46 protein-coding genes (1 of these 46 running past the window's edge) are annotated in these 57,671 nt (G+C 69.5%); 19 read left to right on the top strand and 27 right to left on the bottom strand.

What is annotated here, in order from left to right:
- Positions 1–357: the final stretch of an alpha/beta fold hydrolase gene (locus ACFFJC_RS06830; protein ID WP_379486749.1), read on the top strand. It extends 480 nt beyond the left edge of the window; 357 of the gene's 837 nt are visible here — the last part of the coding sequence; the start codon falls outside the window, past its left edge; the stop codon is at positions 355–357.
- 92 nt (positions 358–449) lie between these two features.
- Here the strand turns inward: ACFFJC_RS06830 and ACFFJC_RS06825 are convergent, their stop codons facing one another.
- The 3 genes from ACFFJC_RS06825 to ACFFJC_RS06815 are packed head-to-tail and all read right to left on the bottom strand — an operon-like array spanning position 450 to position 3,584.
- Positions 450–1,277 carry an NTP transferase domain-containing protein gene (locus tag ACFFJC_RS06825; protein ID WP_379486748.1) on the bottom strand — a complete coding sequence of 276 codons (828 nt, stop codon included), beginning with the start codon at positions 1,275–1,277 and terminating at the stop codon, positions 450–452.
- Positions 1,277–2,386 (bottom strand): D-alanine--D-alanine ligase family protein, encoded by a 1,110-nt coding sequence (locus ACFFJC_RS06820; RefSeq protein WP_379486747.1) that lies wholly within the window; start codon positions 2,384–2,386, stop codon positions 1,277–1,279. The genes ACFFJC_RS06825 and ACFFJC_RS06820 overlap by 1 nt, the downstream gene beginning before the upstream one ends.
- Before the next feature lie 37 nt (positions 2,387–2,423).
- On the bottom strand, positions 2,424–3,584 hold the full coding sequence (locus ACFFJC_RS06815; protein ID WP_379486746.1) for a sugar-transfer associated ATP-grasp domain-containing protein: 1,161 nt from the start codon (positions 3,582–3,584) through the stop codon (positions 2,424–2,426).
- 61 nt (positions 3,585–3,645) lie between these two features.
- On the opposite strand from ACFFJC_RS06815, the gene ACFFJC_RS06810 reads away from it, so the two are divergent.
- Positions 3,646–4,818, top strand: coding sequence for a glycosyltransferase (locus ACFFJC_RS06810; RefSeq protein ID WP_379486745.1), 1,173 nt, complete (start codon positions 3,646–3,648; stop codon positions 4,816–4,818).
- Here the strand turns inward: ACFFJC_RS06810 and ACFFJC_RS06805 are convergent.
- A complete protein-coding gene (locus tag ACFFJC_RS06805; RefSeq protein ID WP_379486744.1) occupies positions 4,748–6,046 on the bottom strand; it encodes a lipopolysaccharide biosynthesis protein in 1,299 nt (432 codons plus the stop codon). The genes ACFFJC_RS06810 and ACFFJC_RS06805 overlap by 71 nt on opposite strands.
- Before the next feature lie 386 nt (positions 6,047–6,432).
- Between ACFFJC_RS06805 and ACFFJC_RS06800 the strand changes: the two genes are divergently transcribed.
- Genes ACFFJC_RS06800 through ACFFJC_RS06785 form a run of 4 tightly spaced genes read left to right on the top strand, consistent with a single transcriptional unit; the run spans position 6,433 to position 12,345 of the window.
- Positions 6,433–9,795, top strand: coding sequence for a response regulator (locus tag ACFFJC_RS06800; RefSeq protein ID WP_379486743.1), 3,363 nt, complete (start codon positions 6,433–6,435; stop codon positions 9,793–9,795).
- Positions 9,796–9,800: 5 nt separating this feature from the next.
- Positions 9,801–10,628 (top strand): CheR family methyltransferase, encoded by an 828-nt coding sequence (locus tag ACFFJC_RS06795; protein ID WP_379486742.1) that lies wholly within the window; start codon positions 9,801–9,803, stop codon positions 10,626–10,628.
- Positions 10,625–11,203 (top strand): chemotaxis protein CheB, encoded by a 579-nt coding sequence (locus ACFFJC_RS06790; RefSeq protein WP_379486741.1) that lies wholly within the window; start codon positions 10,625–10,627, stop codon positions 11,201–11,203. The genes ACFFJC_RS06795 and ACFFJC_RS06790 overlap by 4 nt, the downstream gene beginning before the upstream one ends.
- Positions 11,200–12,345, top strand: coding sequence for a hybrid sensor histidine kinase/response regulator (locus tag ACFFJC_RS06785; protein WP_379486740.1), 1,146 nt, complete (start codon positions 11,200–11,202; stop codon positions 12,343–12,345). The genes ACFFJC_RS06790 and ACFFJC_RS06785 overlap by 4 nt, the downstream gene beginning before the upstream one ends.
- A gap of 20 nt (positions 12,346–12,365) precedes the next feature.
- Here the strand turns inward: ACFFJC_RS06785 and ACFFJC_RS06780 are convergent, their stop codons facing one another.
- From ACFFJC_RS06780 to ACFFJC_RS06765, 4 genes are all read right to left on the bottom strand, one after another.
- On the bottom strand, positions 12,366–13,010 hold the full coding sequence (locus ACFFJC_RS06780) for a 2-dehydro-3-deoxy-6-phosphogalactonate aldolase (protein WP_379486739.1): 645 nt from the start codon (positions 13,008–13,010) through the stop codon (positions 12,366–12,368).
- Positions 13,007–13,876 carry a 2-dehydro-3-deoxygalactonokinase gene (locus ACFFJC_RS06775; RefSeq protein WP_379486738.1) on the bottom strand — a complete coding sequence of 290 codons (870 nt, stop codon included), beginning with the start codon at positions 13,874–13,876 and terminating at the stop codon, positions 13,007–13,009. Before ACFFJC_RS06775 ends, ACFFJC_RS06780 begins: the two co-directional genes overlap by 4 nt.
- A gap of 130 nt (positions 13,877–14,006) precedes the next feature.
- Positions 14,007–15,068, bottom strand: a complete 1,062-nt coding sequence (locus tag ACFFJC_RS06770; protein WP_379486737.1) for a YihY/virulence factor BrkB family protein — start codon at positions 15,066–15,068, stop codon at positions 14,007–14,009.
- Complete coding sequence (locus ACFFJC_RS06765) at positions 15,065–18,235, bottom strand: helicase-related protein (RefSeq protein WP_379486736.1); 3,171 nt, start codon at positions 18,233–18,235, stop codon at positions 15,065–15,067. Before ACFFJC_RS06765 ends, ACFFJC_RS06770 begins: the two co-directional genes overlap by 4 nt.
- A gap of 225 nt (positions 18,236–18,460) precedes the next feature.
- Here ACFFJC_RS06765 and ACFFJC_RS06760 point away from each other — a divergent pair, with 225 nt between their 5' ends.
- On the top strand, positions 18,461–18,703 hold the full coding sequence (locus ACFFJC_RS06760) for a hypothetical protein (RefSeq protein ID WP_379486735.1): 243 nt from the start codon (positions 18,461–18,463) through the stop codon (positions 18,701–18,703).
- Between the two features lie 128 nt (positions 18,704–18,831).
- Here ACFFJC_RS06760 and ACFFJC_RS06755 read toward each other — a convergent pair whose 3' ends face one another.
- The 15 genes from ACFFJC_RS06755 to ACFFJC_RS06685 form a co-directional block, all read right to left on the bottom strand.
- Positions 18,832–19,452, bottom strand: a complete 621-nt coding sequence (locus ACFFJC_RS06755; RefSeq protein ID WP_379486734.1) for a hypothetical protein — start codon at positions 19,450–19,452, stop codon at positions 18,832–18,834.
- A gap of 47 nt (positions 19,453–19,499) precedes the next feature.
- On the bottom strand, positions 19,500–20,480 hold the full coding sequence (locus tag ACFFJC_RS06750) for a sterol desaturase family protein (protein WP_379486733.1): 981 nt from the start codon (positions 20,478–20,480) through the stop codon (positions 19,500–19,502).
- Between the two features lie 391 nt (positions 20,481–20,871).
- Positions 20,872–21,204: a UrcA family protein gene (locus ACFFJC_RS06745; RefSeq protein ID WP_379486732.1), complete on the bottom strand. Its 333-nt coding sequence runs from the start codon at positions 21,202–21,204 to the stop codon at positions 20,872–20,874.
- Positions 21,205–21,314: 110 nt separating this feature from the next.
- Positions 21,315–21,659, bottom strand: coding sequence for a hypothetical protein (locus ACFFJC_RS06740; RefSeq protein ID WP_379486731.1), 345 nt, complete (start codon positions 21,657–21,659; stop codon positions 21,315–21,317).
- 294 nt (positions 21,660–21,953) lie between these two features.
- The gene (locus ACFFJC_RS06735) at positions 21,954–22,892 is read right to left on the bottom strand and encodes a LysR family transcriptional regulator (RefSeq protein ID WP_379486730.1); all 939 of its coding nucleotides are present in this window, start codon (positions 22,890–22,892) and stop codon (positions 21,954–21,956) included.
- A 122-nt stretch (positions 22,893–23,014) separates the two neighbouring features.
- Entirely contained in the window at positions 23,015–23,947 is a 933-nt protein-coding gene (locus ACFFJC_RS06730) for a Vgb family protein (RefSeq protein ID WP_379486729.1), read from the bottom strand.
- Positions 23,948–23,974: 27 nt separating this feature from the next.
- On the bottom strand, positions 23,975–25,750 hold the full coding sequence (gene atzF, locus ACFFJC_RS06725; protein WP_379486728.1) for an allophanate hydrolase: 1,776 nt from the start codon (positions 25,748–25,750) through the stop codon (positions 23,975–23,977).
- Positions 25,747–29,343, bottom strand: coding sequence for an urea carboxylase (gene uca, locus ACFFJC_RS06720; RefSeq protein ID WP_379486727.1), 3,597 nt, complete (start codon positions 29,341–29,343; stop codon positions 25,747–25,749). Before uca ends, atzF begins: the two co-directional genes overlap by 4 nt.
- Positions 29,340–29,975 (bottom strand): urea amidolyase associated protein UAAP2, encoded by a 636-nt coding sequence (locus tag ACFFJC_RS06715; RefSeq protein ID WP_379486726.1) that lies wholly within the window; start codon positions 29,973–29,975, stop codon positions 29,340–29,342. The genes uca and ACFFJC_RS06715 overlap by 4 nt, the downstream gene beginning before the upstream one ends.
- A 14-nt stretch (positions 29,976–29,989) precedes the next feature.
- Positions 29,990–30,814: an urea amidolyase associated protein UAAP1 gene (locus tag ACFFJC_RS06710; protein ID WP_379486725.1), complete on the bottom strand. Its 825-nt coding sequence runs from the start codon at positions 30,812–30,814 to the stop codon at positions 29,990–29,992.
- Positions 30,811–31,290 (bottom strand): CopG family ribbon-helix-helix protein, encoded by a 480-nt coding sequence (locus ACFFJC_RS06705; RefSeq protein WP_379486724.1) that lies wholly within the window; start codon positions 31,288–31,290, stop codon positions 30,811–30,813. Before ACFFJC_RS06705 ends, ACFFJC_RS06710 begins: the two co-directional genes overlap by 4 nt.
- Positions 31,291–31,303: 13 nt before the next feature.
- Positions 31,304–32,077 carry an ATP-binding cassette domain-containing protein gene (locus tag ACFFJC_RS06700; protein WP_379486723.1) on the bottom strand — a complete coding sequence of 258 codons (774 nt, stop codon included), beginning with the start codon at positions 32,075–32,077 and terminating at the stop codon, positions 31,304–31,306.
- Positions 32,074–32,889 (bottom strand): ABC transporter permease, encoded by an 816-nt coding sequence (locus tag ACFFJC_RS06695; protein WP_379486722.1) that lies wholly within the window; start codon positions 32,887–32,889, stop codon positions 32,074–32,076. The genes ACFFJC_RS06700 and ACFFJC_RS06695 overlap by 4 nt, the downstream gene beginning before the upstream one ends.
- Before the next feature lie 36 nt (positions 32,890–32,925).
- Entirely contained in the window at positions 32,926–34,005 is a 1,080-nt protein-coding gene (locus ACFFJC_RS06690) for a putative urea ABC transporter substrate-binding protein (RefSeq protein WP_379486721.1), read from the bottom strand.
- Positions 34,006–34,118: 113 nt separating this feature from the next.
- Entirely contained in the window at positions 34,119–34,628 is a 510-nt protein-coding gene (locus ACFFJC_RS06685) for a CopG family ribbon-helix-helix protein (RefSeq protein WP_379486720.1), read from the bottom strand.
- 224 nt (positions 34,629–34,852) lie between these two features.
- On the opposite strand from ACFFJC_RS06685, the gene ACFFJC_RS06680 reads away from it, so the two are divergent.
- From ACFFJC_RS06680 to ACFFJC_RS06665, 4 genes are all read left to right on the top strand, one after another.
- On the top strand, positions 34,853–35,941 hold the full coding sequence (locus ACFFJC_RS06680) for an MBL fold metallo-hydrolase (RefSeq protein WP_379486719.1): 1,089 nt from the start codon (positions 34,853–34,855) through the stop codon (positions 35,939–35,941).
- Between the two features lie 17 nt (positions 35,942–35,958).
- Positions 35,959–36,972, top strand: coding sequence for an MBL fold metallo-hydrolase (locus ACFFJC_RS06675; protein WP_379486718.1), 1,014 nt, complete (start codon positions 35,959–35,961; stop codon positions 36,970–36,972).
- Between the two features lie 284 nt (positions 36,973–37,256).
- Positions 37,257–38,216: a sterol desaturase family protein gene (locus ACFFJC_RS06670; protein ID WP_379486717.1), complete on the top strand. Its 960-nt coding sequence runs from the start codon at positions 37,257–37,259 to the stop codon at positions 38,214–38,216.
- A 194-nt stretch (positions 38,217–38,410) separates the two neighbouring features.
- Positions 38,411–40,822: a TonB-dependent receptor gene (locus ACFFJC_RS06665; protein WP_379486716.1), complete on the top strand. Its 2,412-nt coding sequence runs from the start codon at positions 38,411–38,413 to the stop codon at positions 40,820–40,822.
- 42 nt (positions 40,823–40,864) lie between these two features.
- Here the strand turns inward: ACFFJC_RS06665 and ACFFJC_RS06660 are convergent, their stop codons facing one another.
- Positions 40,865–42,472, bottom strand: coding sequence for a tetratricopeptide repeat-containing sulfotransferase family protein (locus ACFFJC_RS06660; RefSeq protein WP_379487204.1), 1,608 nt, complete (start codon positions 42,470–42,472; stop codon positions 40,865–40,867).
- 347 nt (positions 42,473–42,819) lie between these two features.
- Here ACFFJC_RS06660 and ACFFJC_RS06655 point away from each other — a divergent pair, with 347 nt between their 5' ends.
- Both ACFFJC_RS06655 and ACFFJC_RS06650 read left to right on the top strand, forming a co-directional pair.
- On the top strand, positions 42,820–45,117 hold the full coding sequence (locus ACFFJC_RS06655) for a TonB-dependent receptor (protein WP_379486715.1): 2,298 nt from the start codon (positions 42,820–42,822) through the stop codon (positions 45,115–45,117).
- 21 nt (positions 45,118–45,138) lie between these two features.
- Positions 45,139–47,739 (top strand): M14 family metallopeptidase, encoded by a 2,601-nt coding sequence (locus ACFFJC_RS06650; RefSeq protein WP_379486714.1) that lies wholly within the window; start codon positions 45,139–45,141, stop codon positions 47,737–47,739.
- Positions 47,740–47,912: 173 nt separating this feature from the next.
- On the opposite strand, the gene hutC is transcribed toward ACFFJC_RS06650, so the two are convergent.
- Both hutC and ACFFJC_RS06640 read right to left on the bottom strand, forming a co-directional pair.
- A complete protein-coding gene (hutC, locus tag ACFFJC_RS06645; protein WP_379487203.1) occupies positions 47,913–48,623 on the bottom strand; it encodes a histidine utilization transcriptional repressor HutC in 711 nt (236 codons plus the stop codon).
- 2 nt (positions 48,624–48,625) lie between these two features.
- Positions 48,626–49,972, bottom strand: coding sequence for a formimidoylglutamate deiminase (locus ACFFJC_RS06640; RefSeq protein ID WP_379486713.1), 1,347 nt, complete (start codon positions 49,970–49,972; stop codon positions 48,626–48,628).
- Between the two features lie 121 nt (positions 49,973–50,093).
- On the opposite strand from ACFFJC_RS06640, the gene hutI reads away from it, so the two are divergent.
- From hutI to ACFFJC_RS06610, 6 genes are read left to right on the top strand one after another with little or no spacing between them, the layout of a single operon-like run.
- Positions 50,094–51,290: an imidazolonepropionase gene (gene hutI, locus ACFFJC_RS06635; RefSeq protein WP_379486712.1), complete on the top strand. Its 1,197-nt coding sequence runs from the start codon at positions 50,094–50,096 to the stop codon at positions 51,288–51,290.
- Positions 51,287–52,816 (top strand): histidine ammonia-lyase, encoded by a 1,530-nt coding sequence (gene hutH / locus ACFFJC_RS06630; RefSeq protein ID WP_379486711.1) that lies wholly within the window; start codon positions 51,287–51,289, stop codon positions 52,814–52,816. Before hutI ends, hutH begins: the two co-directional genes overlap by 4 nt.
- Positions 52,813–53,625 carry an N-formylglutamate deformylase gene (gene hutG, locus ACFFJC_RS06625; RefSeq protein WP_379486710.1) on the top strand — a complete coding sequence of 271 codons (813 nt, stop codon included), beginning with the start codon at positions 52,813–52,815 and terminating at the stop codon, positions 53,623–53,625. The genes hutH and hutG overlap by 4 nt, the downstream gene beginning before the upstream one ends.
- Before the next feature lie 3 nt (positions 53,626–53,628).
- Positions 53,629–55,296, top strand: a complete 1,668-nt coding sequence (gene hutU, locus ACFFJC_RS06620; RefSeq protein ID WP_379486709.1) for a urocanate hydratase — start codon at positions 53,629–53,631, stop codon at positions 55,294–55,296.
- The gene (locus tag ACFFJC_RS06615; RefSeq protein ID WP_379486708.1) at positions 55,293–55,832 is read left to right on the top strand and encodes a HutD/Ves family protein; all 540 of its coding nucleotides are present in this window, start codon (positions 55,293–55,295) and stop codon (positions 55,830–55,832) included. Before hutU ends, ACFFJC_RS06615 begins: the two co-directional genes overlap by 4 nt.
- 55 nt (positions 55,833–55,887) lie before the next feature.
- A complete protein-coding gene (locus ACFFJC_RS06610) occupies positions 55,888–56,166 on the top strand; it encodes a hypothetical protein (RefSeq protein ID WP_379486707.1) in 279 nt (92 codons plus the stop codon).
- A gap of 159 nt (positions 56,167–56,325) precedes the next feature.
- On the opposite strand, the gene aqpZ is transcribed toward ACFFJC_RS06610, so the two are convergent.
- Positions 56,326–57,066: an aquaporin Z gene (gene aqpZ / locus ACFFJC_RS06605; protein ID WP_379486706.1), complete on the bottom strand. Its 741-nt coding sequence runs from the start codon at positions 57,064–57,066 to the stop codon at positions 56,326–56,328.
- Positions 57,067–57,671 lie beyond the last annotated feature (605 nt).

Here is a 57,671-nt window from a genome sequence, read left to right as displayed (position 1 = left end):
CGCGACGTCGCCGCCGGCCCGTTCTACGGCTTCAACCGCGAGGGCGCCGAGGTGAAGCCCGCCGTCATCGACAACTGGTGGCGCCAGGGCATGATGGGCAGCGCCAAGGCGCACTACGAGGGCATCAAGGCCTTCTCCGAGACCGACCAGACCGACGACCTGAAGGCCATCACCGTGCCCACCCTCGTTCTCCACGGCGACGACGACCAGGTGGTGCCGTACAAGAACGCCGGCCTGCTCCAGGCCGAGATCCTGCCCGACGCCACGCTGAAGATCTACGAGGGCTTCTCCCACGGCATGCTCACCGTCAACGCCGACGTCCTCAACGCCGACCTGCTCGCCTTCATCCAGGGCTGATCGGGGATAGCGGCGGGCAGAGCCGCGGCGCGTGGGGCCGGCGGCGCGGTCGTGGATGGTGGCGGCGCGCAGGGCGCCCAGGCCCCGCGGCCTCACCCGGCGGCGCGGTGCTCCACCGGGGCGGAGGCGGCGCGCGCGGCGAAGATCGCCTCGGTCACGGCGAGCGTGCGCGCGTTGTCGACGTCGATCGCCACCGCCCCGTCGCTGAGGATGACGGGGTGGATGGCCAGCCCGAAGCGGCGGGAGAAGCGGCGGAAGGCCGCGGCCAGCGTGCCGATGCCGTAGTGGAAGCGCACCAGGTTGACGAACCCGAAGGCCTGGACGATGCGCACCGGGTGCTTGGCGAACTGGCCGCCGCTGCGAAACACCTCCGCCACGCCGAGCGCCGCTGCGTCGCCGATCCAGTAGCTGTTGCAGTTGGAGTAGCTCTCGTCCGCGAAGCGGTAGAAGCGGCGCTGCCCCTCGGGATGCGCGGCCAGCACCGAGGCGCGGCGGGCGAAGGCCACCGCCACCTCCGCGCCGGCCGCCCGGGCCCCGGCCAGGAACTCGCCCACCGCGGCGGGCGAGAGCAGCGCGTTGTCGGCGGTGGTGACCAGCACCGGGAAGGTCGCCAGGCCGACCGCCTCGAACACGCTGTCGACGAGGTTGGTGCGCGCCCGGCACACCACCAGGCGCCCCTCTGCGCGCAGCTCGCGCACGTCCTCGATGTCGTCGAGCAGCTCGGGATCGTTCACCGAGACGACGATGCGCCCGATCTCCGGCGACGCGGCCAGCGCGGCCAGCACGTGCGCGATCATCGGCCGGCCCGCGACCGGCACCAGGCACTTGTCCGCCAGCCCGGCCGCGGCGGCGAGCGGGTCGACCTGCCCCTCCCGGCGGCCGGCCAGCACCACCGCGCAGGTGCGCAGGGGCGCGGACATCAGGCCGGCACCGGCAGCGGGCGCCGCGGCTCCACCGCCTCGAAGCGCCCGGTCGACCCCGCGGAAGCGCGGTCGATCAGGCCGTTGCGGCGCAGGCTCTCGCACAGGATCGTCTCGATCAGCTCCCGGTGCGTCCAGCCGCCGAGGCGCGCCGCCATGCTGATCGTCTTGCGCGACCACAGGTTGCAGTTGAGGTTGACTTCCAGGAACTGGAAGGCCCCGGTCTCCACGTCCAGCCGGCACTCGAACCGGCCGTAGTCGAACGGCGCGAACTCCTCCATCATCGACAGCGCCGCCGCCTCGATCGCGGGCAGGCGGGCCGCTTCCAGGAAGGGGCGGATGGTGTAGGTCCGCGCGCCGCAGGACAGGTCGCGCTTCTCGGAATAGCTGCGCAGGTCGGCGGGGTCCTCCTGCTCGACGATCATCGTCGGCAGGATCAGCGGCCGCCCGTCGCGGGTGATGATCGAGACCTCGATGTCGTGGCCGGTGATGAAGGGCTCGACGAGCGCGTCGTGGCCCTCCTCCTGGATCTCGGCCACCGCCTGGCGCACGCCCGCCCAGTCGGTCGCGGCGCGCACCCCCCAGCTGGCCGACGAGGCATTCGGCTTGATGACGTAGCGCTCCGCCCGCGGGCAGCGCGCCGGATCCACCGCGGTGCCGCGCCGGTACACCGCCCAGTCGGCAGTGGGGATCCCGCGTGAGCGGGCAATCAGCTTGGTGAGATGCTTGTCGTCCGACGTGCCGCGGATGATCGGCCCGCCGCCGAGGTAGGGCAGCCCGAGGCGGTTGCAGAGGAGCGGCAGCATCATCTCCGAATTGAGGAAGCCGCCGCGGTTGAGCAGCGGGAAGACGAAGTCCACCTCGGGCCGCTCGAACAGCACGCGGTAGTCGTCGGCAACGCGAAGATCGAACCCGATGTCGCGCAGAACATCGCGGATCTCCGCATGGTAGACCGCATGCGTGCCGTCCTCGGCATCGGCGCCGCCGGCGGAGCGCGCGTGCTTCGCCACGTAGAGCAGCCGCAGCCGCTCCTTGACGGCATCGGGCACCGCCAGCGGTTCCGCCGGGATTTCGAAGGATCTGCCGCTGGTCGCCGGGATATGTTGCATGCCGGCCGGTGTACCCGGCTTCGGCGAAGCAATTGTTTCAGCTTGGCGTCCGTTTTGTGGCAAGCTGCAACGCCAGCAGCTCGCCGTAGCGCTGCCCGCCCAGCCCGCGCCGGCCCGCGCGCTGGGGCATGAGCACGCCGGGCTTGCCGTTGCCCTCGATCAGGATCGGTCCGTCGGGCGCGAAGCCCACGTCCCACCCGATCAGCGCATAGTCGCCGAAGCCGCGCGCATGGGCCTGCGTCACCAGCGCGCGGGCGACGGCCCAGTCCGGCAGCACGCGTCCCGGGATCGCCGCGCCGGTGACGGGGTGGCGAACGTGCTCCCCGCCGCCGTAGCCGGTGCAGGCGATCTCCAGGCTGCCGTCGGCAAGGTCGATGGCGCTGAGCAGCCCGCCGGCCTTCATGTTGTCCACCGCCGCGGCCGGGTCGGAGGGGATGCGCAGGACCGCGTTCACCAGTTCGGGCCGCCCTGCCTCGTCGAGGATGGTGGTCATGCGCGCGGTCGGCAGCGCGTTCAGCGCCAGGTCGCGCAGAGCGGGATGGGGGACGATTCGGGCCTGCACCAGCCACGGCCCGCGCAAGCCCCGAAGCTGGTCGCGCAGCCATTCCTCGCCGCCCGCCGCAGGAGGATCGAGGAAGCGCACGCCTCGCCCGCCCTCGCCCCGCGCCGGCTTGAGCAGGAGCGGCGCGCCGGGCACCGGGCCGTACAGGTGCAGCGCCCCGTCGGCCCACGTCGCGGCGACCTGCGGATGGCGCAGTCCGTGCTGCGCGCAGCGCGCGTAGAAGCGGATCTTGTCGGCCAGCACGCAATCCGGCGTCCAGCCCAGGGGATTGACCAGCTTGTTGAGCCCGGCGTCCTCGAAGCGCCGGATGTAGCCGTCCAGCTCGGCTTCGGTCTCGATCCGGAACAGCGCCAGGTCGTTGGGATCGACGAAGCGGGCGTGGGCGATGCGCGAAGCCCGGCGCCGCCAGCCCGCGTCCAGCCCCAGCCGCCGCGCCACGGCGCGGGCGCGGAACGGAACCCAGGCGTGGAACGCCGCGCCCACCACCGCGTCCAGCGCCGCCCGGGCGCGTCCGCGCGTACGCTTGCGCCAGGCGTAGTGATCGGCCAGAAAGCTGCCCGAGACGGGCGCCACCACGCCGGGATAGATCGAATAGAGCTTCTTCGCGCGGTACCACAGCTCGGTCACGGACATCATCGCATCACCTCCCACACCCGGAGTTCCGCCGCGCGGGATCCGGCACTCCACGCAAGGCAGCATGAAGACAGCGATCTACGTCCAGGACATGCGCGCCAGCGGCGTGGTGCGCACGATGATCGCCATGGCGCGCGCCTTCGCGGCGGAAGACGAGGTCACGCTGCTGGCCGCACGGAGCGCGGGGATCTTCGGCGCGAGGGACGTGGCGCCGGCGCGCTTCGTGGCGGCCAGCGAGCGGTCCCCCGACGTGGTGGGCGGCGTGGTGGGCGCCGTGCGGGGGGGCGTGCCGGCGCGCCTGGCGGTGGTGCCGGCGCTGCGCCGCACGCTGCGCGCCCTCGATCCCGACGTGGTCCTGTCCGGCGGCAACTTCGGCCACTTCAGCCTCTGGCTGGCGACGCGCGGACTGCGCATCCCCGTGGTCTACGTGTTCAGCAACGCGATGGAGCGCCCCGGCCAGCCCTGGCGCAACCGCTGGCGCCGGTTCTGGAGCGGGCTGCTGGTGCGCGGCGCGGCGGGCGCGATCCTGGTCGGCAGCAACCTGGCGCACAGCGGGGTGTTCCGCCCCCACGTCGCCAGCGGCAAGGCGGTGCTGATCCCCAACGGCATCGACCTTGCCGCGGTGCCCGCCGCGGACGGCACCGTGCCCGCGCCCCTTGCCAGCCCGGTGCCGTCGATCCTCGCGATCGGCCGCCTCACGCCCCAGAAGAACTTCGAGGCGCTGATCGACGCCGTGGCCGCGGCGCGGCGCCACCGGCCCGTGCGGCTGGTGATCCTGGGCTCGGGAGAGGACCGCTACCGCGTCGCGCTGGAAGCCCGGACGGCGGCGCTGGGCATCGCCGAGGACGTCGTCTTCGCGGGGCTGACCGACGATGTCTATCCCTGGCTGCGCGCGGCCCGGGTCTTCGCGCTGGCCTCGCACTGGGAGGGGGCGTCGATCGCACTGCTCGAAGCGATGGCGGCGGGGACGCCGATCGTCGCCAGCCGCACCGCGGGCGACGCGGCCGAGGTCCTGAGCAACGGTCGCTTCGGGCTGCTGGTCGATCCCGGCGATGCCGAGGCGTTCGCCGCCGCGCTGCTGCGACAGATCGACAGCCCCGTCCTGCCGGGCCCGCGCGTCGCCATCTACGACGCTCCCCTGATGATGCGCGCCTATCACCGGGTGCTCACGAAGGCGAGGGACGCGGGCCGGGCGCGGGTTGCTCCGGCGCCCGGCGGAACACCCCCCATCCGGTGAGCAGCACCGCGGCAAGGCTGCCGCCGAAGGTCGCCCAGGCGCCGCCGATCACGCCGAACAGGGGCAGCAGGAGGAACAGCAGCGCCGCCTGCACCGCGCTCGCCAGCAGCCGCAGCCGGAAGGCGGCCCCCGCCAGTCCGCGCGCGGTGAGCGCCGGCTCGAAGGCGAAGCCGAACAGGTCCAGCCCCGCCGCGGCGACGAGGACGATGATCGGCAGGTAGGCTCCCGAGAACTCGCGGGTGGCGATCAGGTGCAGCAGCGGCTCTCCGAACAGAGCCGCCACGCCGACCATCGCCGCCGCGGCGAGGCCGGCGACCGCGGTGAGCTGGAGCAGCAGGGGCCTGTCGCTGCCCCCCGCCGCGGCGCGCACCAGCTCGGCATAGGCCGCGCGCGAAAACGTCTGGGTGGCGCGCACCATCGCCTGCGCCAGCTGGGCCGCGACGCGGAACATGCCGGCGGCGGCCGGGCCTCCGAAGGCGCCGACGAGGACGAGGGTGAACTGCTTGCTGGTCACCGTCAGGGTCGAGGACAAGTTGGTGAGGAAGACGAAGCGCCAGAGCGAGGGCTCCTCGCGTGCCAGCCGCCTGAGCCCCTCGGGCGCGAAGGCCACGCGGCGCCGGCGCAGCGCCGCCCACCAGTAGACCGCCGTCGTCGCCAGCTCCGAGACCGCCCAGGCGCAGAGGAAGCCGGCCACGGTGGGCAGCAGCAGCGCGGCCAGCAGCGCGCCCCCCGCGCGCACGCTGGGCGTCACCGCATCGGCCAGCGCGGAATCGCGGAAGCGCTCGTCTAGCCGCAGCACGCCGATGGGGGTGGAGCGCACGGCCGCCAGGATCGCGAAGCAGAACGCGAACGCGGCGGCGTAGAGCTCGCGCGGAAGGCCGAGCCTCTCTCCCAGGAGCGCGATCACCCCCAGGGCCACCAGGCTGCCCGCCAGCGCTCCGGCAAGGTCCAGCAGCGCCGCGAAGCCGATGATGCGCTCGACCCCCCTCTCGTCGCCCTGCGCCTGCGCGCGGGTGCCGTAGCTCACGACGAACTGCCAGGTCTGGAAGCCGACCACGGCGGCGATGCCCTGCCCCACCGCGACGATCAGGGCGAAGCGGCCGAAGTCCGCCAGCCCCAGCGTGCGCGTGGCGATGGCGAGGTAGGCGATGCTCAGCACCGCCTGGAACAGGCGCGCGGCCAGCAGCCAGCCGCCGTTGACGCCGACCCGGCGCAGCCCGTCGTTCATGCCGCCGGCCTCATGCCGGACATGCTCGCGAACGCGTCACAAACCCGTGTCATCATCGCCTTTCGGTCGTCACAAGAGCGAGCGCCGGGCTTGAAGGGCGGATGTTACGCTGATGTGGCGCGCGCGAGAAACTTGCGGCCGGCCGCTCGACATCGGCAGGCACGCGACGAGCCGATCAGCCGGCTCCCAGCGGCGTGACGTATGCCGGTGCGGACGCTAATGCCGCGCTAACCCCTCCTTGTGTGGACGCTATTCGCGCCGCGCCCCTCCCCTGAAGGCAAGCCCACTTGATCTGGCGACGGAATCGCCCCAAGCGGTGCCGTTTCCCGTGAATTGAACCGGCAGGCTCCTACCGCATGCAAGTTGTCCAGAAGGCGAAGTCGGGGATGGATCCCCGCACCCTGTTCGGCCTGGTCACGGCCATTCTCTTCTTCATCGCCAGCGGCACCGTCGCCTACATGAACATTCGGGTCCTGCGCGAAGACGCCGCCCGGATCTTCCATTCGCACACCGTCATCGTCGCCATGGGCGATCTCCTCTCGGCGCTGCAGGACGCCGAGACCGGGCAGCGCGGATACCTGCTGACCGGCCGGGACGCCTATCTCACCCCCTACACCCGCGCGCTCGCCGACGTGAACGCCCGGATCGAGGCCCTGGCCGCGCTGACGCGCGACAATCCGGCCCAGCAGGCCCGGCTCGCACCGCTGCGCCACCACATCGACACCAAGCTGGACGAGCTGCGCGAGACGATTGCGACGCGCAAGTCGAGCGGGATCCAGGCGGCCCTGGCGATCGTCGAGAGCGATCGCGGCAAGGCCGAAATGGATGAAGTCAGGACGCAGCTGAGCGTCATGCACCAGGAGGAGGAGCGCCTTCGCGAGATCCGCCTGACCGAGATGGAGGCGGCGTACCGCTCGGCCTGGGTCAGCGGCGTCATGTCGTGCCTCCTTGGGATCGCGCTGACGCTGGTGATCGGCGTGCTGATCCGCCGCGCCGCCGTCGCTGCCGAGCGCCGCGAATGGCTCCAGCGGGGACAGCTCGAGCTCGCATCCGCGGTGATGGGCGACCAGCCTACGGACCAGCTGGGCGAAAGCATCCTGCGCTTCCTGGTGCGTTACGCCGGGGCCCAGGCGGGCGCGATCTTCGCCGCCGAGAACGGCCATTACCGCCGCATCGCCTCCTACGGCGTGCCGGCAGAGGCGGAAATGGTCGAGAAATTCTCGCGTCGCGAGGGCTTGCTGGGGCAAGTCGCGGCCGATGGCGAGCCGGTGATCCTGGCCGACATTCCCGAGGGCTACCTGACCATCGGCTCGAGCTTCGGGCGCGACAAGCCGCGGCACCTCGTGATCGCCCCGGGCGCCGCGGACGGCGCGGTCGAATCGGTCGTCGAGCTCGGCTTCCTGCAGTCGGTGGACCCGCAGGTGCTCGCCTTCCTGGGCGAGGCTTCCACAACGGTGGGCGTCGCCCTGCGCTCGGCGCGCTACCGCTCCGCCTTGCAGCACCACACCGAGGAGCTGCAGGTGCAGAGCGAGGAGCTGCGGGTCTCCAACGAAGAACTGGAGGAACAGGGCCGCGCCCTCAAGGAATCGCAGGCCAGCCTCGAGCAGCAGCAGGTCGAGCTGGAGCAGACCAATTCGCAGCTGGAGGAGCAGGCCCAGCTCCTGGAGAACCAGCGCGACGACCTCGCCCGATCGAACGCCGCGGTGGAGGCGAAAGCGCGCGAGCTGGAGCAGGCGAGCCGCTACAAGTCCGACTTCCTCGCCAACATGAGCCACGAGCTGCGCACGCCGCTGAACTCGCTGCTGATCCTCTCGAAGCTCCTGGGCGACAACCGCGGCGCGAACCTGTCGGACGAGCAGGTGCAGTACGCGCGGACCATCGAGTCGGCGGGCAACGACCTGCTCACGCTCATCAACGACATCCTCGACCTCTCCAAGATCGAGGCCGGGCACCTGCAGATCCGGCCCGAGCCGTTCCTGGTCGAGCGGCTTACGGGCGACTTGCGGCAGGTGTTCGAGCCCGTCGCCGCCGCGCGGGGCCTGGACTTCGAGATCCGCGTCGCTCCGGGCGCCGCTTCGATGATAGAGACGGACCGCCAGCGGCTCGAGCAGATCCTGAAGAACCTTCTCTCCAACGCCTTCAAGTTCACCCAGGCCGGCAGCGTGCGCCTGGAACTGGAGAGCGACGGCCCGGACCGGCTGCTGATCGCGGTCGCCGATACCGGAATCGGCATCCCCGAGGAGCAGCAGCAGGCAATCTTCGAGGCATTCCGCCAGGCCGATGGCACCATCAGCCGCAAGTTCGGGGGCACCGGCCTGGGCCTTTCCATCTCGCGCGAGCTGGCACGCCTGCTCGGCGCCAGGATCGGGCTCAGCAGCGTGCCGGGCCAGGGCAGCCGCTTCACCCTGTCCATGCCGCTCGTCTACGAGCCGACCGAGGAGAACCTGGCTCCCGAGCCGGCACCTGCCCCTCGCCCGGCACCGACGCCCGTCGCGGCGAGGCCGCGCCCCGTGGCGGTGCCCGCAGTGGTCGAAGACGATCGCGACCATCTCTCCGCCACCCAGCGTATCCTGCTGGTCGTCGAAGACGACGCGACCTTCGCGCGGATCGTGCGCGACATGTCGCGCGAGAGAGGCTTCCAGTGCCTGGTCACCGGCACAGCGGAGGAAGCGCTGCACCTGGCCCGCACGTTCAAGCCCCATGCCGTGGTGCTCGACGTGGGCCTGCCGGACCAGTCCGGCCTCGCCCTCCTCGACCGGCTCAAGCGCGACGTCGAGACCCGGCACATCCCCGTCCACATCATCTCGGGCAGCGACCACACGCAGACGGCGCTGTCACTCGGCGCGATCGGCTATCTGCTCAAGCCGGTGAAGCGGGAGGATCTCTCGGGCGTCCTGGAATCGCTGGCGGACAGGTTCGCCTCGGCCTCCCGCCGCGTGCTCATCGTGGAGGACGACCCGGTGCAGCGCGACGCCGTCACGCGCCTGCTCGCGACCGGCGATGTCGAGACGGTGGGTGTCGCCAGCGCCTCGGAGTGCCTCGAGGCGCTGCGGCGCGAGACCTTCGACTGCATGGTGCTGGACCTGAACCTGCCCGACGCCAGCGGCTTCACCTTGCTGGAAACGCTGAGCCGCGAGGGGACGTACGCCTTCCCGCCGGTGATCGTCTACACAGGTCACGACCTCTCCCCCGACGACGAGCAGCGGCTGCGGCGGTATTCCGATTCGATCATCATCAAGGGCGCGCGCTCGCCGGAGCGCCTCCTCGACGAGGTTTCGCTGTTCCTGCACCAGGTGGTGACCGAGCTCCCGCCCGAGCAGCAGACGATGATCCGCCAGGCCCGCAACCGCGATTCCGTCCTGGAGGGGCGGCGGATCCTGGTGGTGGAGGACGACGTGCGGAACGTGTTCTCGCTCTCCAACATCCTTGAGCCGCAAGGGGCGGTGGTGGAGATCGCGCGCAACGGGCAGGAGGCGCTGGACGCCCTGGAGAAGGCCGAGGGCGACGCCTCGCGGACGATCGACCTCGTGCTGATGGACGTCATGATGCCGGTCATGGACGGGCTCACTGCAACCCGCACGATCCGCCGCGACCCGCGCTGGGCGAAGCTGCCGATCATCGCCCTCACCGCCAAGGCCATGCCCGACGACCAGGAAAAGTGCATAGAAGCCGGTGCCAACGACTACATGGCCAAGCCGCTCGACGTGGATAAGCTGCTCAGCCTCGTGCGCGTCTGGATGCCGCGTTGACCGCGATGGACAGCGACAAGATCGAGGACATCGAGATCCACCTCCTGCTGGAGGCGCTGTACCGTCGCTACCACTACGACTTCCGCAACTACGCGCAGGCGTCTATCAAGCGCCGCCTGCGCCAGGCGCGGGACCGCATGGGTCTGCCGACTTTCTCCGCGCTGCAGGACCGGCTGCTTCATGATCCCGCCGCGGCTGCCGGCGTGCTGCGCTTCATGACCGTGCAGGTCAGCGACTTCTTCCGCGATCCGAGCTACTTCCGCGCCATCCGGGAAAAGGTGGTGCCGCACCTGAAGACCTATCCCTCGCTCAAGGTCTGGGTCGCGGGATGCAGCGCCGGTGAAGAACTCCATTCGCTGGCCATCCTCTTCCGCGAGGAAGGTCTGGAAGACCGCACGTTGTTCTACGCCACCGACATCAACCAGGAGGCGCTGGAGACGGCGGCGCGGGGGATCTACCCGCTTGACCGACTGAAGACATTCACCGAGAATCACCGACTGTCGGGCGGCAAGACGTCCTTGTCCGACTACTATACGACGGGCTACGGCGGAGCAGTCTTCGACAAGTCGCTGCGCGAGCGAGTGCTATTCTCCGATCACAGCCTGGTGACCGACGCAGTCTTCTCGGAAATGCACATGATCTCCTGCCGCAACGTCATGATCTACTTCGACCGCGCCCTGCAGGATCGGGCTGTCGGATTGTTCCGGGATTCGCTGATCCGCAACGGCTTCCTCGGCCTGGGCTCAAAGGAGAGCCTGCGGTTTTCCGCGTATGCGGCCGACTTCTCCGAATTCGTTCGCGAGGAGAAGATCTATCAGAGGCGCAAGGCGTGAACCGCAGCGATCCCGCGGCCGTGGCCATCGGCGCGTCGGCGGGGGCGATTCACGCTCTCCTGGAAATTCTCCCCGCGCTTCCCGAGGATTACGGCCTGCCGGTGCTGATCGTCGTCCATGTCCCGCCCGGCCGCAGGAACGAACTGGCGCGGCTGTTTTCCGCCAAGTGCCAGCTGCCGGTGCATGAGGCCGAGGACAAGGAACCGATCCTTCCCGGCACGATCACCTTCGCGCCTCCCGACTACCACATGCTGGTGGAACCCGGCGGCACGATCTCGCTGTCCACCGACGAGCCCGTCTACTTCTCGCGCCCGTCGATAGACGTATTGCTCGAAAGCGCGGCCGACGCCTACGACGGACGCATGGTCGGGGTCGTGTTGACGGGTGCGAACGAAGACGGCGCGCAAGGGCTCAAGGCCGTCGCGGACGCGGGCGGCCTGGCTCTGGTGCAGGAGCCCTCGACAGCTTACGCTCGCGCGATGCCGGACGCGGCGCTAGCGCTCTGCACCACAGCCCATGCCCTGCCGCTGGCGGCCATAGCCGCCTGCCTGGTCGAGTCCGGAGCACGGCGATGACCGCGCCCGGCCCGGTTCACTTCCTGCTGGTGGACGACCTGCCCGCCAACCTGCTGGCGCTGGAGGCCCTGCTCGCGCGGGACGATCTCGTGCTGCTGAAGGCGCGCTCGGGCGAAGAGGCGCTGGAAATGCTGCTCGAGCACGAAGTGGCGCTCGCCCTGCTCGACGTGCAGATGCCCGAAATGGACGGCTTCGAGCTTGCGGAACTGATGCGGGGCAGCGAACGCACGCGCGACGTGCCGATCATCTTCGTGACCGCCGGCGGGGCCGACGCCCACCGCCGCTTCCGCGGATACGAAGCGGGCGCCGTCGACTTCATCCACAAGCCGATCGAACCCGACATCCTGCGCAGCAAGGCAAACGTCTTCTATCAGCTTTATCGTCAGCGGCAGCAGATCGCGGCGCAGCGCGACGAGCTCGCGGCCGCCGCCGAAGGGCTGCGACGGGCCGATCAGGCCAAGGACGAGTTCCTTGCCATCCTGGGCCACGAACTGCGCAACCCGCTCGCCGCGCTCGCCAGCGGCCTGCACCTGCTGGCCCGCCCGCGCAGCCCGGAACAGGCAGCGGAGATCCGCGAGCGGATGGAGCGCATGCTGAACCACCTCAACCGCCTGGTCGAGGACCTGCTCGACATGTCGCGCATCAGCGAGGGCAAGGTCTTGCTGCGGCTCGAGCGGATCGCGCTCGACGAAGTGCTGCGCTCGGCCATCGAGGGCAGCCGGCACAACATGGAGGCTGCCGGACACACGCTGGAGCTCGAAACGCCAGCTGCGCCGATCCTCCTGGACGGCGATCATACCCGGCTGGCCCAGGTGCTCGCCAACCTGCTCAACAACGCCGCCAAGTACACGCCGGCAGGCGGCACCATCCGCCTCGCCACGCGCCGCGATGGCGAATGGGTGGAAATCGAAGTGGCGGACAACGGCGTGGGCATCCCCGCGGCCATGCTGCCGCGAATCTTCGACATCTTCACCCAGGTTGAGGAGCACCGCGACCGGACCCAGGGCGGCCTGGGTATCGGCCTGGCGCTCGTCAAGCAATTGGTCGAGCTTCATGGTGGCTCGATCGCGGTGGCGAGCGAGGGCACCGGGCGGGGCAGCACGTTCCTGGTGCGGCTGCCCCGGCTCCAGCGCGGCCGATAGGCGCGGGGCCGCCGAGCGCGCTACAGGGCGGCTGGCGATCCGTCCCGCGCGGCCCAGGCCGCGGCGAAAGCGCGCGCGTTCCGTGCGATCTCCTGCGTCGAAGCGCCGGCGCGATAGAGCGCGGAACCCAACCCGAAGCCGTCCGCCCCCGCGGCGCGCCAGGGCTCCATGTTGTGCGGCGTGATCCCGCCGACCGCGAGCAGCGGCACCTCGCGCGGCAGAACCGCGCGCTGGGCCTTCACCACCGCAGGGCTCGCCGCCTCGGCGGGGAACAGCTTCAGTCCGCTCGCGCCCGCCGCCAGTGCGGCGAACGCCTCGCTGGGGGTGAAATAGCCCGGCAGCGAGACCATGCGGCGCGCGGCGCTCTGGGCGATCACGGCCACATCGGTGTTGGGCGACACGATCATCGCGCCCCCGGCGTCCTGCACCTGCGCGACCTGGGCCGGGGTCAGCACCGTTCCTGCCCCTACGATCGCTGCCGAACCCACGCGCCGCGCCAGCTTCTCGATGCTGGCGAGCGGATCGGGCGAGTTGAGCGGAACTTCGATCAGGCGGAAGCCCGCGTCGACGAGCACCTCGCCCGCCGCCTCGACCTCGTCCGGCCGGATGCCGCGGAGGATGGCGACGAGCGGAAGCTGGGAGAGCGCGGTCGCGAGATCGATCATGGTTTCATGTTCCAGATGCGGGTGATGCCGGAAACGAAGGCGGCGTGGCTGTCGACGACGATCGCCTTGCCTCCCACCCCCTCGATCGCGGCGGAATAGAGGCGGGCGAGGAGACCGTCCGCCAGCAGGTAAACGCTCTCGCCCGGTTGCAGCCGCGCCCGGCAGTCGCTGCCGATGAGGAGGCCGCTGACGTAGGCCGCCGCCTTCCCCGGCGCGCGTCGGCCGAGGACCGAAGCCGCACGCACCCCGAACAGGCGGGCGAGCAGATCGCCCTCGGACGATGCCGCCACTCCGGAGCGAAAGTCGTCGTCCGCATCCACTTCGCCGACCATCTCGCTGCCGATGAGGGCATGGCCCTTGAGCAAAGCGAACATCTCGCCGGTCATCGCGGTGGTGAAGTCCGCGATCGCTCCCTCCCGCATCAGTGCCCACTTGGAATGGGTGCCCGGCTGGCACAGCAGCGCGTCGCCGGGGACGGACCCCGCGGCCACGGCTCCGAGCAGTTGCACCTCTTCGCCGCGCATCACGTCCTGCCGTCCCTGCGCGTCACGACAGACACCGGGCACGATCGCCACCTCCTCGCCAGGCACGACCAATGCCGATGCCAAATCCTCCAGCCGGGCCGGAGCGGCGACATAGCCGGCATCGCGCCACCCCCGGTTGGAGCCGACCATGCCGGCCAACAGGAGCGGCACGCCGCCGTTCCGCTGACGCAAGGTGGCCACCGAATCCGGGAAACCGCCCGGCGGGACCGAGAGTGTGCCCATCTCGTCGCTTCCCGCCGTCACCACCCGCCCCTTGTCGATCAGGTACGCGCGGCGGTTGGTGGTTCCCCAGTCGACCGCAAGGAACGTGTCCCCGCTCATCGGAAGACGGCCTGGGGCGCACGCCACGGGATCATCGCTGTCGCTCCTGCATGGTGGACGCTCGCAGTGGCATAGCGCGCGGCTGCGGTCGAGGCTGTTGCTGCGTCCAAAGGGTCGCGCGCGCCCGCTTCTACTGGCTCTGCCCCGCGTCCGGATTGTCGTGCGCGTCGGTGTCCGTTCCTTGCGCCACGTGATCCGCGGCCCAGGCGCCGCGCGTACCCATGGGGCTCGCCGCGCCTTCGGTCGTGTCGCGCCGGGTCTGGTGCTCGAGCTCGGAGTTCAGCTCCGCCCCGAACACCAGGAGATAGCTCGACAGGTACATCCAGGTGAGCAGGATCACCACCGCCGCCAGCGAACCATACGTCGCGCTGTAGTTGCCAAATGTGGTGACGTAAGTCCCGAAACCCAGCGTCAGGGCCACCCAGCACAAGGCGAACAGGAGCGAGCCCGGCGAGAGCCACATCCAGCGGGCATTCTCGCGCGAGGGGCCATAGCGATAGAGCGCGGCGGCGGCAGTCGCGGCCACAGCGAGCAGCAGCAGGTGCGACAACGCCTTCGTCCCGAACTCCAGCAGCGGCTGCGAGCCCGGCAGCAGCGCTTCTATCCTGGCGACGACCGTGACCGCGAGCAGTGCGACGACGGTCATGGCGACGGCGGCCGCCGTGATCGTCAGCGCCAGCAGGTTCACCTTGAGGAAGCCGCGCTTTTCCTCCTCCTCATAGGCGATGTTGAGCGCAGTCACGATGGCGGCCGCTCCGTTGCGGGCGCTGAACAGCGCCAGTGCCAGCGCGATCAGGACGCCAAGGCCCTTCTTCTCGCCGGAGGACCGGACGACATACATGAGCTGCTCTCCGACGAGCCGGGCGATGTCATCGGGCATGATCCGCGCCATTTCCGCCATGTTGCGCAGCACCGTCTCCGGCTCGGCGAGCAGCCCATAGGCCAGCACCGTCGCGCCCAGCAGCGGCAGCAGTGCCAGGAAGCCGTAGAACGAAACCCCCGCTGCCACGAGGCTCACGTTATCGGCAGATGTTTCCTTGGCGGTGCGGACCAGGACTTCCTTCCAGCCCTTCCACGGCATCCTCCAGGGCGAGGTCGCCTCACGGCCCTTCTCGACTCCCGCGCCGCGATGTCCGTTCTCTCGCTTTTCGATATGCGCCTCCACGCGGTCCTCCCTTGCACCCGTGCTCACGCGATCTGCGCCAGCAGTTCCTCGGCCCTCGCCATGCGCACCTCCGCATCGCCGAAATCGCCCTTGCACAGGAAACGCTCTTCGGACCGCACCAGTGCCAGCGGGGCGAGCGCATCCTCGTGGCCCGGCCGCGGCGTCAGCGCGATGGCGGCCGGCCCGGCGTCCACACGCGCGATGCCCGCCGTGCGAGCCAGGACCCGGAGCCGGACGGAGGCGAGAAGCCGCGCGGCTTCCTCGGGCAGCGCACCGAAGCGGTCCGCCAATTCGTCCTCGAAGCTCTCGAGACCGGCGAGATCGCCGATCCGCGCCAACCGCGCGTAGAGCGTGATCCGCAGGTCCTCGTCCGGTATCCAGTCTGCCCCCAACTGCCCCTCGCCGCCGGCGTTGATCACCGGAGTCCAATGCTCGACGTCCTCCCCGCGGGCGGCGGCGATGGCAACCTCCAGCAGGTGGCGGTAGAGATCGACGCCGATCAGCCTGGCATGCCCCGCCTGCTCCTCTCCCAGGAGATCCCCGGCGCCTCGCATGTCGAGATCGCGCGCGCTGATCGCGAAGCCGGCGCCCAGGCGGTCGAACGCCGCCAGCGTCTGCAGCCGCGCCAGCGTCCGCGGCGCGATGTCGGCGCCCGGTTGCGTCAGCAGCAGGATGTGCCCGCGCCGGCTTCCCCGCCCGACCCGGCCGCGAAGCTGGTGGAGCTGTGAAAGGCCGAAGCGATCGGCCCGCCACACGATCATGGTGTTGGCCCGGGGCACGTCCAGGCCCGCCTCGATGATGTTGGTGGCCAGGAGCACGTCGCCATCCCCCCCGGCAAAGCGCACCATCGTCTCGTCCAGCTCGGCCGCAGGCAGCTTGCCATGCGCCTGCAGGACGCGGAGTTCGGGCGTGAGCCGCGACAGGATCGTTGCCAGCCCGTCCAGGTCCTCGATGCGGGGGACCACGACGAAGCTCTGCCCGCCCCGGCTTCGCTCGCGCAGCAAGGCCGCCCGCACCCGGGTCTCGTCGAACGATCCGACGGTGGTGCGGATGGGCTGGCGCCGGGCAGGCGGCGTGGCGATGACGGAAAGCTGCTGCAGCCCCACCAGCGCGCTCTGCAGCGTGCGCGGGATCGGCGTGGCGCTGAGCGTCAGCACGTGGTCGGCGCCAAGTTCGGCCAGCTTCCTCTTGTCGGCTGTTCCGAAGCGCTGTTCCTCGTCGATGATGACGAGGCCGAGGTCGGCATAGCGCATGCCCTTGGCCGCGACCGCCCCGGTGCCCACCACGATCCCGATCGAACCGGCGGCCAGGCCTTCCTTCACCGCCTTGCGCTCGGCGGTGCTCGACAGGCGGGACAGGCCCGCGACCGCGATCCCGGTGCCCTTGAAGCGCCGCGCGAAGGTTTCCAGGTGCTGCCGTGCCAGCACCGTGGTCGGCGCGGCCAAGGCCACCTGCCGGCCGGACAGAGCCGCTATGGCGGCCCCGCGGAGCGCCACTTCGGTCTTCCCGAAGCCCACGTCGCCCACGATGAGCCGGTCCATCGGGCTGCCGGACGCAAGATCGTGTCGGACAGCCGCGATGGCGCGCGCCTGGTCCGCCGTCTCGGTGAACCCGAAGCCTTCCGCGAATCTCTCGTACAGGGCCGAATCCGGATCCAGCACGGCGGCCTGGCGCTCGCGCCGCTCCGCCGCCAGGCGGGTCATCTCCGCCGCGGTGTGGGCCAGCGCCGCTTCGACTTCGGCGCGGCGCTTCTCCCAGCTCGAACCGTCCAGCTTGTCCAGCGTGACGGCCTCCTCCTCGCCACCATAGCGCCAGATGCGGTCCGATTGCAGCGCCGGGACCAGCCTGCGGGCATCCCCTGCGAACCGCAGGACCAGCGCATCGCCCCCGTCGGGCGTGGCTTCGAGCCCCTCGACCACGCAGAGGCCATGGTCCTGGTGGACGACAACGTCGCCGCGACGCAGCTCTCCTGCCTGCAACGCATCGAGGTCGGCGGATGCGCCCTGCGCCGCTTCGCGCTGGGCCCGGCTGCCGAGCAGGTCGGCGGCCGCCACCGCCATCGTGTTCCCCACCGTGAACCCGCGCGAGACCGGCATCGTCAGCCTCAGCATGCTGCCCTGGGGTGCAGCCAGCACCTCCTGCCACGACCCTGCCTCGGTGACTTCGCAGCGCAGGGCCTTTGCGACACGCGGCTGGATGAACCGCAAGTCACGTTCCGTCCCGAGGAGCAGCACCTTGCCGTGGGTCAGCGCCTCCCTGGCCGCCCTGGCGAAGGCCCGCGCCGGATCGCGCTGTTCGGCGAAGCGGGGCGGCGGCGCTCCGAACGATCCCACGGGAACGACCACCTCGTGCCGCGCGAGGCTCTCCTGCCACTGCGCCTGCGTGCAGATCGCCGCATCCCCGCGTCCGCTGCGGCGGGACGCGGTCTCCTGCGCCAGGTCGAGGAAGGTCCGGCGCCGCTTCTCGGCACCATCCGCCAGCACGATCCTCGCGCCTTTCAGATGATCGAGCAGAGCCACGCCGCCGGCGCTGTCCGGCTCGGAGGCCCGGCCCACTTCGACACTTTCGCACTCCGCCACGGTCAACTGGGTCATCGGATCGTACGACCGGATCGCCTGGACGCGTCCGTCGAGCAGCTCGATGCGGCAGGGCCGTGCCGCATCGGCGGGATAGATGTCCACGACCTGCCCTCGCACCGCGTACTCGCCGGGTTCGTCCACCCGCTCGTCGCTTAGGTACCCGACATCGCAAAGCGTCTGCGCGAGCGAATCCGGATCGACTGCGTCGCCCGCCGCGAACACCGGAAGCGCCATGTCGAAAGCCTCGGGCGGCGCGTAGAGCCTGGCGCAGCTTTCGCCCGTGGTGACGAGGGCGATGCGGCTTCGGCCGGCCTCGGTCTGGGCCCGTCTCAGCCGGCGCAGCGCGCTGGTCCGCAGCCCCGCGTTGCCAGGGCTCGCGGGAGCATCGTCCCCGGGCAAGGCATCGCTGCCGAGGCAGAACAGCACGTGCGCGTCAGGAACCCCGGCCTGCAGCGCCGCAGCGACCGCCTGCGCATCCGGATCGTCGCGAGCAATGAAGATCAGGTCCGATCGGCCGATCTCATCGAGCAGCACGGCCACCAGTTCGCCTGTGCCTTGCGGCGGGCGGAGGGGATCGGTGGTGAGGCTGTCGCACGGCGTCGCGGAAGGTGGCATGGCGAGCCGAACCCAGCGCGCAGCGCCTTGTTCCTTCCCTATGACACGCGCCTAGGATTACACGCGCCTTTCTCCGACCGCCACCCGCGCCGCCACACTGAGCGCACCGCCCGCCCGAGCGTGGCGACGGTTCGTCGCGCACCGGGATTTCTTCGCCTGCCGCCGGGAACCGGTGCGTCAATGAAGGGCTATCCTGTCATCCCACCGATCACGATAGGAACTCGAATGATCCGTAAGCTCGTCTTGCTGGGCCTTGCCACGTTCGTCGGCAAGAAGCTCCTCGCACGCTCCGCCTCCCCATCGGCGAACGTCGGCCATGCGCCGACGGACCTCGCAGGCGACGCGCCGCGCGATGGCAGCACGCGCGCAGATCCCCACTTCCGCCCCGATCCCCACGGCCACGTTCCGGAGGAGGATCTGGAGGGCCTGCGCCCCGTCACCTTTAAGCCGGCGGCCTATCCGACCTGACAAGCACGGCCGGCAAAAAGCCCGCGGCCTCTACGTGAGGCTGCGGGCTCCCTGTTCGAGCTTGCCGCGGGGAAACGTCAGGCGGCATCGGCACGACAGCATCGAGCCAAGGCCTTCACAAGAGCCGTTCACACGGCGGGCGCTTCCTCCAGCTTCTTGCGGAACAGCTTCCTGATCAGCCGATCCTCCAGGACCCGTCCGACGAGGTAGAGGGTCGCGAAGATCCCTGCGAACACGTAGGCCGGGGTCGGGGAATGCTCCTTGTCCTTCTTCTTGGCCGCGTCCTTGTCCTTGTCCTTGTCCTTCGGCTTCTCCGGTGCAGGCGCGCCGAGAGCCTTGTCGATCCAGTGCATCGGTAATTCGGCGTCCTTCTTGTCCGCCTTCTCCTCCGCCTCTTTCGAAGGCGTCTCGAACTTGCCCTGCAGGACGGTGAGCTGACCGAAGGCGAGGAACAGCAGCGGCGCCAGGAAGCAGAACAGCAAGGCCTTGCTGGTCAGGTGGTAGCGCAGCACCGGGCCCGTGGCCCCCTGCTCGACCTGCAGGACACCGCCGTCGAAGACCGACATCTTGTCCTGCGCCGCCTGATCCTTCTTGCGGAAGGTCAGCGTGTCGTTCGTCCGCTCGTGGCTCGTGCCACTCTCGCGGAACAAGGGGGCAAGCCGCTCGAATGCCTCGCTGCTCGATTGCTCGGGCGGCAGCGCCAGGCTCCCCCTGATGTTCCAGATCCAGTCGATGAAGCGCGTGTTCACGTGATCTTCCCGCGAAGGTCTTGCGGCGATTGCCCAAGGAGATCCCGTCATTCGGCCGGCACCGCGACCGGACGACCGAACTTCTCCTTGAGCGTCTTCCAGCCCTCGGTGAACGGGAAGGTCATCTGCTCCCGGATCGACATGCGGCGGCCGCCCTCCATGCCCAGCAGTTCCGCCTCGCCGTCGACGCAGGTTCCGAAGATGCGGTCGATGAAGATGTACGTATTGGTGAAGTTGCTGCGGCTCGCCTCGAAGTCCTGCGAGTGATGGAGGCTATGATGTTCGGTGGTGTGGAACAGGAATCGCCACCACCGCGGCGAGTTGAAGCGCACGTTGATATGCTGGTAGCTCCCGATCGCCATCCCGATCGCCCCGGCAAGGAGCGCGGCCCGCGGCAGGAAGTCGAAAAAGCCGCCGATGCCGAGGCCGATGAGGAAGAGCTCGACCGGGTTGCCGACTGCGCCCTTGTTGATGTTCAACTGGGTGATGTAGTGATGAACGGAGTGCGGCAACCACAGCGGATACCAGTTGTGCATTCCGCGATGCATCCAGTACTGCCCGAAGTCGAAGATGAAAGAGATCAGGAAGGCCTGCAACAGGAGCGGCATCGCCAGGAACCAGGTGAACTTGTCCCAGTCGAACCATTTCTGAATGGCCTCGATCATCACCGTGTCGCCGATGTAGCCATCGACCATCCGGAGCACCGTGTAGCCCAGGCCGACGAAGAACAGGTCGGTGGTCAGCTCCTTCCAGGTGAGCCGCCAGCTCTCGTGACGGGGAAAGAACCATTCGAGCGTCAGCAGCAGGACCCTGAAGCCGATGCCGATGCCAATGGCGGTCGAGGCCTTGGCGATGGAGTTCGGCGCGTAGTACCAGAACAGGATCGCCGCGAACAGGACGGCGGGCTGAAACCACGTGAAAATGAACTGCTTGACCGGGCCGCCCTCCACCCGGGGGATGTTCTCCCATCCCACGGTGACCGGCGCCTGGGTGCCGATCATCCGCTTACCTACCCGAACTCCATTCATACGCCTGCCCTCGTATTATTTGGTCACCCGCATCAGTAATACTAATTGATGACATTGTAATACGGACGACTTGCGGCGTCTATATGTTATCGCAATCGGGCAGGCGCAGGCCGCCGCTCACGCCAGCGCGGCGCTTCCAGGAACCGGATTTCAGGAGAGAACCGCCGTCACCCGCGGCTCAGGCGCGATTGCGTGACCGTGGGAGGCGCGATCCAGGACCACGACGCGGTGGCGCAATGCGGGAGGGCGATTGATTTTCGGCCTGCCGGCAGAGCTTCTGCACCGCCTTCGCGAGCGGAGCGGCGCAGCCCCATGGGACCGCCCCGCTCCGATTCGCGCAAAGTCCCCGGGGGTGCCGGACAGCGCGGGAAAGGATCAGCGCGTGGAAGGATCAGCGCGCCAGGGCGAACTTCACGGCCGCGGCGCCCGAGGCGTCGGCGCGGCGGGTTTCGATCTGGTTGCGGATGTCCGCGAGAACTGCGGCGCGGCAATCCTGCGACTTGCGCTCGGCCATCAGGTGCAGGCTGGCGACCCTGTCACCGCACACCGAGCGAGCGGCCTGGTCCATGCGGATGGCAAGGCGCTGCTGTCCTTCCGCGGTGGCGAGATCAAGCCCGTCGAGCTGCAGGAGCGTCTGCTCCTGTGCAAACGGGTTCTCGTCAGTGGCTGCGGAGGCCGAGGTCGCGAAAGCCAGCGACGCCAGGGCCAGGACACCAATCTTCATCATCATCTCCTACGCGCATAGAGGTTCACTCTACGGTGACTACCGCTCTCATAGCGCCAACCTGGAGAATTGACAATGGATCAGGTGATAGAAACGCTCCTGTAAATAGACTACCTCTGCAGTATTACTAGGGATGCCAGCTCAGTAATACTTCCAAGCATACCGATCGGCAACCTGACCTGAGTGGTGACCGCGCCCTTCGTCTCCGGATCGAGCGTGGTGACGGCGATGTTCCGGGCTCCCGGCAGGGACCAGGCCCGCACGGTATCGACCGGCAGGAGCACCTTCCAAGTGCGCCCGCCTTGCGGCTGCACCGGATGCCCGTTGATCCGCACGGCCGCGCCTGCATGCGCGCGCGATCCTGACACCAGCAGGCAATCGGCCTCTGCGCACGAGACCAGCCGTGCGCTGCCCTCGGGTGCCGCGATGGCGGGAGAGGCCAGCGAAAGCGCCACGACGGCACCCGCCAGCGCGAGAGCCTTGTCCCGGGCGCCACGCCGAGCGGTCTTGCATGGCCGACAATCAGGTGAGCCGGCCTTCACCATCGCACTCCGCGAGAGTGAACCGCGTCCAGCCAGCCCCGCGCGCTCCCCGGCCGCCGGGAAGGCGCTTGGCCTACCGGTCTGCGTTCTGGGGAGCACCATGCTAACGCGCATCTATCACCACTACCTCTGCCGTGTGGGACGAGACTGCGCGGTCGCCGGTCATCCAGGCAGGGGCAAAATCGCGATGTCGGTCATAGGTCGGATTTATGACCGCGGCTGCGCGCGGATGCGACGGAACACCTCGTCGATGAAGAGCTGCGTGGCGGTGTCGCGCTCGGGCTCCGAGCGGGCGAGCAGAAAGATGTCGTAGGCCGGCTCGAAGTCGGTGTGCAGCAGCGGCCAGAGCGCGCCGCGTGCCACGTCCGCCTGCACCGCCGGCGAGGGCAGGAAGCCAATCCCCACGCCGCACAGGATCAGCCGGCGCGCCTCGTTCATGTCGTCCGCCAGCCCGGCCGTGCGCGTGCCGAGCCGATACCGGCGGCGCAGGTGGGTGATGATCTCGATCTCGTCCTCGCCCATCAGCACGAAGGCTTCGCCGGCCAGTTCCTTGGGCTGCGTGATGCGATAGCCGAAAAGGGGATGGCTGCGTGCACAGTAGAGTTGCTGCCGCTCCACGAACAGCGGTTCGTAGACGAGACTGCCGCGCACGCTGTTGTCGTAGCCGATGCCGACCTCAACCTCGCCCGCTTCCAGCGCGTCCAGCACCTGGCGCCAGGCGGAGACGCGAATCTCGATCCGGATGTCGGGATTGCGCCGATGGAAGCTGGCGATGGCCTCGTCGAACTCGGGCGAGACGATGGCCGAGACGATCTGGATGCGGACCACGCCCTCGACGCGCTTGGTCGCCTGCGCCACCTGGTGCGGCATCATCCGCGCCGATTCCAGCATGTCCTCGCACAAGGCCATCATCGCCTTGCCGGCCGGGGTCATCTCGACCCCGCTCGCGGAGCGGTGCAGCAGCGTGGCGCCGACATGGTCCTCCAGCCGCTTGAGCGCGGCGCTGATGCTCGGCTGCTGCTTGTTGAGCTGCCGCGCGGCCGCGCCGATGCCCCCGGCCCGCACGATATCGACGAACGTGCGCATCAGGTTCCAGTCCACCCGGCTGGCGAATTTCCTGTCGGTCAACGGCGTGCGTTCGCTCATGCGTGATCTGTCTCGTAGCCACCCTGGCGCACGTCATAGAACAGAGTCATGCCCGATATCGAGAGACTCGCACGCCGCGGGTTCGCTCCCGCCGGGCGGGAAGCGGGCCATCCCGCCTGCGCCTACCGGGCGGGCGGCTGCAATACGGAACGGGGCCACCAGGTCAGCGTATGTTCGTCATGCGCGGTCGTCCACACGCCCGCCGGCGTATAGCGCAGCGCCCCGCTGCCCGCGGGCTTGCCGAAGCGCGATTCCACCGCGGATGTCGCGACGTCGATGACGGCGAAGACCTGGTCGTCGGTGGTCCTCAGCCAGACCTTGCCTGCGCCGGTATCGATGTCGCCCCACTTGAGATTGTCGCCCACCCGGATCCGGCCGGCGACGGCGTTGGTCGCGGGGTCGATCCGGGCGACGGTGCCATCGCCCTGCTCCTGCACCCAGACCGCACCCTCGCCCGCGGCAAGGAAGCCCGGCTCCGTGCCGAGCGGGATCTTCGCGACGACGGCATTGGTAGCGGTGTCGATGCGCTGGAGCGAGCGGGCCTGCGCGCTCACCGCCCAGATCGCGCCGAAGCCATAGGTGAGATACCACGTCCCGGGGTCCACTTGCACCGACGCGGCCACGGCATTGGTGGCCGGGTCGATGCGCGCCACAAGGCCCTTGTCGTTGTCGCTGGCCACCCAGACCGCGCCGTCGCCGGCGACGACGTTGAGCTCGCCCGTCGAGGCGATCCCGGTCGGGATGGTGGCGACGAGCCGCGCGGTCTTGACGTCGATCCGCTTGACCGCATGCTCCTGGCAGTCCGCGACCCACAGCGATCCCGCGGCGATCGCCATGGCGCCGCAGGGACGGGCCAGCGCGACCTCCGCGCGCTTGCCCTCGCGCGACCATTGCTCGACCCGCCCCTTGTTGGTGATCCAGACCGTCTCGCCGTCCACCGCCAGGAAATCCGCGAAGCCCGGCACCTCGATGATCTCCTGCGCCTGGACGACGGCGGGGATGGCGGCGGCGATGGCGGCGGTTGCCGCCAGAAGCATCAGTCCGAAGGTGCGCATGGTGGTCCCCTTGAGTTGAGCGTGCGATCAGGCCTTGGTCATCATGTAGGCGCGCCAGCCACCCAGGCCGGTGATGTCTTCAGCGCCCTGGAGCGCGCGCGGTTCGGCGACGAACCCCTTGACGGTGCTGCCATCGGCCAGCGTGACGGTGCCGATCGCGAGCGGTGGCGGCACGTCCACCACGAAGCTGCCGAACTCGGCCACGCCCAGCTCGTAGACTTCGACCTTGATCGGAGCGCCGTCCTCGCTGAACACCAGCGCCGGCTTGGGCGGGACGCTGTCGGCCATAGCGTAGAGCCGGTAACTGGGCGCCGTCTCGAACGCGCCCACGAACTCCGCGTCGCGCGAGGTGAGCTGCCAGTGCAGTGGCATGTCCTTCAGGTGGGCGCCGACGACGGCAAGCTTTACGGTCTGCATCTTTCCCTCCAGGTCGAGTGGTGGTGGCGGCGGCAGGTCCGCGACCGCAAGGTAGGCGTCCGCCGCGTCGATCAGGGCGCCGTCGCTGTCGGCCGGGCCGATCAGGGTGATGCCAAAGCCGGTCGCATTGGCGCGGACTCCAGCCGGTACGGCGATAGCAGCCATGTCGAGCAGGTTCACGAAATTGGTGTAGAGGCCCAGGTTGCTGTTGAGCGCCACGGGCGCGGCGAGCATCTCGGCCACGCGGTACGTCGTGCCGGTGGTGGGGAACGCGAGCACGTCGATCGTCTTCCACATCAGGTCCGCGTGGCGCTTGAGTTCGGCCATGCGGTAGATGCCGTTGAACAGCTCGACCGCGCTCATGGCGGCGCCGGGCTCGACGACCGCGCGCACCGTGGGATCGACCGCGAGCGGATTGGCGGCGAGGATGTCGGCCATGGCGGCGGTGCGCTCCGCCACCCAGGGACCGCCGTAAAGCAGCTGCGCGGCTTCGAGGAGCGGCGCGAGGTCGATCTCGACGATCTCGCCCAGCGTGGCGAGGCGTTCCAGGGCGCGGTCGTAGAGGTATTCCGATTCCCAGTCGCCGAACCACACGCGCTGCCCGCGGCGGGGTACGCCGATGCGCTTCACGCTGAGCGGCCGATCGGCCAGCGGCTTGGAGAAGGGATCCGCCACGTCGAAGCCGGCGATCACCTTGTCCACCAGCCGCGCGTCCGCGGTCTTGTCGGTGAAGACGGTGATGCAGTCGATCGTGCGGCAGGCGGGGACGAGGCCGCGCGTGCTCCAGCGCCCCTTCGTCGGCTTGAACCCGACCAGGTGGTTGAAGGCTGCGGGCACGCGCCCCGAACCGGCGGTGTCGGTGCCCAGCGCGAAGGCGACCAGCCCGGCCGCCACCGCCACCGACGAACCCGAGCTCGACCCGCCGCTGACGTAGGCGAGGTTGGAGGCATTGCGCGGGATGCCGTAAGGGCTGCGCGATCCGTTCAGGCCGGTGGCGAACTGGTCCAGGTTGGTCTTGCCCACGCACACCGCACCGGCAGCCAGCAGCCGCGCGATCACGCCGGCATCGTCCTGGGGCTCGTAGGCAAAGGCCGGGCACGCGGCGGTCGTCTCGAACCCGACGACGTCGATGTTGTCCTTCACGGCGAAGGGCACGCCGGCCAGCGGTAGCTCCTCGCCCGCAGCCACGCGCGCATCGACGGCGGCGGCGGCCGCGAGGAGTTCCTCCCGCGTGGCCCGGCTGATCCAGATCTGCGGCTGGACCGAGGCGTAGGCCTCGACCCGCGCGAAGGTGCCCTGCGCCACGGCGACGGCAGTGGTTTCGCCGGCGTTGACGGCGGCGGCGATGGCGCCCGCGCTCAGGCGCTCCGGACCTGCGGCCGTCATGCCGGGCGCCTCAGCGCCAGCATCGGGGCTCCGGGCTGCAATGACTGGCCCTCGCGCATGTAGAGCGCCGCGACCGTGCCCCTGCCGGGGCTCTCCACCGAACATTCCATCTTCATGGCCTCTATGACGGCGATCCTGTCGCCTGCCTCCACCTGGTCACCCGCGGCGACGAGCAGCCGCGTCACGCTTCCGCCGTAGGGCGCTTCGACCAGGTCCGAGCCGTCGGGCAGGACCACGACGTCCTCGGCGGGTACCTCGATCTCGCCCGCGGCCTCGGCATGGTCGAATTCCCCGCGGCGCTGCCAGTCGGCCCGCTCCTCGTCGAACGCGGCCTGGCGACGCGCCTCGAACGCGGCGATGCCGGCGGCGTTGTCAGCCAGGAAGGCGCGGTAGTCGGCCAGCCGGAACTCGGAAGGCTCGATCCGGATCGAGCGGCGCCCGGCGGGGAACTCGCGCCGCCAGTCCGCCAGTTCCTCGGCACTGACCGGATAGAACCGGATCTGGTCGAAGAAGCGCAGCAGCCAGGGCTTGCCTTCGATGAAGGCGTCGGTCTGGCGATAGGTGTTCCACACCTGGAGCGTGCGCCCGAACAGCTGATATCCGCCCGGCCCCTCCATCCCGTAGATGCACATGTAGGCGCCGCCGATGCCCACCACGTTGGGCGGGGTCCAGGTGCGGGCCGGGTTGTACTTCGTGGTGACGAGGCGATGGCGCGGATCGACCGGGGTCGCCACGGGAGCGCCCAGGTAGACGTCACCCAGACCCATGACGAGGTAGTTGGCCTCGAAGATCAGGTTCTCCACCGCGGCCTGGTCCGGCATGCCGTTGATGCGGCGGATGAACTCGATGTTGTCGGGACACCACGGCGCGTCGTCGCGCACGGTGGCCATGTACTTCTCGATCGTCTCCACCGTTGCCGGATCGCGCCAGCTCAGGGGCAGGTGGACGATGCGCGAGGGGATCGTGAAATCCTCCAGGTCGCCCAGCTGCTCCTCGGCCGCGACCAGCACCGCCAGCGCGGCCTTCTGGTCCATCGCCACGCCGTCGAAGTGGAGCTGCAGCGAGCGGATGCCCGGCACGATGTCGACGATCCCCGGCAGCGCCTGCCGCTCCAGCTCGGTCATCAAGGCATGGACGCGGATGCGCAGTTCGATGTCGAGGACGATGGGCCCGTACTCGACGAGGATGTTGCGGTCGCCCTGCTGGCGGTAGACGGTACGCGGGCGCCCCGGTCCCTCGGCGATCTCGCCCAGGACCGGCGACAGCGTCGCGACGGCGCGTTCCGGAAGCGGCATGGGCGACACGCCGTCGGCCACGAAGGCGCGCTGCATCGCGTCGGCCGCTGCGGCGTCCTCGATGCTCACCGGTGCGAAGCGGAGCTTGTCGCCGGGCGCCAGCTGGCCGATCTTCCAGCGGTCCGCCGCGATCACCACGAAGGGGCAGACGAACCCGCCGAGCGAGGGACCGTCCGGCCCCAGGATGATCGGCATGTCGCCGGTGAAGTCCACGGCACCGATGGCGTAGGGGTTGTCGTGGATGTTGGAGGGGTGAAGTCCCGCCTCGCCGCCGTTGGTGCGGGCCCAGCGGGGCTTGGGGCCGATCAGGCGGACGCCGGTGCGGTTGGAGTTGTAGTGGACCTTCCACTCGGCGGCGAGGAAGGTTTCCACATCGTCGCCGGTGAAGAAATCGGGGGCGCCGTGGGGCCCGTAAAGCACCCTTAGCGTCCACTCAGCGCCGATGTAAGGCAGCGTTAGCGCGGGCAGCGGCGCTCCGGTCGGCTCGGTGCCGAGATGGACCGTGTCCCCCGCCAACAGCCGGCGCGCGGCATGGCCGCCGAACTGGCCGAGCTCGAACGTGCTGCGGCTTTCCAGGTAGGGCGCGATGTCCAGCCCGCCCGCGAACAGGATGTAGCCGCGCAGGCCGCCGCTGGAGGCGCGCCCGAGTGCCAGCGTCTGCCCGGTCGCGATCGCGATCGGAACGCCGCGCTCGACCGGCACGCCGTCCAGCGTGGCACCGAAGTCGGCGCCCATGAGACACACCCGCGCCGGCGCCGCGAATGCCAGGGTCGGGCCGGTCACGGTGGCCTCGAGACCGGCGGTCCCCTCCGGGTTTCCGAGCAGGCGGTTGCCGAGGCGGAACGACTGGTCGTCCATTGGCCCCGAAGGCGGCACGCCCACCGCCCAGAGCTTCTGCCGCCCGGGCCAGTCCTGCACGGTGGTGGCCGTGCCGCCGCTCACCACGCGGAAGGCGCGCGGGGCGTAGGCGATCGTGTCGAGCACGCGGGTCGAGACCTCGCCGCTGACGAATGCGGGGGAGCGCACCACCTCGCGCAGCCAGCGCAAGTTGGTCTCCATGCCATCGGCGCGGCTGGCGTCGAGCGCGCGCTGCGCCGCCGCCACCGCTTCGGCGCGGGTGGGGGCGTGGACGATCAGCTTGGCGAGCATCGGGTCGTACCAGGCGCTGACGGTGCTGCCCGCCGTGCACCACGTCTCGACCCGGATGTCCTCGGGAAACTCCAGGCACGTCAGCGTGCCCGAAGTGGGGCGGTAATCGAGCGAAGGGTCCTCGGCATAGAGACGCATCTGCACCGAGTGGCCCTGCGGCTCGGGCGTGCCGTCGTCGAGGAAGGCGTAGTCGCCCGCCGCCCCGCGCACCATCCATTCGACGAGGTCAATGCCCATCACCGCTTCGGTGACGCCATGCTCCACCTGCAGGCGGGTGTTCATCTCGAGGAAGAAGAACTCCTCGCGGTCGGCGTCGTAGAGGTATTCCACCGTGCCCGCGGAGCGATACTGCGCCGCCTCGCCCAGGCGGATGGCCGAGGCGATCAGCGCCGCGCGCACCGTGGGCGGCAGCAGGGGCGCGGGCGCTTCCTCGACCACCTTCTGGTTGCGGCGCTGGAGCGAGCAGTCGCGCTCGCCCAGCGCCAGCACGCGGCCCTGCCCATCGCCGAACAGCTGCACCTCGATGTGCCGGGCGCGGCGGATGTAGCGCTCCAGGAAGACGCTGGCGTCGCCGAAGTTGCTGAGGCCCTGGCGCGCCACCGCGTCGAATGCCTCGCGCAGTGCCGCCTCGTCCTCGCAGACGCGCATGCCGATGCCGCCGCCGCCGGCCGTGGCCTTGAGCATGACCGGGTAGCCGACCTGCGCCGCCGCGCGCACCGCCTCGTCCACGCCGGTCAGCAGGCCGGTGCCGGGCGCCAGCGGCACCGCGTGCGCGGCCGCCAGGGCGCGGGCGCTGTGCTTGAGGCCGAAGGTGCGGATGTTCTGCGTGGTCGGGCCGATGAAGACGATGCCGGCCGCGGCGCAGGCCTCGGCGAACTCGACGTTTTCCGCCAGGAAGCCGTAGCCCGGGTGGATCGCCCCCGCCCCGGTCCGCCGCGCGGCGTCGAGGATCGCGGCGATGTTGAGGTAGCTGTCCGAGGCCTTGGCCCCGCCGATGCAGACGGCCTCGTCCGCCAGGGTCACGTGGCTCGAGCCTTCGTCGGCCTCGGAATAGACCGCTACGGACCTGAGCCCCATCCGCCCCAAGGTGCGGATGATGCGGGTGGCGATGGCGCCGCGGTTGGCGATCAGGACGGTGTCGAAGCTCATGCGGTGACGATCATGCGCACGGGCGTGGGATTGAAGCCGTTGCACGGGTTGTTCACCTGCGGGCAGTTGGAAACGACGACGATCACGTCCATCTCGGCGCGCAGGTCCACGGTCAGTCCCGGGGCGGAGATGCCGTCGACGATGCCCAGCGCGCCGTCCGGCTCCACCGGCACGTTCATGAAGAAGTTGATGTTGGAGACGATGTCGCGCTTGCCGCGCCCCTCGGTCAGGTTCGCCTCCAGGAAGTTCTCCACGCAGGCATGCTCCGCCTTGGTGTGATGGCCGTAGCGCAGCGTGTTGGATTCGCAGGAGCAGGCGCCGCCGATGGTGTCGTGATAGTCCACCGAGGTCGCAGCGATGGTCATCATCGGCCGCCCTTCGTTGGAGAGCAGCGCCGTGCCCTGGCGCAGGAACAGGTTGCCCTGCGCCGCCACGGTGTCCTGCGCGCTGTAGCGTTCGGCGTCGTCGGCGGCGGAATAGAGGAGGAAATCGACCGCCTGGTTGCCTTCGAGATCGACGATGCGCAGGGTCTGGCCGGCCGCGACGTGATGGAGCCAGGGCGCGCGCGCGGGCACGACCACGTCGTGGACCACGCTGCCGGAAAGGCCGGCCATGTGGGGATCGGTGCTCATAAGCCTGGGCCCTTTCAGCGGCGGAAGTAGTCTTCGACGTTCTTGAAGGCGCGCAGGCCCTCGGGCGTGGCGTTGCGCACCGGATCGTCCTCGGCGGTCACCGGGCCCCGCCATGCCGAGACCCGCAGCGGCGTCACCGCGTAGTCGGCCCGCGGATCGAGGACGTGCGGCACGTTGGCGATCACGACGATCACGTCCATCTCCGCCCGCAGCAGCACCGTGCGACCCGGCGCGAAGGGTCCGACCTGCGGCGTGATGGTACCGTCGGCCTCGATCCGCGTGCCCTTGAACAAGGTGACGCAGGGGTGCACGTCCCGGCGGCCCAGCCCGTGCTTGGCGGCCCCCAGCAGGAAGCGGTCGCGCCCGTTCGGATGCGCCCCGCTGTTGCGGCCGTCGCCATACTTGGCGGCGTTGGTGGCGGCGTTGGACGTGCCGCAGAAGGTGTCGTGCGTTCCGGCGTCGTCCTCCAGGATGCTGAGGAGGACGCGCCCCATGTCGGACAGCAGCAGCTTGCCGGCGCCCAGGTACGCGTTCCACTGGACCTTCACGGTGTCGGCGACGTTGAGGCGCTCGGCCGGCACCTCGGCGTTGAACACCAGCAGCGAGGCGCAGGCATCGCCCTTCAGGTCGACGAGCCGCAGCCGCGTCCCGCGCGAGAGCCGGCGCGTCGCGTAGCCGCCGGCCGCGATCGTCTCTTCCCACAAGAGGTCCTGCGGTGAGACGTCGGCGGGCAGGTCGTCGGCCACGGGGGGCAGCACGGGCATGCTTTCGGTCCGTGTCCCCTCCATCGCCCGCGCATGGTCGCGCGCGGCCAGGGGATTCGCCAGGGTTGCGGTCATGCGTTGGCTCCGATCGAGGGGTAGTGGCTGGCGACCTGGTCGTGCAGCGGCGGCAGGAGCGAGGTGGTGGTGACCAGTTCCAGCTGCTGCACGCCGCGCACCCGGCGGATCGCGTCGCACAGCTCCTTCAGCCGCACCGCCGGTCCCTGCACGAGCAGGACTTCGAGCGACTGGTCGTCCTCCAGCACCACGTGCTGCGAGGAGATGACCTCCTTGAGGTAGCTGGCCTGCGTCTGCGAAAGCTGGTGGCGCACGCGGCCGCGCTCGCCGCGGTAGACCAGGGTGATGGTGCCGGCGAGCATCTCGTCCGGGCGGGTGAGCGATTCATGCTCCGCCAGCGCGTGGCGGATCAGTTCGGCGATCAGCTGCGAACGGGACGGCAACCCGCGCTCCGCGACCATCGTGTCGAGTTGTCTGAAGAGGCCGGCCGGGAGGCTCATGCTGAGCCGCGCCAGGCTTGCGGATTCGGAGCTCATGGGAACCCTCTTTTCAGTTATTACCTATCGCGTCAACCGTAATACTTGAAGGTTCGGACTCCGACCGGTCGCGAAGCGGCAGGTCGTAGACCGCAGTGGCGCCGAAGCGGTGCGGCGCGTGGGGATCGTGGCGGCGCTTGTCGAGCGCCAGCACGCGCGTGCCGAGCGTGAAGGCCTCGCGGATGTCGTGCGTCACCATCACGATGGTCAGCGCGTATTCGCGCCAGAGACTGCGGATCAGCGCGTGCATGTCCGCCCGGATGCCGGGGTCGAGCGCGCCGAACGGCTCGTCGAGGAGCAGGATGCGCGGGCGCTTGACCAGGGCCTGCGCGATGGCGAGCCGCTGCTGCATGCCGCCCGACATCTGCGCGGGATAAAGATGCATGCTGTCGCCCAGCCCCACGGCCCGCAACATGGCCGCCGCTTCCTCCTCGGCGGCGCGGCGGGCGCGCCCGAAGAGGCGCGCGGCGAACGGGGCCTGCGCGCATTCCATGCCCAGGATCGTGTTGCGCAGCGCAGAGAGGTGCGGGAACACCGAATAGCGCTGGAAGACGACGCCGCGATCCGGGCCGCACTCGGGCGCGAGGGGCACGCCGTCGAGCAGGATGGTGCCGCGCGTGGGGGCTTCCTGCCCCAGGATCAGGCGCAGGAAGCTGCTCTTGCCCGCGCCCGAGGGGCCGACGACGGAGACGAAGGACCCGGCGGCTATGTCGAGATCGAGCTTCTCGATCACGATGCGCTCGCCGTATTCGACCCAGACGTCGCGGAGGCTGAGGAGCACGGTCAATGGCTCTCTCCATGCGCCCAGGGGAACAAGCGCCGGCTCAGGACGGTGAGCGCGACGTCCATGACGATCGCCAGGAGCGCGATCCAGGCGACGTAGGGGATGATGACGTCCATCGACAGGTAGCGCCGCACCAGGAAGATCCGGTAGCCGAGCCCGACGTCGGAGGCGATGGCCTCGGCCGAGATGAGGAAGACCCACGCCGGGCCCAGCGCCAGGCGCATGGCGTGCAGCAGCCGCGGCATGGCCTGCGGCAAGGCGACGCGGATCATCACCTGCCAGCTGTTGGCGCCCAGCGTCTGCGCCTTGATGATCTGCTCGCGCGGGAGCGCCGCGACATGGGCGGCGATGTCGCGGACCATCACCGGGGCAATGCCGATGACGATCAGTGCGATCTTGGCCGTCTCGCCGAGCCCCAGGGCGATGAACAGGATCGGCAGCAGCGCGATGGGCGGGATCACCGCGATGCCGGTGACCAGCGGCCCCAGCGTCGCGCGCACCGGCGGCAACGCGCCCAGCGCCAGCCCGACCACGATCGCCATCAGCGTCGCTATGCCCAGCCCGATGCCGAGCCGCTGGAGGCTGGCCAGCGTGTCCGCCCAGAACACCAGCTGGCCGGTAAGCTGATCCGGCACGAAGAGCAGCGCCGACATGCTCTCGACCATGCTGCCGGGCAGCGGCAGGATCTTGTCCGCCGGGTTGGCCTGGTGCCGGCTGGCGGCCAGCACCAGGTAGATCACGGCCAGCGCCGCGATCGGCAGGGCACCCAGCAACAGCCGGTCCCCTCGCCGGACTTGACGATTCACCCAACGCATCGACGTGTTTTCCCTAGAGGAAGCAGCAGGGCAGGCTCAGAGCTTGCCGTCGGCGGCCATCTTCATGAAGCTGTCGTCGAACCGCAGCGTGACGCGCTGCGGATCGCCGAGCGTCTTGCCGCCCGGGAACGCCATGCCCACGGCGTCGGCGGAGGTCGCGCCCTTGAACAACCCCTTGGAGAAGCTGAAGTCGCGCACCCGCGTCATCGTCGTCACCAGCGCCGGGGCGGAGGTGGCGGCGACGGCAGCCTTGGGGTCGGAATAGAGGTAGGTGGTGGTCAGCTGGCTGTCGAACGCCTCGGGCGTGGCACCGGCGAGCTTGGCCATCGCCGCGCGCGCCGCCTTGCCTTGCGCATCCTGGCGCGTCATCAGCGCCGTCGTCTCGTACCAGATGCCGGCAAGCGCCTTGCCCAGGTTCGGGTTGGCTTTCAGCGTTGCGGTATCGACGCAGAGCAGGTCGAGGATCTCGCCCGGGATGTCGGCGGAGCTGAACACCTCCTTGGCGCCGGGCTGCGCCTTCATGGCGGTGAGCTGCGGGTTCCAGGCGACCGCCACCTTCACTTCGGGGCTGGCGAAGGCGCCCACGATGTCGGCGTCGGCGGTGTTCACCGTCCGCACGTCGTTGGGGGCCAGGCCTACCGAACTGAGGCCGCGCGCGAGCAGGTAGTGCGACACCGAAAGCTCGACGAGGTTGACCTGCTGGCCTTTGAGGCTCTTGAGGTCGCCGGCGCCCTTGACCAGGATGCCGTCATTGCCGTTGGAATAATCGCCGACGATGATCGCGCTGGTGTCCTTGCCGCCGGCGGCGGGGATCGTCAGCGCGTCCATGTTGGCGACGGTCACGCCGTCCAGCTTGCCGGCGGTGAACTGATTGACCGATTCGACGTAGTCGTTGACCTGCACGACGTTGATCTTGATGCCGTACTTGTCGGCCCACTTCTTCACGATGCCGGCCTGCTGGGCGTAGGGCCAGGGCATCCAGCCCGCGTAGATCGACCAGCCGATGTTGAACTCCGTGCGCGGCTTGGGCGCCTCGGACGTCTGCGAACAGGCGGCGGTGAGCAGTGCCCCCGTCACCATCGCGATGCTGGCCAGCCGGCGGATTGGTGCGATCATGAATCGGTCCCCTTTCGCAACGCAGCATTGCCGCGATCGGGATCGTTGTCCATGGGAAAATATTACGTGATGGCGATTTTGTAATAACTTGCCGGGGCGGCTGGCGCGCGCGCTCAGGCGACGACTTCGCCTTTGGCCTGCTGCCGCCCGGCCGGGACCGCAGCCGGCGTCTTCACCGCATCCTGTTCGTGGAGCGGCGGCAGCAGCGCCGTGGTGGTCACCAGCTTGAGCTGGTGGACGCCGCGGATCGCGCGTAGCGCATCGCACAGCTCCTTCAGCCGCGCGGCCGGCCCCTGCACCAGCAGCACCTCCAGTGACTGGTCGTCCTCCAGGAAGACGTGCTGCGAGGAGATGACCTCCTTCAGGTAGTCCGCCTGGCTCTGGGCGAGCTGCTGGCGCACGCGACCGCGGTCGCCGCGATAGACCAGCGTGATGGTGCCCGCCAGCATCTCCTCGGGCCGGGTCAGCGCCTCGTGCTCGGCCAGCGCGTGACGGATCAGCTCGGCGATGAGTTGCGAGCGCGAGGGAAGGCCCCGCTCCTCCACCATCATGTCCAGCTGGCGGAACAGTTCGGCGGGCAGGCTCATGCTGAGCCGGGCCAGACTGCCGGTGTCGGCGGTCATGCTGCAACCCCTTCGATCATCTCACTTCCTTGCATCCGGGCCACACCACGCCGCGGCATGGACCCGGACGACGCTGGGCCTCTCCCGACCCCGGGTCAAGAGCGGCCATAGACCAAGCCCGCCGGCAATGACAGCATACGCGCCCTCCTCCAAAATATTAACATTGCCAAGTTTCGTAATATCAATATCGTGGCCGGCATCGTGCGGACATCTTGGGGAACTCCGTGGCGCAAAATTCTGCATCCAGACCTGCTCCGTCCGCCAGCCCGCAACCGGCGGCGGGGCGGACCTATCCCAACGGCAACCCGGCGCTGGGGTACAACCCGCCGGGCGTGCGCAACACCGACAGCGCCGTGCCGCTGCACCCCCGGGCACCGGTGGTCCACGACTACGCGTGCGAGGGACCGGCGCCGGGCAGCCTCGCGTTCCGCTGGACCTACGGCTCGAACGTCGCCGCCAAGAACCGCGACCCGCGCGTGCAGGTGGTGCAGTACAACGAGGACACGTTCGTCCTGCGCCAGAACGTGTGCGTCCACTGGGAAGCGCCGTTCACCTACCTGCTGTTCGGCAACCGGGGCGCGCTGCTGATCGACGCCGGCGCCACCGCCGATGCACGGCACTATCCGCTGCGCGAGACGGTAGACGCGATCATCACCCGCTGGTGCCAGGCCCGCGGACGCACGAACGTCCCGCTGACAGTGGCGCTCACCTCCGGAGAGGACGTCGCGCAGAACCAGGGCCTGGTGCAGTTCGCCGGCCGGCCCGGCACCACCATCGTCCCGCGCCCGCTCGCGGTGATGCAGCGCTTCTACGGCCTCGACCGCAGCTGGCCCCGGGACACCGGGCGCGTCGATCTCGGCGACCGGATGATCGAGGTGATCCCCACCCCCGGCACGCACCGCGACGGCGTGACGTTCTACGATCCCTACTGCGACATCCTGTTCACCGGCGACCTGCTGTTCCCGGGCAAGATCAACATCGGCAACGATCGCGACTTCGTCGCCGCGCTGGAGCGTCTCCAGGCCTTCGCCGCGAGCCGTCCGGTCAAGTGGATCCTGGGCGGGCACGTGGAGATGATGTTCGTCCCCGGCAAGTACTATCCGCGTTTCGCCACCTACAAGCCCTACGAGCGGGTGCTGGAGATGACGCCCGACCTGCTCGACGATGCGATCCGCTCCGCACAGGCGGTGCAGGGGAAGGACATCATGCTGATCCGGCCCGATTTCGTGCTGTTCAACGGCGTCAGCCCCGACCAGCGCACCAAGGTCTGGCCCGAAGGCGTGCCCAACATCAACCCGCCGCATCCGTTCTGACGCCGAGGAGCCCTGCCATGGACCGTCGCACGTTCCTTGCCCGCAACGCCGCCGTCGCGGCCATCCCGCTCTCCGGCGCGGCGCTCACCGGCCTGTCGCAAGCCGCGTCGGCCGCGGTGCGTCCGGCGCCGATCGACTTCGGCAGCAATCTTCCCGCGCCGGGCGCCTTCCCGAAGCGCTGGATCTGCGGGTCGTCGTCCTGCATGGACAACACCGACCCGCCGGTGCAGGTCCACTGGTACAACCCGCATACGGCGATCCTGCGCCAGAACAAGGCGTACAGCTACGAGGCGCCGTTCGCTCCGCTCTACTTCGGCAACGAGCGCGTGCTGCTGCTGGACGAAGGCTTCGTGCAGCTGCGTAACGACTGGGACCTGCGCGGGGTCGTGGACCAATGCATCGAGGACTGGTGCCGCCGCAACGGCCGCGATCCCGCCAGCATGGAACTGCTCGTCGCGTTCAGCCACCTGCATGCGGACCACTACGCCGCGACCAACCAGTTCGCGGACCGGCCGCGCACCCGCTACATGGGCCTCACGCACGAGGAGATGGTGGGCTTCTGGGGCATGACGCACTACCCCGAGGAGCGCGTCACGCTGGACCTGGGCGGCCGCGAGATCCTGATCTGGGGCTCGCCCGGGCACGTCGTCTCCGAGTTCGCGTACTACGACCGCTACACCCAGATCCTCTACACCGGGGACATGTTCTACCGCGGGCGCTGCTACATCAGCTTCTGGGAGCCGTGGTTCGACAGCATGAAGCGGCTCATCGACTTCTGCGACACGCACCCGGTCACCCACGTGATGGGCTGCCATGTCGAGATCAGCAAGGACGGCCAGGACTACCCCTACGGCATGACCTGGCAGCCCGACGAGGCGCCGGTGGAGATGACGGTGCAGCAATTGCGCGACGCCTATGCCTACGCGCAGACGATCACCGAGCCGGGCATCTACTTCACCGGCACCGTCTTCCTGTGCAACCAGACGCGGGGGACCACCACGATCGACCGCAATCCCTATCGCTACGACTGAGCGGCCGGGCGACCTCGGGGGCGAATCGCCCGCGCGCCGGGCGCAAGGGACACCCGCATCGCGTGCGGCGGGAGGCGCGCGGAGTGTTACCCCGCGGGGGCAACGGTGGCGGTTTTGCGGGGCTCCCACTCGCGCACCGCTCGAACACGCGGCGGCTGCATTAATACGCTTGACGAGAAACGTAATATCCATACCGTGTACCAAGTCGCCTGGCAGAGCGATGAAAACCGGGAGAGAAAATCTGTAACGACAGGCTGGTCCACCGGCCTGGATGGGGGTTTTCGATGGAACAACTGCCAGTCTCCTACGCGGTTCTCTCGCACGACGAGCAGTCGGTCGTCGCTGACCGTCGGGACGACACCATGAAGCAGATGCTTTTCAATTGGGTGCCGCCTGCATTCGTCGTGCTGGTCGTCGCCTTCTGGGCCTTCGCACCGGATTGGATCACGGGCGCGCCGTGGACGCTCATCGCCACGTCCTCGCTCATCACGCTCAGCGTGCTGGGGCTCGAATGGGTTCACGAACGGCATGCCGGCTGGCGCATGAACAGGCGCGAGTTCGCGACCGACCTGTTCTATGTCGTGCTCGGCGCCACCGCGATCTCCTGGGCCACCGCCACCTTCGCGGACGAACCGCTGAAGGCGCTCAAGCAGTCGCTCGGCATCGCCACCCCCTGGGCCATGGAGCTGCCGTTCCTGGTGCAGGTGGCGATGGTGATCGTCATCATCGAATTCGGCCAGTACTGGGTCCATCGGCTGATGCACAACTCGACGCCGTTCTGGCTGACCCATGCGCCGCACCACCACATCACCCAACTCAATGCCGCGAAGGGCTACGTGGGCAATCCCATCGAGCTGTTCCTCATCAGCCTGAGCGTCCTGGCGCTGTTCGACCTGCCGCTGAACGCGGTGTTCTGCGGCGTGAACGTTCTGGGCGTGGTCTCCACCTTCGCCCACGCCAACGTTCGGGCCGATCCGCCCAGGTTCTACGCGCTGTTCTTCACGACCATCCGCCACCACAGCCTGCACCATTCGACCGACTACGAGAGCACGCGCTGCAACTACGCCAATTCGCTCATTCTGCTCGACCGCGTGTTCGGCACCTTCCGCGAAGGCGAGGCGAGCGTGGTCGGCCAGGACGACCTGCGGCGGCTGTCCATATGGGAGCAGTTCGTCTTCCCATTCCAACCCGTGATCGCCCGGATGAAGGCGAGGCGCGGCAATGCGGTGCGCACGGCCGGCTGATCGGGCCGGACCGTCCGCACACCCAAGCGAGCACCCCGATCCGCCCTCGGGCACCGTCGGGAACGAGAGGCGCGCCGGCACGACATCCGCGAAGATGGCCGGCCCGTCATGTCAAAAACACAACGGTACTCGGGGGTTTCGGTGCAGGCAGACCGAAGCGCGGGGCACCAAAAAGCCAAGGAACAGGGAAGCACATGACACATCGCGCGACATTGAGGGCAGCGCTGCTGTCCGCGACGATCTTCACGGGAGCCGTGGCCGCCATGCCCGCGGCGGCGCAGGACGCCTCCGCATCCGCAGCGGAAGAGGGCGACGCCATCGTCGTCACCGGTACGCGCCGGGCCACCACCATCATGGACACGCCGATCAACATCTCCGCGATCGGTGCCGAGGAGATCGCGCGCCAGCGGATCGACGACGTCCGCGACCTCGCCGACTTCACGCCCGGCCTGACCATTTCCGACACGGGGCCGGGCTCCACCGGCTCGATCGTCCTGCGCGGCCTCAACGCCTCGGACGTCAACTCGGACGGCGCGTCCTATGACGACGCCTTGGGCATCTACCTGGGCGAAGTCCCGCTCTACTACGACTTCAAGCTGCTCGACATCGCGCGCGTGGAGACGCTGCTCGGGCCGCAGGGCACGCTCTACGGCCTCGGCACGCTGGCCGGCGCGATCCGCTACATCCCGAACCGCCCCAACGTCGACGCCTTCGAAGGCCAGGCGCATGGGCGCCTCTACGCCAAGAGCCACTCGGACAACTTCGGCTACCAGGCCGATGGCATGATCAACATCCCGCTGGTGCGGGACCACATCGCCTTCCGTTCGGCGACGGGCTACTACTACGACCCCGGCTTCATCGACTATCCGCTGCTGCTGCAGACCCCCGGCGTCTCGCTGGCGCAGCCGGGCGGCACTGACGGCGTCTCGCGCGACGACTACGTGGAGAATCTGCGCCGGCGCGAGGACATGAACTTCGAGCGGACCTTCACCACGCGCAACCAGCTGCTGGTGCAGACGACCGAGGATCTCAAGGCGATCTTCACCTACGCCTTCCAGCGGACCAAGACCGACGGCGCCCAGTCGAACAGCTACGGCGTGATGGGCACCGGCAAGTACGAGAACGCGAGCCGCTACGAGGAGCCGGTCAACCGCCGCGCCCACCTCGCCAGCATGGAGATCAACGCGAACATCGCCGACATCGCCGATCTCGTCTCCACCACCGCCTATACCGACGTGCGGACGCGTTCCGCGGGCGACAACACTGACCTGCTGCTCGACCTCGACTACGACTACGAACTGTTCCCCGCCTTCTCGAGCTGGAACGAGAGCGACGGCCGCCGCAAGCAGTTCAACCAGGAAATCCGCCTCGTGTCGCGCCATGGCGGCCCGTTCAACTGGGTGCTCGGCGGCTTCTACAACCGCCAGAAGTACCACAACGACTATGCCGAGCACACGCCGGGGCTGTCGGACTTCTATGGCGTCCCTGACAATCCGGACGATCTGGAGTACGTAAGCTACACCAGGTCCAAGGTCACCGAGAAGGCGATCTTCGGCGAAGGCACGTTCCGTGTCACGCCGGAATGGCAGGTCACCGGCGGCGCGCGCTACTTCAAGTACACGTCCGACGTACAGGGCGCCCTCGTACTGCCGCTGCTGGGCGACCCGCTCAGCCCCTATGACGTCGATGCGGCGGGCGGCAAGGCGAAGAAGGACGGCTGGGTCTGGAAGTTCAACACCTCGTACGAATTCTCGCCCGAGTTCATGGTCTATGCCACGTACAGCAAGGGCTACCGCATCGGCGGCCCCAACAGGGTGGCGCCCTGCCCCGATCCGGTGCCCGAAGACCAGCAGAACGCCTGCGCCCTGCCGAACGAGGTCCAGTACGGCCCCGACACTACCAAGAACGCCGAAATCGGCATGCGTATGCAGCTGTTCGACCGCAAGCTGTCGTTCAACTTCAACGTGTTCCAGGTCAAGTGGGACGGCATCCAGGTCGACTCCGCGACCTTCTACGGCGTGACCGGCATCACGGTGAACGGCGGCTCGGCCAAGTCGGAAGGGTTCGAGACCTCGTTCCAGTTCCGGCCGATGCCGGAACTGTCGATCCAGGGCACCTACTCCTACACCGACGCCAAGCTGACCGAAGACGTGCCCGGCATCATCACCATCCGCACGACGCCGAACAACTACGACGGACGGCCCAAGTTCACCCAGCTCGACGCGCTCGACGGCGACCGCCTGCCGGGCTCGGCCAAGAACTCGGGCAGCCTGGGCGCGACCTACACGGTGCCCGTGGGCGAAGGCAGCGTCAGCGCCAACTGGACGGCCACCTACCGCGGCAACGTCGTCTCGCGCATCGGCTGGGATCGCGGCTACGGCGACAAGATCCCCAGCTACGTGCTCCACCGCGCCAGCCTGTCCTACGATACCGACAAGTTCTCGATCAGCCTGTTCGCGAACAACATCTTCGACAACTTCGCGATCGTCTCGGTGGGCCAGGACCGCTCGCGCATCGGCGTGAACGACGGCGTGGCGGCGCGCTACTACCGCCAGACCGTAGTCAACCCGCGGACCGTGGGCCTGGAGGCGCGGATCAAGTACTGACGACACCGGACGTCGCGGCGCAGAGGCGCGCCGCGGCGTCCGCTACGCGACCGCGATGCCCTGGGCCTGCAACCAGGCGCGCGCCGGCGCCAGCGCGGCCTCGTGGGCCCGCCACTTGCCCACCCCATCGGCGTTCATCGGCCGCCTGACCTGCGCCGCGCTGGGCGTCGCCACCGCGGCCCGGTTTTCGTGGAACGACAGGCAGGCCGCATCCCATTCAAGCCCGCAGTGCGCCAGCAGCGCCTGCGTCTGGCCCTCCTGGTCGCGCACCAGCGCCTCGTAGGAGAGCTGCAGCACGCGCTCCGGCCAGAGCCGCTCCCACAGCGCCACCAGGCGATCGAAGCGCGCATAGTACCGCGCCGTGTCCATCAGGTCGTACGAATAGGCGTAGTAGGCGGACTGGCTGGCGAACAGGTTCTTGTAGTTGCTCCAGAGGGTGTCCATCGGATGGCGGCGCAGGCAGACCACCCGCGCGTCCGGCAGGGCGCGCAGGATGTGGCCGACGTAGAGGAAGTTGGCCGGCAGCTTGTCGGTGAACCGCGGCTTGCCGTGCGAGCGGTGGACCCGCGCGCGCGCCAGGTAGGCGTCTCCCAGATCGCCGGGGACGATGGCGGCGCTGGCGGCGACCGTCTCCGGGTCGATGACCCGGCGCGAGGGGGGGCCGGCGAGGTGCGGGGCGGCCAGCTGCCGCACCGCCAGCGGCATCGCCTGCAACTCGCCGGCGGCCTCCACCTCGGGATGCGACGAGAGGATCCGGTCGACCAGCGTGGTGCCCGTGCGCGGCATGCCCACCACGAAGATCGGCGCCTCCCCACGGCGCCCCTCCCCGCGGCGCCCCTCGCCGCCCGCCTCCCCGCCGGCGAGGCGAGCGCCGCCGGCGCCGAACAGCGCCTCGATGGCATCGAAGATCGCCGCGTCCTGCGCGAAGTCGTAGCCGAGGAGGGCTTTCTGGGCCTCGTTAGCGCGGGTCAGGTGCCGCAGCGAGCCGGCGGTATCGCCCAGATCTTCGAGCTCCTTGGCCAGCGCATAGCGGATGCGCAGCGCATCGTCGGGGCGAGTGGCCCCGGCCAGGGCGGCCTCGAGCCGGGGAACGTGATGGTCGCCCGCCGCCTGGCGCGACAGGATCGCCAGCGCATAGTGCACGCGCCCGTTGCCCGGATCGCGCGCCAGGATCGCCTCGTACTGCGCCCGCGCGCGCGCGACGTCGCCGGTGAACCCGCAGGCGGCGGCCAGGTTGTAGCGGAACTCCAGGTTCGCGGGCTCGCCCTCGACCGCCGCGGAGAACGGCGCCAGCGCGCCTTGGTGGTCGCCCAGCCGCACCAGCACGCAGCCGATGGTGTCGAGGGTGAGCGGATCGCGCGGCGATGCGGCCAGGGCCTCGCGCGCCGCGACCGCCGCCTCGTCCTCGCGCCGGACGAGGACCAGCAGCCGGGCCAGCTGCGCCAGATGCTCGGCCTGCCGCCCGCGCGCGACCGCGGCCTGGATCAGCGGGATCGCCTTGGCAGCGTGCCCGGCCTGCGCCGCGGCCATGCCGAGCAGGAAGTAGCCCTCGGGCCGGTTCGGCTCGACCTCGGTCAGGCGCCTGGCCGCTGCGACCGCGCCGGCAAGGTCGCCCCGCGCGAGGCAAGCGCGCGCCTCCTGCTCCATCATCACGGGTGTTCGTGTTCCATGCCTCGACCTCCACCCTAAGCAGGCACCCGCATGGGTGGCAATCGTCAATCCCCAACCCTCCCGATATCGCCTGCCGAGCCTTGACACTTATGCGACTTGCGCGCGCGAGCAGTTTCATCTTTGGAGCTGCGCTCACCCGTACACACGTCCTCGCGACATGAATGCCCAAAAAGTAGGCATGTTCAATTTCTGAGTGGGCATTTTTTAAGCAATAAAATTTCTTGTATAGACATTATCGACGCGCCATCATGCGAGTCGCAATCACGGGTGGAGCGCGCGGCCGGAAGAAGCCGCCTTCGCTGGTCAATGAGGGAAAACGACATACGATGAGCACTCAAGGAAAGTTCCGCCGCGCCGCGCTCAACAGCGGGGTCGCCTCCATCGTCCTCGCACTCGCCGCTGCGCTTCCAACCGTCGCGCAGGCGCAGGACGCCGCCGCCGGCACCGCCACCGACACCGAGGTCGGGACCGACATCGTCGTGACCGCGCTGCGCCGCGATACCACCGTGCAGACCACGCCGATCGCGATCACCGCCCTCACCGGCGAGACGCTGACCAATGCCGGCGTCACCAACATCGCCGACTACGCCAAGTTCGTCCCCTCGCTGCGCATCCAGGACAACGGACCGGGCCAGCGCCGCGTCTCGCTGCGCGGCGTCCAGGCGTCCGGCGAGGCGACCGTGGGGGTGTACTACGACGACACCCCGGTCACCGGCTCGGTCGGCGTGTCGAGCGACGCGGCGGGCCGCACCGCGGACTTCACCCTGTTCGATGTCAACCGCATCGAGGTGCTGCGCGGCCCGCAGGGCACGCTCTACGGCGCCAGCTCGATGGGCGGCGCGATCCGCGTGATCTTCAACAAGCCCAGCGACGAATACGAGGGCACGGTCGAGGCGCAGGCCCAGACCACCAAGGGCGGCGGCTTCGGCTACTTCGTCAACGGCATGGTGAACGTGCCGCTCGTCAAGGACGTCCTGGCCGCCCGCGCGGTGCTCTACCGCCGCGACAGCGACGGCTACATCGACAACACGTTCCTGAACCGCAAGAACGTCAACGACTACACCGCCACCGGCGGCCGCCTGATGCTGCGCTTCACGCCGACCTCCAACTTCACGCTGGACGGCACCGCCGCGTTCGAGAACACCGACGCCGTCTCCGCCACCTGGAACCCGGCGGTGGGCGAGTACAAGTCCGCCGCGCAGGTCAACCTGCCCTATACCGACAAGTCGCAGCTCTACAGCCTGACCGCGAACTGGGACGTGGGCTTCGCGAACCTGACCTCGATCACCAGCTACCAGCACCGCAAGTCGGCCTACGCCGCGGATGACAGCTACTACATCGGGACCTACCGCACGGCGGCGCGCTGCGCCTCCTACGTCAACGCGGGCGGCGCCTGCTCCGCCGACCAGCTCTCGACGTACTACGGCTACATCGACAGCCTGAGCCCGGCGGCGATCTACTATCCGGGCTCGACCAAGGACTTCACCCAGGAAGTCCGCCTCAGCTCGACCGGGGACAATGCGTTCGACTGGACGGTCGGCGGGTTCTTCCAGAACCGCAAGAACGACGTCACCTCCTCCGACGCCCGCGCCGACGACGCCACCGGCGAGATCATCTTCCCGGTTCAGCTGTTCTACCGCCGCGAGATCTTCGACAAGCTCAAGCAGGTCGCGGTCTTCGGGGAAGGCACGTATCACGTGACCCCCGCCATCAGCCTGACGGCCGGCATCCGCTATTTCGACTACGACAAGACGGTCTCGGGCTTCACCGACATCGGCTGGACGCTGATCGGCGCCCCGGTCCGCCCGGTCAATACGGTGGACTCCTCCGAGAACGGGACGCTGCTCAAGTTCAACGCGTCGTGGCAGGCCAACCCCGACATGCTGTTCTACGCCACCGCCTCGCAGGGTTTCCGCCCCGGCGGCGCGAACCAGGTCATCGGCCTGTCGGCGGACCTGACTCCCTACGAATCCGACAAGCTGTGGAACTACGAAGTCGGCGGCAAGATCAGCCTGCTGGACCGGGCGCTGACGGTGAACCTGGCGGCGTTCCAGATCGACTGGGACAACATGCAGGTGAGCGGGCGCACCACCAACGGCGCGTTCTCGTTCCTCTCGAACGCCGGCGCCGCGCGCATCCGCGGCCTGGAAGCGGAGGCGTTCATCCGCCCGGCGCAGGGCCTGCAGATCACGCTGGCGGGGAACTACCTCGACGCCAAGCTGACCGAGGACCAGATCAGCGACGCCGTAGTCGCCGCCGGCCGCGCCGGGGATCGCATCCCCTACATCCCGCATTTCGCCGGCTCGGTGGGTGCGGAATACCGCGCGCCGGTCGGCGACAGCGTCGAGTTCTTCGCCCGCGCGGACGTCAACTACGTCGGCTCCTCCTACTCGGAGTTCCGGCCCACCAACGTCTACCGCGTGAAGATGGACGACTATGCCCTGGCCAACCTGCGCGTCGGCTTCGAGCTGCCGGACAGCGACACCGGCGTCTACCTGTTCGTGAACAACGTGTTCGACGCGGTGGCGATCAACCGCGCCTCGATGTCGTCCACGCCGAACAGCTATGCCGCCACCTCCGCGGCACCGCGCACCATCGGCGTGAACCTGCGCCGCCACTTCTGACCTGACACGGAGCCCCAGCACATGAAAACGCACAAGTCGGCGCGCCTCGCGCGCGTCCTGATGGCCGCCTCGGCGCTGGGGCTCTGCGCCCCGGCGCTCGCCCAGAGCGTCCCGAGCACCAAGGACGTGCTCGGCCACGAGGTCGGCGAGGACTACTACCTCGCCAACTACGAGGATTCGGTCCGCTACTTCCAGGCGCTCGCCAAGGCGTCGGACCGGATCAAGCTGTTCGAGAGCGGGAAGACGACGCAAGGCAGGACCTACGTCTACGCGGTCATCTCCAGCCCCGAGAACATCGCCAACTTCGACAAGTACAAGGCCATCTCCAAGCGCCTGGGCGACGCCCGCGGGCTGACCGACGCCGAAGCGAAGACGCTCGCCGCGCAAAGCCCGATCATCGTCCACATCGACGGCGGCATGCACGCCAGCGAAGTCTCCGACCACCAGCTGCCGCTGGCGCTGGCGCACAAGCTGCTCTCGGCGAAGAACGACGCCGAGGTGGACGGCATCCTCAAGAACGTCATCCTCGTCCTGTGGCCCACGCTCAACCCCGACGGGCAGGACATGGTGGTCGACTGGTACCGCAAGCAGCGCGGCACCCGGTGGGAGACCAGCCGCACGCCCTGGCTCTACCAGGAGTACGTCGGCCACGACAACAACCGCGACGGCTACATGCTCAACATGAAGGAGAGCCAGGTCGTCAACGCGCAGGAGCAGGAATACGCGCCGGTGATCTGGTACAGCCAGCACCAGGTCGCGCCGTTCCCCGCGCGCATCTGGGTGCCGCCCTTCGCCGATCCCGTCTCGTCCAACATCAGCCCGTACATGCGGATCTGGACCAACGCCATCGGCACCAACATCATGACCCGCATGGAGGCCGAGGGTAAGCCCGGCGCCATCGCGCAGGCCCGGTTCGACAACTGGTTCCCCGGCTTCCTCGACTACATCCACGTCTTCCGCAACACGATCTCGTTCTTCACCGAGACCGCGCACGACAGCGCCACTCCCAAGACCTGGAAGGTGTCGGACTTCCCCAAGTCCCAGCAGGACCTGAAGGCGCAGATCATGTACCCGCACCCGTGGAAGGGCGGCGAGTGGCACCTGAGGGACTCGGTCGACTACATGCTCACCGCATCCATGTCGGTGCTGGAGACCGCCCAGAAGTACCGCGAGACGCTCCTGTACAACCGCTACCAGGCCGGTCGCGACACGATCGCCGCGGCGGCCAAGGACGGCCCGTCCGCCTACGTGATCCCGGCGGGACAGACCGACGCGCCCGAGGCCGCCTCGCTGGCGCAGCTGATGATCGCGCACGGCCTGGAAGTGATGCAGACGTCCGCCCCCGCCACCATCGGCGGCAAGAGCTATCCGGCGGGCAGCTGGGTCATCCCCATGGACCAGCCCTTCGCCGGTCTCGCCCCCGAGCTGTTCGAGGCGCAGAAGTACCCCGACGCCATCCTCGGCGGCGACGGCAACCCGGCCGACCTGCCCTACGACGTCACCGGCTGGACGCTGCCCATGCAGATGGGCGTGCGGGTGGACCGGATCGAGCAGCCGCTCGACGCGGCCCTGCGCGGCGCGCTCGCGCGGGTGCCCGCCGCGACCCCGCCTGCGGGCGGGGTGACCGGGACGGGTTCGACCTTCCTGGTCGATCGGCGGGTCAACAACAGCTACCGCGTGCTGAACGCCGCCCTGGCGGCGGGCGCCAAGGCGAGCTGGAGCGGGGAGCAGATCGCGCTGACCGGCATCGCGCCCGCCGCCATGAACACGATCGCGGCGCAGTACAGCGTCTCGGTCACCGCGGCCGCCACGGCGCCCGCCGGCGAGGCCGTGCGCAAGGGCCGCGTCGCGCTCTATCGCCCCTGGGGGTCGAACATCGACGAGGGGTGGACGCGCTGGCTGCTCGAGCAGTACCAGTTCGGCCCCAAGACCCTGTACAACGCCGATGTCAAGGCGGGCCTTGCCGGCAAGTACGACACGATCATCCTGCCCGACCTGTCGGCGCCCTCCAAGTCACGCCCGGGTGACACCGCGCCTGCCGCCGACTTCGAATCCAAGTACAAGGGCCCGCTGGCCTCGCTGATGGACGGGTTCAGCCCCAACCAGATGCCCGCCCCCTACGCGGGCGGTATCGGCGAGGACGGTGCCCGCAAGCTCAAGGACTTCGTCCGGAACGGCGGCACGCTGGTGGCGCTGAACAATGCCTCCGACGCGGTCATCGACCTGTTCGACCTGCCGGTGACGAACATCCTCAAGGACGCCAAGGCGGACTTCTTCTTCTGCTCGGGCGCGCTGCTCCAGGTGAACCTGGCTCCGGGCACGAAGGTGGCGGCGGGGATGCCGCTCGACCCGATCGTGATGTTCGAGCGCGGTCCCGCGTTCGAGACCAAGGCCGGGTTCAAGGGCGAGGTGCTGGCCTCCTACGCCCCCACCGGCAATCCGCTGCGCAGCGGCGTCCTGCTCCACCCCGAAGCGATCCAGGGCAAGGCCGCGGCGGTCATGGTCGAGTACGGCAAGGGCAAGGTCTACCTCTACGGCTTCCGCCCGCAGTGGCGCGCCCAGTCGCACGGCGCCTACAAGCTGCTGTTCAACACGCTCTACCCGGAGAGCGCGGGCAAGTGACCCATCCTGAGGGCGCCGCGATCGCGGCGCCCTTCTTTTTCGCGAGAAGTTCCTCCCTCGCTTCGTGACGGAAAGGATCGGAAAAAATCCTCCTCGTCGCGAAGCGATGGGGAGGGGGACCGCCGACGAAGTCGGGGGTGGAGGGGCAGACCGCGCTATCCCGCGACGCGGCCTTACGACCGCCCCGAGGCGCCGGGGCCGAAGCGGGCCACCATGTCGTAGGCATCGCCCAGGAACAGCTGGCGCACATAGGTGATGCGCTCCGCCCCGCGCCAGGTCCGGCGCTCGACGCACAGGCACGGTGCGCCTGGCGCCACGCCGAGCCATTCCGCCTCGTCACCCATCGCGCCCACGGCCGAGATGCGCGTCTCCGCCTCGGTCCACGGCACATGCTGGAGCAGCCAGGTGCCCGGCGGCACGGTGGCAAGGTCGGCACCGACGATCTCGGGCACCGCCGCCGCGCTCACCAGGCGAAACTCGATGCCCAGCGGCACGCCTTCGACCAGGTGGAGCCCGTCGATCTGCACCAGCTGGCCTGCGCCTGCGAGCAGCACCTCCTCCTCGTCCGCGCCCGGAGCGCGCACGGTGCGCTTGAGCGGGGCGAACGCATAGTCCTGCCCCCGCTCGCGCACTTGCGCCGCGATGTCGGGCACGTCGAGCACCATCGAATGCACCCGGGGTCGCGCCACGAAGGTTCCGGCCCGCTTGCGCCGGTCGATCAGCCCTGCGGACACCAGCGCGGACAGCGCCTTGTTCACGGTCATGCGCGAGCAGCCGTATTCGCGCATCAGGTCCTGCTCGATCGGCAGCCGGTCGCCGGGAGCAAGCTCGCCGCCCAGGATCCGCCCTTCGAAATCGGACCGGATGCGTTCGTGCAGCGGCATTCTCACGCGATCAGTCTCTCCAGTACCCGGGTGTAATCCCGCACCGCGCGGTCACGCCCGCGATGCCGGCCTGCGCTCACCAGCTTCTCGCCATGGCGCCAGACGCAGTCAATGGCCGAGCGCCCGGCCGCGAACACGAAGCTGTCGGTCAGCGCGTCACCCTGGCGATGGACCAGCGCGGGATGAGCGAGGTCGAGGCTGACGATGTCGGCCGCCAAGCCCTCCCTGAGGCCAGCCTCGACGCCCAGCGCCGCGGCGCCGCCCTCCAGCGCGCCTTGGTAGAGGTCCGCGCCGGTCGAGCGGCCCGCCCCCCGCGCCATCACGTTGCGCGCGCGCCGGCTCAGCCGCTGCCCGTATTCCAGCAGCCGCAGTTCCTCGGCGGCGTCGATCAGGACGTTGGAATCGCTGCCAACGCCGTAGCGGCCGCCGGCCTCCAGGAAGGTCTCGACCGGAAACAGCCCGTCGCCCAGGTTCGCCTCGGTGATGGGGCAGAGCCCGGCAACAGCGCCGCTGCGGGCGAGGCCGAGCGTCTCGGCCTCGGTCATGTGGGTGGCGTGGACCAGGCACCAGCGCGGGTCCACCTCGGCGTGGGCGAGCAGCCATTCGACCGGGCGCTGGCCGCTCCAGGCGAGGCAGTCCTCCACCTCCTTCACCTGCTCGGCGATGTGGATGTGGACCGGGCGGTCCCGGGCCAGCGGCGCCAACCCCCGCAGCTGCTCGGCAGACACCGCGCGCAGGCTGTGCGGCGCGATCCCCACCACGGCGTCGGGCAAGGCGCGGGCGTGGACCTCGGCCGCCGCGACCAGCCGCGCATAGGCATCGAGGTCGTTGACGAAGCGACGCTGCCCGGCCGCCGGCGGCTGCGCGCCGAAGCCGGAATGGCTGTAGAGCACCGGCAGCAGGGTCATGCCGATCCCGCTCTCGCCCGCCGCGGCCAGCACCGCCCCGCTCATCTCCGCAATGTCGGCGAAGGCCCGGCCGTCCGGATCGTGGTGCAGGTAGTGGAACTCGCCCACCCGCGTGAAGCCCGCTTCGAGCATCTCCACATAGGCCATCGCGGCGATGGCGCGCACGTCGTCCGGGCTCATCCGGTCGACGAAGCGGTACATGATCTCGCGCCAGGTCCAGAAGCTGTCGCTGGAGGGGCCGCGCCGCTCGGCCAGGCCCGCCATCCCGCGCTGGAAGGCGTGGCTGTGCAGGTTGGGCATCCCGGGCAGGCCGCAGGCGTGGCGCTCGTCTTCGGGGACCGGCGCGACGCCCGCCTCGACCGAGGCGATGCGCCCCGCCTCCAGCGTGATCCGCACCGCGCGGCACCAGCCCTCGGTCAGCAGACAATGTTCGAAAAACAATGACCTGGACACTGCGTCAAACCCCTCCGGCAGCAATTTCGTCGCCTGCGATTTTTTGTCTATACATTAAATCGCAACGATGCAATCACTGAGGGCGAGGCGATCGAGGGTCGAAGACATCATGCAGTGCGACACGGTATGGAAGGGCGCCCGGCTGGCCACGATGGCGGGCACCGGGCTCGGCGCCGTCGCGCACGGTCTGATCGCGGCCCGCGACGGCGTGATCCTCTACGCCGGCCCCGCGGACGCGGCGCCCCGCCTCGAGGCGGCGCGAGTGGTCGATTGCGGGGGCCGCTGGATCACGCCGGGCCTGATCGACTGCCACACCCACTTGGTCCACGGCGGCGACCGCGCGGCCGAGTTCGAGATGCGCCTCGACGGCGCCTCCTACGAGGAGATCGCCCGCGCCGGGGGCGGGATCGTCTCCACCATGCGCGCCACCCGCGCCGCCAGCGAGGACGCGCTCGTCGCCTCCGCGCTTCCCCGCCTCGACGCGCTGATCGCGGAAGGCGCGACCACGGTGGAGGTGAAGTCGGGCTACGGCCTCGACCGGGAGACCGAGCTGCGCATGCTGCGCGCCGCGCGCCGGCTCGGCCGCGAGCGGCGCGTCCACATCGCCACCACCTACCTCGGCGCGCATGCCCTGCCGCCCGAATATGCGGGCGACCCCGACGGCTACGTCGCCATGCTGTGCGACGAGGCGCTTGCCGAAGTCGCCGCGCTGGGGCTCGCCGATGCGGTGGACGCCTTCTGCGAAGGCATCGGCTTCACCCCCGCGCAGACCGAGCGCATCTTCGCCGCCGCCGCGCGCCACGGCCTGCCGGTGAAGCTCCACGCCGAGCAGCTCTCGAACCTGTCGGGCGCGGCGCTGGCCGCCCGCCACGGCGCGCTCTCGGCCGACCACCTCGAATTCCTCGACGAGGCCGGCATCGCCGCCATGGCCGCCGCGGGCACCGTCGCCACCCTGCTGCCGGGCGCCTTCTACTTCGTGCGCGAGACCCAGCTACCGCCGATCGCACAGCTGCGCGCCGCCGGTGTGCCGATCGCGCTGGCCACCGACTGCAACCCCGGCACCTCCCCGCTCACGTCGCTGCTGCTGGTGATGAACATGGGGGCGACGCTGTTCCGCCTCACCGTCGCCGAATGCCTGGCCGGCGTCACCCGCAACGCCGCGCGCGCGCTCGGCCTGGGCGACCGCGGCACGCTGGAGGCCGGCAAGCGCTGCGACCTTGCCATCTGGGACGTCGAACGTCCCGCCGAACTTGTCTATCGCATGGGGTTCAATCCGCTCCATGCCCGCATCTGGAGTGGTCAATGAACACGATCGAGCTCGTCCCCGGCGCCGTTTCGCTGGCGGACTGGCGGTCCGTCTATCGCGGCGCCCCCGTTTCGCTGGACCCCGCCTGCGCCCCGCGCGTGGCCGAAAGCGCCGCCGCCGTCGCGCGCATCCTGGCCCGGGGCGAGCCGGTCTACGGCATCAACACCGGGTTCGGGAAGCTCGCCAGCGTGCGCATCGGCGACGAGGACCTGGCGACCCTCCAGCGCAACATCGTGCTCAGCCACGCCGCCGGCACGGGCGCGCCCTCGCCCATCCCGGTGATCCGGCTGATGATGGCGCTGAAGCTCGCCAGCCTGGCGCAAGGGGCCTCGGGCGTGCGGTCCGAGACGGTGGCGCTGCTCGAAGCGATGCTCGCCCGCGGCCTCACCCCGGTGGTGCCCTGCCAGGGCTCGGTGGGCGCCAGCGGCGACTTGGCCCCCCTCTCCCACATGGCCGCGACGATGATCGGCGTGGGCGAGATCTTCCTGGGCGACGCACGCCTGCCCGCCGCCGAGGCGCTGCACCAGGCCGGGCTGGCGCCGCTCGAGCTCGGCCCCAAGGAAGGGCTGGCGCTGCTCAACGGCACCCAGTTCTCCACCGCCAACGCGCTCGCCGGGCTGTTCGAGGCCGAGCTGCTGTTCCGCTCCGCCCTGGTCACCGGCGCGCTGTCGACCGAGGCGGCCAAGGGTTCCGACACCCCGTTCGACCCGCGGATCCACACGCTGCGCCGCCACCCGGGCCAGATCGCGGTGGCCGACGCGCTGCGCGGCCTGATGACCGGCAGCGCCATCCGCGCCAGCCACCTGGAGAACGACGCGCGGGTGCAGGATCCCTACTGCCTGCGCTGCCAGCCGCAGGTCATGGGCGCCGCGCTCGACGTGCTGCGCCAGGCCGCGACCACGCTGGAGATCGAGGCCAACGGCGTTTCCGACAATCCGCTGATCTTCCCCGAGACGGACGAGGCGCTGTCGGGCGGCAACTTCCATGCGGAGCCGGTGGCCTTCGCCGCGGACATGATCGCCATGGCCATCTGCGAGATCGGCTCGATCGCCGAGCGCCGCATCGCCATGCTGGTGGACCCGGCGCTTTCGGGCCTGCCCGCGTTCCTCACCCCGCGCCCCGGCCTCAATTCGGGCTTCATGATCCCGCAGGTGACCGCCGCCGCGCTCGTCAGCGAGAACAAGCAGCGCGCCTATCCCGCCAGCGTCGATTCGATCCCGACGTCGGCGAACCAGGAAGACCACGTCTCGATGGCCGCCCACGGCGCGCGCCGCCTGCTCGACATGGCCGAGAACGCCACCGCGGTGCTCGGCATCGAACTGCTCGCCGCCGCCCAGGGCTGCGACTTCCACGCGCCGCTCGCCTCGAGCGCTGCGCTGGAAGCTGCCCGCGCCGCCCTGCGCGAACAGGTGCCCGCGCTGCAGGACGACCGCCACTTCCACCCCGACATGGAGGCGGCCAACCGGCTCGTCCGCACCGGTGCGCTGCTCGCATCCGCCGGTGACGATCTTCCGGGTGTGGCGTGAGCGACTGGCTGACCGTCACCGAAGGCGAGGCCCCCCTCATCCTCGCCTTCCCGCACGTCGGCACCGGGCTGGCCGACGCGGGCGATCGGTTCCGCTCCGCGTGGCTGGCGCGGCGCGATGCGGACTGGTGGGTCGACGACCTCTACGCCTTCGCCGCCGGGATGGGCGCGACGCTCGTCGCCACCCGCATCTCGCGCAGCGTGATCGACCTCAACCGCGACCCGTCCGGCGCCTCGCTCTACCCCGGCCAGGCGACCACCGAGCTGTGCCCGACCACGACCTTCGACGGCGAGCCGCTCTATGACGGCGCCGTCCCCGACGCGGCCGAGATCGCGCGGCGCCGCGGCCTCTGGTTCGATCCCTACCACGCCGCGCTGCAGGCGCAGATCGAGCGGCTCCGCGCCCGGCACCCGCGCGTGGTGCTCTATGACTGCCACTCGATCCGCAGCCGCGTCCCGCGCCTGTTCGACGGGGAGCTGCCGCAGTTCAACATCGGCACCAACGGCGGGACGACCTGCGACGCTGCCCTGGCCGCCGCGGTGGAGGCGGTCTGCAAGGCCAGCAACGACAGCCACGTCCTCGACGGCCGGTTCCGGGGCGGCTGGACCACCCGGCACTACGGCCAGCCCGACAAGGGCGTCCACGCCATCCAGATGGAACTCGCCATCCGCGGATACATGGACGAGCCCGAGGTGCCCGCCGAGGGCAACTGGCCGGCGGCCTTCGATCCCGTGCGCGCCGCCGCGCTCACCCGCACTCTCACCCAGATCATCGAGGCCGCCCGCGCCTTCGCTCTTCAGGAAGCCTGACCCATGTCCCGTATCGACAACACCCGCGTCATCAAGCCCGCCACCGGCACGCAGCTTTCGGCCAAGTCGTGGCTCACCGAAGCGCCCTTGCGCATGCTGATGAACAACCTGCATCCCGACGTCGCCGAGCGCCCGGAGGAGCTGGTGGTCTACGGCGGCATCGGCCGCGCCGCGCGCGACTGGGCCGCTTACGACACGATCGTCGAGACGCTGCAGCGGCTGGAAGACAACGAGACGCTGCTGGTGCAGTCCGGCAAGCCGGTGGGCGTGTTCCGCACCCACGCCGATGCGCCGCGCGTGCTGATCGCCAACTCCAACCTCGTCCCGCACTGGGCGAACTGGGAGCACTTCAACGAACTCGATAAGCGCGGGCTGGCCATGTACGGCCAGATGACGGCCGGTTCGTGGATCTACATCGGCACGCAGGGAATCGTGCAGGGCACTTACGAGACCTTCGTGGAAATGGGCCGCCAGCACTACGGCGGCAATCTTTCGGGCAAGTGGCTGCTGACCGCGGGCCTCGGCGGCATGGGCGGCGCGCAGCCGCTGGCGGCGGTGATGGCGGGCGCGTCGTGCCTGGCGATCGAGTGCCAGCCCAGCCGCATCGAGATGCGCCTGCGCACCGGCTACCTCGACACGTCCGCGAGCACCATCGAGGAGGCCATGGCCATCCTCGACCAGGCTCGGGCCGACGGCCGGTCCGTCTCGGTCGGCCTGCTGGGCAACGCGGCGGAACTGCTGCCCGAGATCCACGCGCGCGGCATCCGCCCCGACCTGCTGACCGACCAGACCAGCGCCCACGATCCGGTCAACGGCTACCTGCCTGTGGGCTGGACCGTCGCCGAGTGGATCGAGCGGCGCGAGCGCGAGCCCGAGGTCGTCGCCGCCGCTGCCAAGGCCTCGATGGCGCAGCACGTGCGCGCGATGCTCGCCTTCCAGGCGGACGGCGTGCCCACCACCGACTATGGCAACAACATCCGCCAGGTCGCGCTCGACGAAGGCGTGGAGAACGCCTTCGACTTCCCCGGCTTCGTCCCGGCCTACATCCGCCCGCTGTTCTGCCGCGGCGTCGGGCCGTTCCGCTGGGCCGCGCTTTCGGGCGATCCCGAGGACATCTACAAGACCGACGCCAAGGTGAAGGAACTGCTGCCCGACAACGCCCACCTGCACAACTGGCTCGACATGGCGCGCGAGAAGATCCAGTTCCAGGGACTGCCTGCGCGCATCTGCTGGGTGGGCCTGGGCGATCGCCACCGCCTGGGCCTGGCCTTCAACGAGATGGTCGCCAAGGGCGAGCTCAAGGCCCCCGTGGTGATCGGCCGCGACCACCTCGACAGCGGCTCGGTCGCCTCGCCCAACCGCGAGACGGAGGCCATGCAGGACGGCTCGGACGCGGTCTCGGACTGGCCGCTGCTCAACGCGCTGCTCAACACCGCCAGCGGCGCCACCTGGGTCTCGCTGCACCACGGCGGCGGCGTGGGCATGGGCTTCTCGCAGCACTCGGGCATGGTGATCGTGGCCGACGGCACCCCCGAAGCCGCCGCGCGGCTCGAGCGGGTGCTGTGGAACGACCCCGCGACCGGCGTCATGCGCCATGCCGATGCCGGCTACGCGATCGCCCGCGAGTGCGCGGCGGAGAAGGGGCTGGACCTGCCGGGCATCCTCGGGTGACCGGCACACCGGCGGTGATCCGGGCCGGCGACGGCCCGGAGATCGCGTGGAAGAACGGCGGCGGCACCACGCGGGAGATCGCCGTGTTCCCGCCGGGCGCCGCCATGGACGATTTCCTGTGGCGCCTGAGCCTCGCCACGATCGCGAGGCCGGGTCCGTTCTCGCTGTTCCCCGGCATGCGCCGCGTGCTGACGGTGATCGACGGGGTGCTCTCGCTCACGGGTCCGGATACCCGGGTCCGCCTCACCCGCACCAGCGCCCCCTTCGCGTTCGACGGGGCCGAGCCGATCGAGGGGGTGCCGGTTGGGGGGCCGGCCCTCGCTCTCAACGCGATCACCCGCCGCGCCGGTTGCACGGCGCACGTCGCACGGCTGGGGCCAGGCGACGTCTCGCCCGCGTCCGGCTTGCTGCTCGCCGCCGAGCCTCAGCGCTTCGGGCCGATCTCCATGGCGCGGCTCGACTGCGCGCGTCTGGAACGCGCGATGCCGGTGGCAGGCGCCGCGGTGGCGGTGAGCTTCGCCGCGGTCGGCCCCTGAGCGCCAGCCCCGCAAGGCGATGCCGGCGACGGGAACAAGCGACCCGTCGGTGCGGTTGAAGCCGGACAAGGAGATCGAGATGGATGTTGCGAACACCGCCCTGGCCGAACGCATCGCACGCGCGCTGGCCGGACTGGACCACAGCGCGAACGCCGACGGCGTCGAGGCGTCGGCGTCGGTCAGCGTGGACGAGACCTGGCGCGCCTACCTGGAGCGCGCCGACGCGGTCCTGCGCACCATGCGCGAGCCGTCCCAAGCGATGGCGCGGTCGGGCGATGCCGCGGTATGGGCCACCATGATCGAAACCGCGATCACGGAGAGCGAGGCTCTCTGATCGGCGCGCGGTTCGCGTGCTTCGACAAGCGCAGCATGAGCGGCGGGAGCTTGCGCCAGCCCTTCCCCCGCCCGGCCGAGCCCCTCCGAGCCGCTCATGCGCACCCTCTCAAGCCGCTCAGCCTGAGCCTGTCGAAGGCCCCCGCACGAGGCGCGCCGCCTACCGCTTCACCGGCATGTCGCCGGTGATCTCGGGGCGCGAATAGGTCTCGGCGAACAGGAAGCGATAGAGCAGCCCGCCCAGCACCCCGCCGAGCAGCGGTGCCACCCAGAACAGCCAGAGCTGCTGGAGCGCCAGACCGCCGACAACGAGCGCGGGCCCGGTGCTGCGCGCCGGGTTGACCGAGGTGTTGGTCACCGGGATGCTGATGAGGTGGATCAGCGTCAGCGCCAGCCCGATGGCGATCGGCGAGAAGCCGGCGGGTGCGCGCGTGTCGGTCGCGCCCAGGATCACCAGGAGGAAGCCGCAGGTCAACACCGTCTCCGCGGTGATGCCCGCCGCCAGCGAGTACTGGCCCGGCGAGCCCGGCCCGAAGCCGTTCTGGGCGAGCCCCGCCGCGGCGAGATCGAAGTCGGGCGATCCGCTGGCGATCAGCAGCAGCACGAAGGCCGCGGCGATGGCGCCTGCCAGCTGCGCCACGACATAGGGCACGATGTCGCGGGCGGGAAAGCGATTGCCGCTCCACAGCCCGAGCGTGACCGCCGGGTTGAGATGGCATCCGGAGATATGTCCGATCGCATAGGCCATCGTCAGCACCGTAAGCCCGAAGGCCAGCGACACCCCCGCCAGGCCGATCCCCACGTCCGGGAACCCGGCCGCGAGCACGGCGCTCCCGCACCCTCCGAGAACCAGCCAGAACGTCCCCAGCAATTCGGCCAGGCATCTGCGCCAGATAGGCATGTCCATCTCCTCCTCACCGTCGGCCCGTCGCGCGCGCGCTCGGCGCCGTGCCGTCCTCCCGTGGTGTCCGCCTCCGGGCGCGGCGTCCATCGGGGCTGCTCCCCGGGCGACCATCGGGGAAACCCCTATGGGGCGGGCGCCGGGCGGACCCCTCGCGTCGGGCGCGATCCGGGGGCCGCTTCCCCCTGCCAAGGGGGGCGTTCGCGGCCCGTTCGCGCCTCCCGTCCCCCGCAGCGGTGCGCCGGCCGCGGCCGGTCCGCGCCCGGCTGCGCGCGCTGCCTGCGCGTTAACGGCACGCTAAGTGCGCGCTAAGTGCGCGTTATCGTCGCCCTTAGGGAACATCCGGCGCGCCGGTGGATCGCCCGCCACACGCCGCGGCTGGAGATGCCTTGCGGCACCTCCGCGCATCGTAGAGACGACACGCGGCGGCACTGGATAATTAAAATATCCGAACACCTTGCAGCGTCAGTCGTGGCCCTTGCTCATGAACTGCTCGACCACGTTGGACATGTCGAAGCTCTTGCCGCCCTGCACTGGCGGATACTTCGCCAGCGTCATGAGGTGTTCCTGTTGATTGCCACTGAGAAGTGACCCGGGGTTTCCAT

It is taken from the genome of Novosphingobium soli (assembly GCF_042432915.1).
Taxonomy (GTDB): Bacteria; Pseudomonadota; Alphaproteobacteria; order Sphingomonadales; family Sphingomonadaceae; genus Novosphingobium; species Novosphingobium soli.
This window is presented reverse-complemented; position numbering and strand designations above follow the sequence as displayed.

What these genes read in the sequence shown, in the direction of transcription:
- ACFFJC_RS06750 (WP_379486733.1), bottom strand. Translation starts at nt 20,480, where the DNA reads ATGAATGGAGTTCGGGTAGGTAAGCGGATGATCGGCACCCAGGCGCCG.
- ACFFJC_RS06685 (WP_379486720.1), bottom strand. Translation starts at nt 34,628, where the DNA reads ATGACCGCCGACACCGGCAGTCTGGCCCGGCTCAGCATGAGCCTGCCC.
- ACFFJC_RS06695 (WP_379486722.1), bottom strand. Translation starts at nt 32,889, where the DNA reads ATGCGTTGGGTGAATCGTCAAGTCCGGCGAGGGGACCGGCTGTTGCTG.
- ACFFJC_RS06795 (WP_379486742.1), top strand. Translation starts at nt 9,801, where the DNA reads ATGGACAGCGACAAGATCGAGGACATCGAGATCCACCTCCTGCTGGAG.
- ACFFJC_RS06820 (WP_379486747.1), bottom strand. Translation starts at nt 2,386, where the DNA reads ATGCAACATATCCCGGCGACCAGCGGCAGATCCTTCGAAATCCCGGCG.
- uca (WP_379486727.1), bottom strand. Translation starts at nt 29,343, where the DNA reads ATGAGCTTCGACACCGTCCTGATCGCCAACCGCGGCGCCATCGCCACC.
- hutC (WP_379487203.1), bottom strand. Translation starts at nt 48,623, where the DNA reads ATGCCGCTGCACGAACGCATCCGGTCCGATTTCGAAGGGCGGATCCTG.
- ACFFJC_RS06805 (WP_379486744.1), bottom strand. Translation starts at nt 6,046, where the DNA reads ATGAACGACGGGCTGCGCCGGGTCGGCGTCAACGGCGGCTGGCTGCTG.
- hutI (WP_379486712.1), top strand. Translation starts at nt 50,094, where the DNA reads ATGCAGTGCGACACGGTATGGAAGGGCGCCCGGCTGGCCACGATGGCG.
- ACFFJC_RS06735 (WP_379486730.1), bottom strand. Translation starts at nt 22,892, where the DNA reads ATGAGCGAACGCACGCCGTTGACCGACAGGAAATTCGCCAGCCGGGTG.
- ACFFJC_RS06670 (WP_379486717.1), top strand. Translation starts at nt 37,257, where the DNA reads ATGGAACAACTGCCAGTCTCCTACGCGGTTCTCTCGCACGACGAGCAG.
- ACFFJC_RS06690 (WP_379486721.1), bottom strand. Translation starts at nt 34,005, where the DNA reads ATGATCGCACCAATCCGCCGGCTGGCCAGCATCGCGATGGTGACGGGG.
- ACFFJC_RS06665 (WP_379486716.1), top strand. Translation starts at nt 38,411, where the DNA reads ATGACACATCGCGCGACATTGAGGGCAGCGCTGCTGTCCGCGACGATC.
- ACFFJC_RS06815 (WP_379486746.1), bottom strand. Translation starts at nt 3,584, where the DNA reads ATGATGTCCGTGACCGAGCTGTGGTACCGCGCGAAGAAGCTCTATTCG.
- aqpZ (WP_379486706.1), bottom strand. Translation starts at nt 57,066, where the DNA reads ATGCCTATCTGGCGCAGATGCCTGGCCGAATTGCTGGGGACGTTCTGG.
- ACFFJC_RS06810 (WP_379486745.1), top strand. Translation starts at nt 3,646, where the DNA reads ATGAAGACAGCGATCTACGTCCAGGACATGCGCGCCAGCGGCGTGGTG.
- ACFFJC_RS06650 (WP_379486714.1), top strand. Translation starts at nt 45,139, where the DNA reads ATGAAAACGCACAAGTCGGCGCGCCTCGCGCGCGTCCTGATGGCCGCC.
- ACFFJC_RS06760 (WP_379486735.1), top strand. Translation starts at nt 18,461, where the DNA reads ATGATCCGTAAGCTCGTCTTGCTGGGCCTTGCCACGTTCGTCGGCAAG.
- ACFFJC_RS06705 (WP_379486724.1), bottom strand. Translation starts at nt 31,290, where the DNA reads ATGAGCTCCGAATCCGCAAGCCTGGCGCGGCTCAGCATGAGCCTCCCG.
- atzF (WP_379486728.1), bottom strand. Translation starts at nt 25,750, where the DNA reads ATGACGGCCGCAGGTCCGGAGCGCCTGAGCGCGGGCGCCATCGCCGCC.
- ACFFJC_RS06660 (WP_379487204.1), bottom strand. Translation starts at nt 42,472, where the DNA reads ATGATGGAGCAGGAGGCGCGCGCTTGCCTCGCGCGGGGCGACCTTGCC.
- ACFFJC_RS06825 (WP_379486748.1), bottom strand. Translation starts at nt 1,277, where the DNA reads ATGTCCGCGCCCCTGCGCACCTGCGCGGTGGTGCTGGCCGGCCGCCGG.
- ACFFJC_RS06675 (WP_379486718.1), top strand. Translation starts at nt 35,959, where the DNA reads ATGGACCGTCGCACGTTCCTTGCCCGCAACGCCGCCGTCGCGGCCATC.
- hutH (WP_379486711.1), top strand. Translation starts at nt 51,287, where the DNA reads ATGAACACGATCGAGCTCGTCCCCGGCGCCGTTTCGCTGGCGGACTGG.
- ACFFJC_RS06775 (WP_379486738.1), bottom strand. Translation starts at nt 13,876, where the DNA reads ATGAGCGGGGACACGTTCCTTGCGGTCGACTGGGGAACCACCAACCGC.
- ACFFJC_RS06710 (WP_379486725.1), bottom strand. Translation starts at nt 30,814, where the DNA reads ATGACCGCAACCCTGGCGAATCCCCTGGCCGCGCGCGACCATGCGCGG.
- hutU (WP_379486709.1), top strand. Translation starts at nt 53,629, where the DNA reads ATGTCCCGTATCGACAACACCCGCGTCATCAAGCCCGCCACCGGCACG.
- ACFFJC_RS06655 (WP_379486715.1), top strand. Translation starts at nt 42,820, where the DNA reads ATGAGCACTCAAGGAAAGTTCCGCCGCGCCGCGCTCAACAGCGGGGTC.
- ACFFJC_RS06800 (WP_379486743.1), top strand. Translation starts at nt 6,433, where the DNA reads ATGGATCCCCGCACCCTGTTCGGCCTGGTCACGGCCATTCTCTTCTTC.
- ACFFJC_RS06780 (WP_379486739.1), bottom strand. Translation starts at nt 13,010, where the DNA reads ATGATCGATCTCGCGACCGCGCTCTCCCAGCTTCCGCTCGTCGCCATC.
- ACFFJC_RS06745 (WP_379486732.1), bottom strand. Translation starts at nt 21,204, where the DNA reads ATGAAGATTGGTGTCCTGGCCCTGGCGTCGCTGGCTTTCGCGACCTCG.
- ACFFJC_RS06730 (WP_379486729.1), bottom strand. Translation starts at nt 23,947, where the DNA reads ATGCGCACCTTCGGACTGATGCTTCTGGCGGCAACCGCCGCCATCGCC.
- ACFFJC_RS06785 (WP_379486740.1), top strand. Translation starts at nt 11,200, where the DNA reads ATGACCGCGCCCGGCCCGGTTCACTTCCTGCTGGTGGACGACCTGCCC.
- ACFFJC_RS06765 (WP_379486736.1), bottom strand. Translation starts at nt 18,235, where the DNA reads ATGCCACCTTCCGCGACGCCGTGCGACAGCCTCACCACCGATCCCCTC.
- ACFFJC_RS06715 (WP_379486726.1), bottom strand. Translation starts at nt 29,975, where the DNA reads ATGAGCACCGATCCCCACATGGCCGGCCTTTCCGGCAGCGTGGTCCAC.